63 protein-coding genes, 1 other RNA gene and 1 pseudogene (1 of these 65 cut by a window edge) are annotated in these 55,111 nt (G+C 56.7%); 42 read left to right on the plus strand and 23 right to left on the minus strand.

The window, feature by feature from the left end; all coding sequences use genetic code 11:
* The 9 genes and pseudogenes from JDW22_RS08860 to gatB form a co-directional block, all read left to right on the plus strand.
* Window positions 1–1,099, plus strand: a pseudogene (locus JDW22_RS08860) (hypothetical protein); the annotation flags it as partial.
* 17 nt (window positions 1,100–1,116) lie between these two features.
* Window positions 1,117–1,278 (plus strand): hypothetical protein, encoded by a 162-nt coding sequence (locus JDW22_RS08865; RefSeq protein ID WP_200522756.1) that lies wholly within the window; start codon window positions 1,117–1,119, stop codon window positions 1,276–1,278.
* Complete coding sequence (locus JDW22_RS08870) at window positions 1,263–1,493, plus strand: hypothetical protein (RefSeq protein ID WP_200522757.1); 231 nt, start codon at window positions 1,263–1,265, stop codon at window positions 1,491–1,493. Before JDW22_RS08865 ends, JDW22_RS08870 begins: the two co-directional genes overlap by 16 nt.
* Window positions 1,494–1,686: 193 nt before the next feature.
* Window positions 1,687–2,916: a putative lipid II flippase FtsW gene (gene ftsW / locus JDW22_RS08875; protein ID WP_200522758.1), complete on the plus strand. Its 1,230-nt coding sequence runs from the start codon at window positions 1,687–1,689 to the stop codon at window positions 2,914–2,916.
* 129 nt (window positions 2,917–3,045) lie between these two features.
* The gene (gene murG, locus JDW22_RS08880; RefSeq protein ID WP_200522759.1) at window positions 3,046–4,122 is read left to right on the plus strand and encodes an undecaprenyldiphospho-muramoylpentapeptide beta-N-acetylglucosaminyltransferase; all 1,077 of its coding nucleotides are present in this window, start codon (window positions 3,046–3,048) and stop codon (window positions 4,120–4,122) included.
* 97 nt (window positions 4,123–4,219) lie between these two features.
* Window positions 4,220–5,719, plus strand: a complete 1,500-nt coding sequence (ppx, locus tag JDW22_RS08885; RefSeq protein ID WP_200522760.1) for an exopolyphosphatase — start codon at window positions 4,220–4,222, stop codon at window positions 5,717–5,719.
* On the plus strand, window positions 5,719–7,056 hold the full coding sequence (locus JDW22_RS08890) for a paraquat-inducible protein A (protein WP_200522761.1): 1,338 nt from the start codon (window positions 5,719–5,721) through the stop codon (window positions 7,054–7,056). The genes ppx and JDW22_RS08890 overlap by 1 nt, the downstream gene beginning before the upstream one ends.
* A 138-nt stretch (window positions 7,057–7,194) precedes the next feature.
* A complete protein-coding gene (locus JDW22_RS08895; RefSeq protein WP_200522762.1) occupies window positions 7,195–8,112 on the plus strand; it encodes a VirK/YbjX family protein in 918 nt (305 codons plus the stop codon).
* 2 nt (window positions 8,113–8,114) lie between these two features.
* Window positions 8,115–9,545: an Asp-tRNA(Asn)/Glu-tRNA(Gln) amidotransferase subunit GatB gene (gatB, locus tag JDW22_RS08900; protein WP_200522763.1), complete on the plus strand. Its 1,431-nt coding sequence runs from the start codon at window positions 8,115–8,117 to the stop codon at window positions 9,543–9,545.
* A gap of 21 nt (window positions 9,546–9,566) precedes the next feature.
* On the opposite strand, the gene JDW22_RS13930 is transcribed toward gatB, so the two are convergent.
* Window positions 9,567–9,695, minus strand: coding sequence for a hypothetical protein (locus JDW22_RS13930; RefSeq protein ID WP_268884223.1), 129 nt, complete (start codon window positions 9,693–9,695; stop codon window positions 9,567–9,569).
* On the opposite strand from JDW22_RS13930, the gene JDW22_RS08905 reads away from it, so the two are divergent.
* The 5 genes from JDW22_RS08905 (at window position 9,686) to JDW22_RS08925 (ending at window position 12,971) form a co-directional block, all read left to right on the plus strand.
* Window positions 9,686–10,069, plus strand: coding sequence for a hypothetical protein (locus JDW22_RS08905; RefSeq protein ID WP_200522764.1), 384 nt, complete (start codon window positions 9,686–9,688; stop codon window positions 10,067–10,069). The two genes, JDW22_RS13930 and JDW22_RS08905, sit on opposite strands and share 10 nt — an antisense overlap.
* A gap of 32 nt (window positions 10,070–10,101) precedes the next feature.
* A complete protein-coding gene (locus JDW22_RS08910; protein ID WP_200522765.1) occupies window positions 10,102–10,494 on the plus strand; it encodes a hypothetical protein in 393 nt (130 codons plus the stop codon).
* Between the two features lie 94 nt (window positions 10,495–10,588).
* Complete coding sequence (locus JDW22_RS08915) at window positions 10,589–11,812, plus strand: DUF711 family protein (RefSeq protein WP_200522766.1); 1,224 nt, start codon at window positions 10,589–10,591, stop codon at window positions 11,810–11,812.
* Between the two features lie 137 nt (window positions 11,813–11,949).
* A complete protein-coding gene (locus JDW22_RS08920) occupies window positions 11,950–12,792 on the plus strand; it encodes a diguanylate cyclase family protein (protein ID WP_200522767.1) in 843 nt (280 codons plus the stop codon).
* 11 nt (window positions 12,793–12,803) lie between these two features.
* The gene (locus JDW22_RS08925) at window positions 12,804–12,971 is read left to right on the plus strand and encodes a hypothetical protein (protein WP_200522768.1); all 168 of its coding nucleotides are present in this window, start codon (window positions 12,804–12,806) and stop codon (window positions 12,969–12,971) included.
* Here JDW22_RS08925 and hemC read toward each other — a convergent pair.
* Entirely contained in the window at window positions 12,968–13,918 is a 951-nt protein-coding gene (gene hemC / locus JDW22_RS08930) for a hydroxymethylbilane synthase (protein WP_200522769.1), read from the minus strand. The genes JDW22_RS08925 and hemC overlap by 4 nt on opposite strands.
* 115 nt (window positions 13,919–14,033) lie before the next feature.
* Complete coding sequence (locus JDW22_RS08935; RefSeq protein ID WP_003796769.1) at window positions 14,034–14,492, minus strand: RrF2 family transcriptional regulator; 459 nt, start codon at window positions 14,490–14,492, stop codon at window positions 14,034–14,036.
* 105 nt (window positions 14,493–14,597) lie between these two features.
* On the opposite strand from JDW22_RS08935, the gene JDW22_RS08940 reads away from it, so the two are divergent.
* The 4 genes from JDW22_RS08940 (at window position 14,598) to JDW22_RS08950 (ending at window position 17,391) form a co-directional block, all read left to right on the plus strand.
* Window positions 14,598–14,966 carry a hemerythrin domain-containing protein gene (locus JDW22_RS08940; RefSeq protein ID WP_003796771.1) on the plus strand — a complete coding sequence of 123 codons (369 nt, stop codon included), beginning with the start codon at window positions 14,598–14,600 and terminating at the stop codon, window positions 14,964–14,966.
* A 104-nt stretch (window positions 14,967–15,070) separates the two neighbouring features.
* Entirely contained in the window at window positions 15,071–16,285 is a 1,215-nt protein-coding gene (locus JDW22_RS08945) for an NnrS family protein (RefSeq protein ID WP_235965351.1), read from the plus strand.
* Window positions 16,269–16,403, plus strand: coding sequence for a hypothetical protein (locus JDW22_RS13935; RefSeq protein ID WP_268884224.1), 135 nt, complete (start codon window positions 16,269–16,271; stop codon window positions 16,401–16,403). Before JDW22_RS08945 ends, JDW22_RS13935 begins: the two co-directional genes overlap by 17 nt.
* Before the next feature lie 184 nt (window positions 16,404–16,587).
* Window positions 16,588–17,391, plus strand: coding sequence for a carbon-nitrogen hydrolase family protein (locus JDW22_RS08950; RefSeq protein ID WP_200522770.1), 804 nt, complete (start codon window positions 16,588–16,590; stop codon window positions 17,389–17,391).
* Window positions 17,392–17,466: 75 nt separating this feature from the next.
* On the opposite strand, the gene JDW22_RS08955 is transcribed toward JDW22_RS08950, so the two are convergent.
* Window positions 17,467–18,828 (minus strand): hypothetical protein, encoded by a 1,362-nt coding sequence (locus JDW22_RS08955; RefSeq protein WP_200522771.1) that lies wholly within the window; start codon window positions 18,826–18,828, stop codon window positions 17,467–17,469.
* A 206-nt stretch (window positions 18,829–19,034) separates the two neighbouring features.
* A complete protein-coding gene (locus tag JDW22_RS08960) occupies window positions 19,035–20,618 on the minus strand; it encodes an inorganic phosphate transporter (RefSeq protein WP_200522772.1) in 1,584 nt (527 codons plus the stop codon).
* A 266-nt stretch (window positions 20,619–20,884) separates the two neighbouring features.
* Between JDW22_RS08960 and JDW22_RS08965 the strand changes: the two genes are divergently transcribed.
* The 4 genes from JDW22_RS08965 to JDW22_RS08980 all read left to right on the plus strand — a co-directional run bounded on the left by JDW22_RS08965 (window position 20,885) and on the right by JDW22_RS08980 (window position 24,790).
* Window positions 20,885–21,637 (plus strand): phosphatase PAP2 family protein, encoded by a 753-nt coding sequence (locus JDW22_RS08965; RefSeq protein ID WP_200522773.1) that lies wholly within the window; start codon window positions 20,885–20,887, stop codon window positions 21,635–21,637.
* Window positions 21,638–21,732: 95 nt separating this feature from the next.
* On the plus strand, window positions 21,733–22,662 hold the full coding sequence (fabD, locus tag JDW22_RS08970; protein WP_200522774.1) for an ACP S-malonyltransferase: 930 nt from the start codon (window positions 21,733–21,735) through the stop codon (window positions 22,660–22,662).
* A gap of 18 nt (window positions 22,663–22,680) precedes the next feature.
* Complete coding sequence (locus JDW22_RS08975; protein ID WP_200522775.1) at window positions 22,681–23,763, plus strand: glycosyltransferase family 9 protein; 1,083 nt, start codon at window positions 22,681–22,683, stop codon at window positions 23,761–23,763.
* A gap of 4 nt (window positions 23,764–23,767) precedes the next feature.
* The gene (locus JDW22_RS08980) at window positions 23,768–24,790 is read left to right on the plus strand and encodes a hypothetical protein (protein WP_200522776.1); all 1,023 of its coding nucleotides are present in this window, start codon (window positions 23,768–23,770) and stop codon (window positions 24,788–24,790) included.
* 113 nt (window positions 24,791–24,903) lie between these two features.
* Here JDW22_RS08980 and JDW22_RS13940 read toward each other — a convergent pair whose 3' ends face one another.
* On the minus strand, window positions 24,904–25,038 hold the full coding sequence (locus JDW22_RS13940) for a hypothetical protein (protein WP_268884225.1): 135 nt from the start codon (window positions 25,036–25,038) through the stop codon (window positions 24,904–24,906).
* 12 nt (window positions 25,039–25,050) lie between these two features.
* Between JDW22_RS13940 and JDW22_RS08985 the strand changes: the two genes are divergently transcribed.
* The 6 genes from JDW22_RS08985 (at window position 25,051) to JDW22_RS09010 (ending at window position 30,177) form a co-directional block, all read left to right on the plus strand.
* Entirely contained in the window at window positions 25,051–26,103 is a 1,053-nt protein-coding gene (locus tag JDW22_RS08985) for a hypothetical protein (RefSeq protein WP_200522777.1), read from the plus strand.
* Window positions 26,100–27,167 (plus strand): hypothetical protein, encoded by a 1,068-nt coding sequence (locus JDW22_RS08990; protein ID WP_200522778.1) that lies wholly within the window; start codon window positions 26,100–26,102, stop codon window positions 27,165–27,167. Before JDW22_RS08985 ends, JDW22_RS08990 begins: the two co-directional genes overlap by 4 nt.
* Window positions 27,164–28,210 carry a hypothetical protein gene (locus JDW22_RS08995; protein WP_200522779.1) on the plus strand — a complete coding sequence of 349 codons (1,047 nt, stop codon included), beginning with the start codon at window positions 27,164–27,166 and terminating at the stop codon, window positions 28,208–28,210. Before JDW22_RS08990 ends, JDW22_RS08995 begins: the two co-directional genes overlap by 4 nt.
* 137 nt (window positions 28,211–28,347) lie before the next feature.
* A complete protein-coding gene (fabG, locus tag JDW22_RS09000) occupies window positions 28,348–29,091 on the plus strand; it encodes a 3-oxoacyl-ACP reductase FabG (RefSeq protein ID WP_200522780.1) in 744 nt (247 codons plus the stop codon).
* Window positions 29,092–29,247: 156 nt separating this feature from the next.
* Window positions 29,248–29,676, plus strand: coding sequence for a rhodanese-like domain-containing protein (locus tag JDW22_RS09005; protein ID WP_200523026.1), 429 nt, complete (start codon window positions 29,248–29,250; stop codon window positions 29,674–29,676).
* A 132-nt stretch (window positions 29,677–29,808) separates the two neighbouring features.
* Entirely contained in the window at window positions 29,809–30,177 is a 369-nt protein-coding gene (locus JDW22_RS09010) for a hypothetical protein (protein WP_235965357.1), read from the plus strand.
* Between the two features lie 141 nt (window positions 30,178–30,318).
* Here JDW22_RS09010 and gltS read toward each other — a convergent pair whose 3' ends face one another.
* The 5 genes from gltS to JDW22_RS09035 form a co-directional block, all read right to left on the minus strand.
* The gene (gene gltS, locus JDW22_RS09015) at window positions 30,319–31,548 is read right to left on the minus strand and encodes a sodium/glutamate symporter (RefSeq protein ID WP_003796814.1); all 1,230 of its coding nucleotides are present in this window, start codon (window positions 31,546–31,548) and stop codon (window positions 30,319–30,321) included.
* A 188-nt stretch (window positions 31,549–31,736) separates the two neighbouring features.
* On the minus strand, window positions 31,737–31,883 hold the full coding sequence (locus JDW22_RS09020; protein WP_003796816.1) for a hypothetical protein: 147 nt from the start codon (window positions 31,881–31,883) through the stop codon (window positions 31,737–31,739).
* A gap of 16 nt (window positions 31,884–31,899) precedes the next feature.
* Window positions 31,900–32,658 carry a hydroxyacylglutathione hydrolase gene (gloB, locus tag JDW22_RS09025; RefSeq protein ID WP_200522782.1) on the minus strand — a complete coding sequence of 253 codons (759 nt, stop codon included), beginning with the start codon at window positions 32,656–32,658 and terminating at the stop codon, window positions 31,900–31,902.
* Between the two features lie 17 nt (window positions 32,659–32,675).
* Window positions 32,676–33,128, minus strand: coding sequence for a macro domain-containing protein (locus JDW22_RS09030; RefSeq protein WP_200522783.1), 453 nt, complete (start codon window positions 33,126–33,128; stop codon window positions 32,676–32,678).
* 506 nt (window positions 33,129–33,634) lie between these two features.
* A complete protein-coding gene (locus JDW22_RS09035) occupies window positions 33,635–34,174 on the minus strand; it encodes an NUDIX hydrolase (protein WP_200522784.1) in 540 nt (179 codons plus the stop codon).
* A 2-nt stretch (window positions 34,175–34,176) separates the two neighbouring features.
* Here JDW22_RS09035 and JDW22_RS09040 point away from each other — a divergent pair, with 2 nt between their 5' ends.
* On the plus strand, window positions 34,177–34,485 hold the full coding sequence (locus tag JDW22_RS09040) for a hypothetical protein (protein ID WP_200522785.1): 309 nt from the start codon (window positions 34,177–34,179) through the stop codon (window positions 34,483–34,485).
* Window positions 34,486–34,577: 92 nt separating this feature from the next.
* Here JDW22_RS09040 and nagZ read toward each other — a convergent pair whose 3' ends face one another.
* From nagZ to JDW22_RS13945, 10 genes are all read right to left on the minus strand, one after another.
* A complete protein-coding gene (gene nagZ / locus JDW22_RS09045; protein WP_200522786.1) occupies window positions 34,578–35,657 on the minus strand; it encodes a beta-N-acetylhexosaminidase in 1,080 nt (359 codons plus the stop codon).
* 305 nt (window positions 35,658–35,962) lie between these two features.
* Entirely contained in the window at window positions 35,963–36,742 is a 780-nt protein-coding gene (locus JDW22_RS09050; protein WP_200522787.1) for a TatD family hydrolase, read from the minus strand.
* Between the two features lie 73 nt (window positions 36,743–36,815).
* On the minus strand, window positions 36,816–36,968 hold the full coding sequence (locus tag JDW22_RS09055) for a hypothetical protein (RefSeq protein ID WP_200522788.1): 153 nt from the start codon (window positions 36,966–36,968) through the stop codon (window positions 36,816–36,818).
* A gap of 20 nt (window positions 36,969–36,988) precedes the next feature.
* Window positions 36,989–37,381, minus strand: a complete 393-nt coding sequence (locus tag JDW22_RS09060) for a PilZ domain-containing protein (RefSeq protein WP_200522789.1) — start codon at window positions 37,379–37,381, stop codon at window positions 36,989–36,991.
* Between the two features lie 18 nt (window positions 37,382–37,399).
* On the minus strand, window positions 37,400–38,380 hold the full coding sequence (holB, locus tag JDW22_RS09065) for a DNA polymerase III subunit delta' (RefSeq protein WP_200522790.1): 981 nt from the start codon (window positions 38,378–38,380) through the stop codon (window positions 37,400–37,402).
* A gap of 12 nt (window positions 38,381–38,392) precedes the next feature.
* Window positions 38,393–38,899: a DUF1841 family protein gene (locus JDW22_RS09070; RefSeq protein WP_200522791.1), complete on the minus strand. Its 507-nt coding sequence runs from the start codon at window positions 38,897–38,899 to the stop codon at window positions 38,393–38,395.
* A gap of 354 nt (window positions 38,900–39,253) precedes the next feature.
* Window positions 39,254–39,502 (minus strand): DUF4240 domain-containing protein, encoded by a 249-nt coding sequence (locus JDW22_RS09075; RefSeq protein ID WP_200522792.1) that lies wholly within the window; start codon window positions 39,500–39,502, stop codon window positions 39,254–39,256.
* Window positions 39,463–39,834, minus strand: a complete 372-nt coding sequence (locus JDW22_RS09080; RefSeq protein ID WP_200522793.1) for a DUF4240 domain-containing protein — start codon at window positions 39,832–39,834, stop codon at window positions 39,463–39,465. Before JDW22_RS09080 ends, JDW22_RS09075 begins: the two co-directional genes overlap by 40 nt.
* A gap of 77 nt (window positions 39,835–39,911) precedes the next feature.
* Window positions 39,912–40,142, minus strand: coding sequence for a hypothetical protein (locus JDW22_RS09085; RefSeq protein WP_200522794.1), 231 nt, complete (start codon window positions 40,140–40,142; stop codon window positions 39,912–39,914).
* 3 nt (window positions 40,143–40,145) lie between these two features.
* Window positions 40,146–40,268, minus strand: a complete 123-nt coding sequence (locus JDW22_RS13945) for a hypothetical protein (RefSeq protein ID WP_268884227.1) — start codon at window positions 40,266–40,268, stop codon at window positions 40,146–40,148.
* Between the two features lie 271 nt (window positions 40,269–40,539).
* Between JDW22_RS13945 and ssrA the strand changes: the two genes are divergently transcribed.
* Window positions 40,540–40,905, plus strand: a transfer-messenger RNA (tmRNA) gene (ssrA, locus tag JDW22_RS09090).
* A 170-nt stretch (window positions 40,906–41,075) separates the two neighbouring features.
* Here the strand turns inward: ssrA and JDW22_RS09095 are convergent.
* Entirely contained in the window at window positions 41,076–42,530 is a 1,455-nt protein-coding gene (locus JDW22_RS09095) for an MFS transporter (RefSeq protein WP_200522795.1), read from the minus strand.
* 26 nt (window positions 42,531–42,556) lie between these two features.
* Between JDW22_RS09095 and JDW22_RS13950 the strand changes: the two genes are divergently transcribed.
* On the plus strand, window positions 42,557–42,685 hold the full coding sequence (locus tag JDW22_RS13950; protein WP_268884228.1) for a hypothetical protein: 129 nt from the start codon (window positions 42,557–42,559) through the stop codon (window positions 42,683–42,685).
* 203 nt (window positions 42,686–42,888) lie between these two features.
* On the opposite strand, the gene rnz is transcribed toward JDW22_RS13950, so the two are convergent.
* Window positions 42,889–43,833, minus strand: a complete 945-nt coding sequence (gene rnz, locus JDW22_RS09100; RefSeq protein WP_200522796.1) for a ribonuclease Z — start codon at window positions 43,831–43,833, stop codon at window positions 42,889–42,891.
* A 354-nt stretch (window positions 43,834–44,187) separates the two neighbouring features.
* Here rnz and JDW22_RS09105 point away from each other — a divergent pair, with 354 nt between their 5' ends.
* From JDW22_RS09105 to dnaG, 11 genes are all read left to right on the plus strand, one after another.
* The gene (locus JDW22_RS09105; RefSeq protein WP_200522797.1) at window positions 44,188–45,804 is read left to right on the plus strand and encodes a YdgA family protein; all 1,617 of its coding nucleotides are present in this window, start codon (window positions 44,188–44,190) and stop codon (window positions 45,802–45,804) included.
* A 151-nt stretch (window positions 45,805–45,955) separates the two neighbouring features.
* Window positions 45,956–47,017, plus strand: coding sequence for a uroporphyrinogen decarboxylase (gene hemE / locus JDW22_RS09110; RefSeq protein WP_200522798.1), 1,062 nt, complete (start codon window positions 45,956–45,958; stop codon window positions 47,015–47,017).
* A 148-nt stretch (window positions 47,018–47,165) separates the two neighbouring features.
* Entirely contained in the window at window positions 47,166–47,993 is an 828-nt protein-coding gene (aroE, locus tag JDW22_RS09115) for a shikimate dehydrogenase (RefSeq protein WP_200522799.1), read from the plus strand.
* Window positions 47,990–48,676 carry a monofunctional biosynthetic peptidoglycan transglycosylase gene (mtgA, locus tag JDW22_RS09120; protein WP_200522800.1) on the plus strand — a complete coding sequence of 229 codons (687 nt, stop codon included), beginning with the start codon at window positions 47,990–47,992 and terminating at the stop codon, window positions 48,674–48,676. The genes aroE and mtgA overlap by 4 nt, the downstream gene beginning before the upstream one ends.
* A 141-nt stretch (window positions 48,677–48,817) precedes the next feature.
* On the plus strand, window positions 48,818–50,443 hold the full coding sequence (ushA, locus tag JDW22_RS09125; protein ID WP_200522801.1) for a bifunctional UDP-sugar hydrolase/5'-nucleotidase UshA: 1,626 nt from the start codon (window positions 48,818–48,820) through the stop codon (window positions 50,441–50,443).
* Between the two features lie 110 nt (window positions 50,444–50,553).
* Window positions 50,554–51,273 carry an SCO family protein gene (locus tag JDW22_RS09130; RefSeq protein WP_200523027.1) on the plus strand — a complete coding sequence of 240 codons (720 nt, stop codon included), beginning with the start codon at window positions 50,554–50,556 and terminating at the stop codon, window positions 51,271–51,273.
* A gap of 202 nt (window positions 51,274–51,475) precedes the next feature.
* Window positions 51,476–52,123: an ATP phosphoribosyltransferase gene (gene hisG, locus JDW22_RS09135; RefSeq protein ID WP_200523028.1), complete on the plus strand. Its 648-nt coding sequence runs from the start codon at window positions 51,476–51,478 to the stop codon at window positions 52,121–52,123.
* A gap of 636 nt (window positions 52,124–52,759) precedes the next feature.
* Window positions 52,760–53,407, plus strand: coding sequence for a hypothetical protein (locus JDW22_RS09140; RefSeq protein WP_200522802.1), 648 nt, complete (start codon window positions 52,760–52,762; stop codon window positions 53,405–53,407).
* A 123-nt stretch (window positions 53,408–53,530) separates the two neighbouring features.
* Entirely contained in the window at window positions 53,531–54,295 is a 765-nt protein-coding gene (locus JDW22_RS09145) for a J domain-containing protein (RefSeq protein WP_200522803.1), read from the plus strand.
* Window positions 54,296–54,497: 202 nt separating this feature from the next.
* On the plus strand, window positions 54,498–54,629 hold the full coding sequence (locus tag JDW22_RS13955; protein WP_268884229.1) for a hypothetical protein: 132 nt from the start codon (window positions 54,498–54,500) through the stop codon (window positions 54,627–54,629).
* A protein-coding gene (gene dnaG / locus JDW22_RS09150) for a DNA primase (RefSeq protein ID WP_200522804.1) crosses the window boundary here: on the plus strand, window positions 54,626–55,111 show its start. It continues 1,299 nt past the right edge of the window; only the first 486 of its 1,785 coding nucleotides appear in the window; the start codon lies at window positions 54,626–54,628; its stop codon lies beyond the right edge, outside the window. The genes JDW22_RS13955 and dnaG overlap by 4 nt, the downstream gene beginning before the upstream one ends.

Consider the following 55,111-nt stretch of genomic DNA (forward strand, 5'->3'; position numbering starts at 1 on the left):
CGAAACCAAAATCAACAGCAATTTAAACGGCGACCCCTATTTAACGATTGACGAAGTGGACGGCGATTATTTGATTGAATGCGTGGTGCTGGATGAGCAAAACTACCCGTTTTATCTGCTCGCCGAACACATCGCCCCGCAAACGCTCTACCACCCCCGGCTTGCCGAACAACAAAGCCCCGAAGACTGGCAAATCCGCACCGCCGCCCTGCTCGCGCAAAGCCCCAGCCTCAGCCTGATTTCCGCGTGGAGCCCCACCCTACTGCTCAACATCATCCACACCCTGCACCAACAGCAAGACCGCATCCTCAGCCAAATCCCCGATGCCGCCCGCCGCCACACCGTCGCCCAAGCCCTCGCCCCCGCCATCCCCAACACTCAAAAAATTTGGACACAGCTAGACACCATCAGCTGCTGGGACAGCCACACCGCCGCCGCCCCCGCCGCGCAACTGCGCCAACTGTTCCCCCACGCCCACCTGCAAGGCAAAGGGCTGCTCGCCACCGAAGGCATCACCACCCTGCCGTTTTCAGGCTGCCTGCTGCCCGCGCTCACCAGCCACTACTACGAATTCGCCGACGAACACGGCCAAATCCGCCCACTGCACCAACTGCAACACGGCAACCGCTACCGCCTCATCCTCACTACCCAAGGCGGGCTCTACCGCTACGACACCCAAGACTGGCTACTCGTCCAAGCCTCCCCCCATGCCAACGTCCCCAGCCTACACTTTATCGGGCGCAGCAGCCTGACCAGCGACCTCGTTGGCGAAAAGCTCACCGAAGCCTTTGTCGCCCACGCCATCCCCCAAGCCCTCGCCCCGTTTTCAGGCTGCCTCTTCCTGCAAGGCAGCACCACCCCGCAGCCGCACTACATCCTCTGGCACGAACCCACGTTCACCCCATCCGAAAATGCCCTTGCCGCGCTCAACACCGCCCTATGCGCCAACCCCCAATACCACTACGCCCAACAAATCGGACAGCTCGGCAACCTCACCGCCCGCCCCCATCCCCAGCTACTCGCCTACGCCAGCCAACACGCCCCCAGCCGCGTACTCGGCACACAAAAAATCCCCATGCTGCTGCCCCCCATCACATAGGCAGCCTGAAACCCCAAATGGAGTGGCGACGGCTCGTCGTCAATGGCAACGTTTTAACCATGCCAAACCGCATTTCAGGCTGCCTGATTGCGCAAGCCATAGACAGCCTGAAACCTTCGCAAACCCAAGTAGGTCAGGCATTTATGCCCGACGCTGTTATGTTGTGGCGTATAAAATAAATGTGCCTGTGCTTATCGGGCATCAATGTCCAACCTATAACCACTATGCCAAACCCCATTTCAGGCTGCCTTGCGATGCGAAAACGCGGGCGCAAATATTGGGGCAGCCTGAAATATCCGCAGAGCAGGACAACTCGCTGCCACCCAATGCTATCGCCCCTTTTTCAGGCTGCCTCCCCTCCCCCATCCAACAAAATAAATCCTCCATCTGCTAAACACAGCCTGAAAAACCCACGCAATCCAGTTAAAATACGCCCTTGCCGTTTTCGCTGCGCTAAACTCCGTTTCAGGCTGCCTAATGCGCGGCATAAAACCAGCCCCAAAGGCAGCCTGAAAACGCGTACCACAAGTTTCAGCGCAGCCCAAACACCCTATCCCTTTCCCATAAATCCATAAATAAACACCCCCATGTCCACACACAAAACCCCACTGCTAGACAAACTCCTAGACCGCAACCTGCTCAAAAACGGCGAAACCTACGACAAAACCTTCGTTTGGCTTTTGCTGTGCCTGCTCTGCTTCGGCTTGGTGATGGTGTATTCCGCATCCGGCGCGCAAGCAGGGCTAAACAGCTACGACAACCGCGGCTTCTTTCTCATCAAACAAACCCAATTCGCCCTGCTCGGGCTGGCCGTCTCGTTCGGGCTGATGCGCGTGCCCCTGTGGCGCTGGCAACGCTGGACCACCTATCTCTTGCTGCTCACTCTAGCGGTGATGGCGGTCGTCCCGTTCACCGGCGAAATCGTCAACGGTGCGCGCCGCTGGCTCGCCACCCCGTTCGGCTTCAAAATCCAGCCCAGCGAGCTGTTCAAATTCATCACCATCATGTATATGGCGAGCTTTTTCAAACGCCGTGTCGATGTGCTGCACGACTTTCGCCGCGTGATTATGGTGGGCATGCCCATCGGCATCGGCATCGCGCTGGTGGCGCTCACGCGCGACTTAGGCTCCGCCATCGTTATCTTCGGCATCTTTATCTGCCTGCTTTATCTTGCCAACGTGCCGATGAAATGGTTTTGGGGCGCGGTTAGCGTCATGATTGCCGTTGCCACGCTGATGATTGTTACCTCCGAATTCCGCATGCGCCGCATGGAAGTGATGTGGCAGCCGTGGAAAGACCCCACCGGCGCAGGCTACCAAGGCTTGGGCTCGCTGCTTTCCATGAACCAAGGCGACCTGCTGGGCACAGGCTTGGGCAACGCCATCATGAAACGCGGCTTTCTGCCCGAAGCCCACACCGACTTCATCCTCGCCGTTATCGGCGAAGAGCTTGGCTTAATCGCCGTTGCCGCGCTCTCTTTTGTGTATCTCTGGATTATTTGGCGCGCCTTTTCCATCGGCAAACAAGCCCGCGACTTGGATTTGCATTTCAATTCATTTATCGCCACAGGCGTAGGCGTGTGGGTGGCGGCGCAAAGTTTTGTGAACATCGGCGTAAACATCAGTCTGCTGCCCAACAAAGGGCTCACCCTGCCGCTGGTTTCCTACGGCGGCTCCTCGCTGGTGATTATGCTGATTGCCTTCACCATGCTGTTGCGCGTGGATTATGAAAACCGCCTTTCCCTGCGCGGCTATTCCGTATCCGACCCGCGCGAGCGCAACGCCAAGCCCAGCAAAAGGCAGCCTGAAAACACATAATGCCCAAGCAGCAAAAGGCAGCCTGAAAAGTATTTAGCATCACACAAGCACCGCTTTATATAAGCAAAAACAATTTTCAGGCTGCCCATCGCTCCCGTTTAATAAACAGCCCAACCAGAAAGCCCAACCATGACTCCCAAAACCATTCTCCTTATGGCAGGCGGCACAGGCGGACACATCTTCCCAGCCCTCGCCGTCGCCCAATCCCTGCAACAACAAGGACACAACGTTATCTGGCTCGGCAGCCACGACAGCATGGAACAACGCCTCGTGCCGCAGCACAACATCCCGCTGGAACTCATCGCCATGAAAGGCGTGCGCGGCAAAGGGCTGCTGCGCAAACTCGCCCTGCCCTTTATGCTGCTGCGCTGCGTGCAAGCTGCCAAAGCCATCATCCGCAAGCACCATATCAACGCCGTGATTGGCTTTGGCGGCTTTGTTACCTTCCCTGGTGGGCTTGCCGCCAAACTGCTTGGCGTGCCGATTTTTGTGCACGAGCAAAACGCCGTGGCAGGCATGGCAAACAAACGGCTCGCCAAATGGGCGGCGCGCGTGTTGTACGCCTTTCCCCAAGCCTTTCCGCAATACCCCGATGGGCTAGTGGGCAACCCCGTTCGCGCCGACATCGCCGCCCTGCCCTCGCCCGAAAATCGCTTTGCCGACCGCCAAGGCAGCCTGAAAATCGCCGTTGTGGGCGGCAGCTTGGGCGCGCAAGTGCTCAACGAAATCGTCCCCGCCGCGCTTGCCCTGCTGCCCGAAGTGCAACGCCCCCGCATCACCCACCAATCAGGGCGCGGCAATCTAGCCACGCTGCAAGCCGCCTACCAACAAGCAGGCGTAGCAGCCCAATGCATTGAATTTGTGGACGACATGGTCGCGCTATACCGCGAAGCCGACGTGCTGATTTGCCGCGCAGGCGCGCTCACCATCGCCGAACTCACCGCCGCCGGCGTGGGCGCGCTGCTCGTGCCCTTCCCCTACGCCGTGGACGACCACCAAACCGCCAACGCGCGCTACATGGTCGCCGCCGAAGCGGGCTTGCTGCTGCCCCAATCGCAGCTTACCGCGCAAAAGCTCGCCCAAATCATCGGCGGCTTAACGCGCGAGCAATGCCTTGCATGGGCAAGCCGCGCCCGCACGCTCGCCATGCCGCACAGCGCCGATAAAGTCGCCGAGATTGTGCTGGATACGATTGATACCAAATAGGCTGATACAAAATAGGCAGCCTGAAAACGCCTCTCCCCTGTTTTCAGGCTGCCTACCGATACACCCAAACCCCATCCCCGTTCACAAGGAACCCCCCATGGAAAATTGCGCCTCCCTCCTCGCCTCTGTCGATTTAGGCTCCAACAGCTTTCGCCTGCAAATCTGCCAAAACAACAACGGGCAGCCGCAAGTGGTGGAAAACATCAAGCAAATGGTGCGCTTTGCGGGCGGCTTGGATGTCAACAAAAACCTAAGCGAAGAAAGCCAAGCGCGCGCGCTAGAATGCTTAGCGCAATTTGGCGAACGACTGCGCGGCTTTGCGCCCGAGCAAGTGCGCGCGGTGGCCACCAACACCTTCCGCGTGGCGAAAAACATCGCCCAATTTCTGCCCAAAGCCGAAGCCGCGCTGGGCTTTCCGATTGAAGTCATCGCAGGGCGCGAAGAAGCGCGGCTCATCTACACAGGCGTAATCCACACCTACCCCAACCACGGGCAAAAGCTGCTGGTGATAGACATCGGCGGCGGCTCAACCGAATTCATCCTCGGCAGCCAATTGCAGCCCACCCACACCGAAAGCCTGCCGCTGGGCTGCGTAACCTATTCCAAGCGCTTCTTCCAAAACAAAATCAGCCAAAAGGATTTTCAGGCTGCCGTTACCGCCGCGCGGGGCGAAATCCAGCGCATCAGCAAAATCTACAAACAACAAGGCTGGGACATCGCGCTGGGCACATCGGGCAGCGCCAAATCCATCGCCACCGTGATTGCCGCAGAAGGCATGGGCGAGCGCATCACGCTGGATGCCATGCGCGTGCTGGCGCGCAAAATTACCGATGCGGGCAGCGTGAAAAAAGCCAAGCTCGAGGGCATCAAACCCGAGCGCGTGGATGTGTTTGCCGGCGGGCTGGCGGTGATGATGGCGGCGTTTGAAGAGCTGGGCATCGCAGGCATGGCGTTCAACGAAGCGGGCTTGCGCGATGGCGTGTTTTTTGACACCGTGGGGCGCAATATCAACGAAGATTTGCGCGAACAAACCGTGCGCCAATTCCAAGAGCGTTACCACGTTAGCCGCAACCAAGCCGAGCGCGTGGCACAGCTTGCCTTGCAACTGCTGCGCCATTTGGCGCAAACCGCCACCGTGCAAGAGCTGGATTATTGGTCAAACTATGTGCGCTGGGCGGCGCAGTTGCACGAAGTGGGCATCGACATCGCCCACACCGCCTACCACAAACACACCGCCTATGTGCTGGCAAACGCCGATATGTCGGGCTTTTCGCGCCCCGAGCAAGAGCTGCTGTCGATGCTCGCGCTGGGACAACGCGGCGATTTGAAAAAAATGGCCGACACGCTCGACCGCAACGACATCATGCGCTGGCACGCCGTGCTCGCCCTGCGCCTTGCCGTGCTGTTCTGCCGCGCCCGCCTGCCGCTGCAACTGCCGCAAGGCCTGTCGCTGCAATACGACAACCCAACCAACAGCTACACGCTCAAAGCGCCGCAAGCATGGTTGGACAACAACCCGCTCACCTCTGCCGCGCTGCAAGAAGAAGCCGAGCAATGGCAAAAAATTGAGCACCGGTTCAACGTGGTAGCCCAATAATGCCCCGCCTGCGCCACGCCCTTTACCGCCGCATCCAACGCCAATGGGCGAAACACTATTTCCCCAACGCCACGCTGCCCGCGCATGATGTCAGCTGCCCCGAATGCGGCTTGCAAACGCATCTGCCCAAGCTGCGACAAGGGCAATGCACCGAATGCCCGCGCTGCCATCACCATTTGGCGGGCATTGAACCCGAGCCTTATCCCATTGTGCTGGCTTGCGCCATCGCCGCTCTGATTCTGATGCTGCTGGTGTATAGCCAGCCTTTTGTGCGCGTGATGATGACGGGGATGTATTCGCGCTTAACGCTGCCTGAAATGATGATAACGCTGCTTGGCAGCGGTAGATGGAGCTTTCTCGGCATCGTGCTCACCTTGCTCACCTTTGGCACGCCCGTGGTGTTTTTGCTGTCGTGTATTTATGTTTACAGCGCGCTGATTTTCGAGCGCAACGCCCGCTATCTACTCAGCGCCACCCGCCTGCTTACCCGTTTGCAAGAATGGATTATGGTGGATGTGTTTTTCATCTCCATGCTGGTGGCGTATATCAAGCTCAGCGCGGTGGCATCGGTGAAATTTGGCACCGCGTTTTGGCTGATGCCTGTGCTGGCTTTGCTGCTGTTGCGCACCGCCGTTGCCACGCCCAGCCATTGGGTGTATTACCAAATCCGCCGCGCCAAACGCCAACCCTTTTTTCAGGCTGCCTCTGATACCCTCTGCTGCAAACGCTGCCTGTTTTACCGCCCTGCCAGCGAAACATTTTGTGGCGTGTGTGGCTCAGAATTATTCCACCGCCGCCCCGGCAGCCTGAAAGTGTCCGCCTGCTTCTTGCTTGCCGCCATGATTCTGTATCTGCCCGCCAACCTGCTCACCATCATGATTTCCACCAACCCGATGGAAAAAGAAGTCAGCACCATTATGAGCGGCATCATTTTTATGTGGAACAAAGGCGACCGCTTCATCGCCTGCGTGATATTCAGCGCCAGCATCGCCGTGCCCACGCTCAAAATCATCTCCATGCTGATGCTGATTTACAGCGCCGCCGTGCGCCCCCTGCTGCCCATCCGCGTCCTATCCGTGCAATACCGCCTCACCGAGCGCGTGGGACGCTGGTCGATGATAGACATCTTTGTCATCATCATCATGATGAGTACATTTCATACCAACATCGCCCGCGTAACCCCCGGCCCCGCCGCCATTTATTTCTGTCTGGTGGTCATCCTCACCATGCTCTCGGCGCATTTTTTTGATGTGCGGATACTGTGGGACAAAGCAGGCGAAAACGGCGCCCTCAGGCAGCCTGAAAAAACGCGCCGCGATGCGGAAAAAATAGCATGAATAGGCAGCCTGAAAACCCGCAGCTTGATATAATCCGCCCTTTTTCAGGCAGCCCGAACAGGCACCCCATGCCCCAAACCGCCCGCGCCGCCATCACTTTCAACCCTTAACCCTTGTTTCGTTTGTTCCGCTTGTGTCATGACTCATCGCACTTTGTCTTTTCACTACCCCGATTTCAAACAGGTTTACACCGCATCACCGCGCTACACCTTGCGCCACGCCAAATTCGCGCTGCGCCGCCTGCTCATGAACCGCCAAATCACCCGTTTTGAACGCTATGTGAACGCCGCGCCGCACGCGCAATATTTTTTCCACCGGCACGAGCGCGAAGCCTATCCGCTTTTGCATCTGTTTGCCGACAAACGCTTTGGCGCAACCCGCCGCCGGCAAATCATGCAATCGGATTTGGAAGCCGCGTTTAAACTGTTTGGCGCAAAAATCTTTAACCGAATCAGCCGGAAACCCTATTATTGCCTGCTGTCCGAATTGCCCGAAGGCTACCAGCTTTGGCTCAACCGCAACGACCAATTATCAGACGAAGGCTGGTGGGCCTTGTCGCTGCGCGACAATCAAGGCGAGCGCATCTACACCGCATCGTTTGCCTTTTTGCCGCCCAACGCCCTGCTCGTCTGCTCGGTGCAAGGCCCCAACACGGCAGACGCCAAAGACGTGGTGCGCCAAATGACCAAAACGCTGCACGGCTTGCGCCCGCAACAATTTATGATTAGCGAGCTGCAACTGCTTTCAGGCAGCCTGAAAACCACTCCGCTGTTGGGCATCGCGCAAGATAATCAGGTGAAACTGCGCTGGGCGTTGAAAAAACGCGTGCAGATTGATTACGACGAACTCTGGGCAAACGCAGGCGGCACACGCCATGAACAAGACGGCTATTGGCATCTGCCCGCCCGGCCCGAGCGCAGAGACGAAACGGAAATCAAAAGCCAAAAGCGCGCGATGTACCGCCGCCGCTATGCCATGCTGGATGAAATCGCCGCGCAAATGCAGCGCGTGTTTTCATCGTCTAATCATCATTCAACAAAAACAGAAAGCGAATAACCATGACCTGGGAAACCGTAATCGGCTTGGAAATCCACGTCCAGCTCAACACACAGTCCAAAATTTTCAGCGGCGCGAGTACCGCTTTCGGCGCCGAGCCGAACGCGCACGCCAGCGTGGTGGAATGCGCGCTGCCGGGCACGCTGCCGGTGATGAACCGCGAAGTGGTGGAAAAAGCCATCAAGCTCGGCTTGGCGCTGAACGCCACCATCAACCGCAAAAACGTGTTCGATCGTAAAAACTATTTCTATCCCGACCTGCCCAAAGGCTACCAAATCAGCCAGTTGGACTTGCCGATTGTGGAACACGGCAAGCTGGAAATCGTGGTGGGCGACGAAGTGAAAACCATCAACGTAACCCGCGCCCACATGGAAGAAGACGCGGGCAAATCGGTGCATGAAGGCTTGAACGGCGCAACGGGCATTGACCTGAACCGCGCGGGCACGCCGCTGTTGGAAGTGGTGTCCGAACCCGAAATGCGCTCCGCCGCCGAAGCAGTTGCCTATGCCAAAGCCCTGCACGGGCTGGTAACGTGGCTGGACATCTGCGACGGCAATATGGCGGAAGGCTCGTTCCGCGTGGATGCCAATGTGTCGGTGCGCCCCAAAGGGCAGGCGGAGTTTGGCACGCGCCGCGAGATTAAAAACCTCAATTCGTTCCGCTTTTTGGAGCAGGCGATTAACTACGAAGTGGCGGCGCAGATTGAGCTGTTGGAAGACGGCGGCAAGGTGCAGCAGGCAACCATGCTGTTTGATCCCGACAAGGGCGAAACCCGCGTGATGCGCCTGAAAGAAGACGCGCACGACTACCGCTATTTCCCCGACCCCGACCTGCTGCCCGTCATCATTTCCGACGAACAACTGCAAAAAGCCCGCGAGCAGATGCCCGAGCTGCCCAAAGAAATGGCGGCGCGTTTTGTAAACGAGTTCGGTGTAAGCGAATACGATGCCCGCCTGCTCACCGCCAGCCGCGTTCAGGCTGCCTATTTCAGCGAAGCCGCCCAAGCGAGCGGGCAAGGCAAGCTGGTGGCCAACTGGATGAACGGCGAATTGGCGGCGACGTTGAACAAAGAAGGCTTGGAGCTTTCAGGCTGCCCCATCGCCGCCGAACGCCTCGCCGCGCTGGTGGGCAAAATCGCCGACGGCACACTCAGCAGCAAGCTGGCGAAAAAAGCCTTTGAAGCGATGTGGGCGGAACCCGAAGCCACAATCGAACAAATCATTGAAAAACACGGCCTGGTGCAAATCACCGACACCGGCGCGATTGAAGCGATGGTGGACGAGGTGCTGGCGAACAACGCCAAAGCCGTGGAGCAGTTTAAAGCGGGCAACGAAAAAGCCCTCAACGCGATTGTGGGGCAGGTGATGAAAGCCAGCAAAGGCAAGGCGAATCCCGCGCAGGTGCAGGAGTTGGTGAAAGCCAAGCTGGGGTGATGCAGCAAACCTATTTTGGCTTCACCGAAGCTGCATTTTCAGGCTGCCTATTCGGATAAGGCAGCCTGAAAACGCAAAGGCAGCCTGAAAACACACAAAACCCATTTTCAGGCTGCCTTTGCCACAAAAGGAGACGGCAAATGAAAACAAACTGGAAAACCCTGCTGCGCTACCTGCCGCTGGCGTTATGGCTGCTGATACTGGCAGCGAATACCGCCAATGTTTGCCTTAACGGCTCATACTGGGCAGCGCAACCGCCGTCCGACTACACCGCGCAAATACAGTTTGAAACGCGCTTGGCGTTTCTGCTCACGCTAACCGTATTCAGCTTCCCACTCGGCACCGCCGCCGTCTTTCTGCTCTCGTGGCTACCCGAATGGCTGCTGCCCCAGCACGGCATGCCCGACAACCTGTACCTTGCCATAGCGGCATCTGTTAGCACGCTGGGCTTTTATGCCCAATGGTACATCCTCCTCACGCGCCTGCTGCGCCGTTGGAAAAACCGCCGCGATAAGGCAGCCTGAAAACCGTTTTCAGGCTGCCTCCCAATTCTCCGATGACAAACCAACGCCTTATCTGCCTCAGTCTCGCCGCCGTATCGCTCGGCTTATTGATGCTTGCCGCCGATATGTACCGCGACGATGCCGCCGTCCGCGATCGGATGGACTACCTGATTGCCGAAACCGAAGCCTACCGCCGCAGCCACCGGCTGCAATCCGACAGCCTGGCCGACGCGCTGCGCCGAAAAAGATCAAGCGTTCCCGATACCTCGTCCGAATGCGCATTCTACGACCCCAAGCTGCCCGGACGCGGCGACTGCTATTTTACGCCCTTACCCAACAACGGCTACGCGCTCACCGTAATCGGCCGCCATTACGGCGCAGTTTACGATTCCGAAACCGGCCGCATCCGCACCGGCAACGCCTATACGGCCGCATGGGGCGACTGACGGCAAAGCAGCCTGAAAGCCGCAAACCCCATTTTCAGGCTGTCTAAGCGCTCATCCAAACCACCCTGCTCACCACACACAGAAAGAATCCGCCATGAACCTACACTCCCCCGACCTCTGCCGCGTCCGCGCCGTTACCGCCTTTGTTTCGCTCACGCCCGATGCGGCAGGCTGGCAGAGCGCGCTGGCGGATGCCAAACGCCAGTGCGACCGCCTCGCCGCCGCCTTTGCCGCCGCGGACTACACCGTCCAATCCGTGCGCATCGTCGCCAATCCCTTCGGCGAATATTTAGACACCAGCAGCCCCGCCTCCGCCAAACAAGGCTTGGCGCGCATCCGCGACATCCTGTCCTCGCTCAACCAAAACGGGCTGCGCATCCGCTTTGCCGTAGGCGAAGCCCGCACCGCCGCCGAAATCGCCCTACTGCCCGAACTCATCCGCGACTTCGGCGACCTCGCCAACGCCTGCGTCAATGTCGCCGCCGACGCAAACGGCATTCCCGACCACGCGCAAATCGCCCGCTGCACCGCCGCCGTGCAGGAAATCGCCCGCATCACCCCGCGCGGCGAAGGCAACTTCAACTTCACCGTTAATTTCAACTGTGCCCCGCTGATTCCCTACTTCCCCGCCGGCTACCACCGCAACGCGCACGGCAGCATCGTCGTCGGCCTGGAAACGCCCGACCTGCTCGCCGCCGCCCTGCGCGCCTTGGACAACCGCCCCGCCGAGCAGTCCGCCTTTCTGCAGACGGCCTGCCAAGCCATGCACCACGCCCTGCAATACCACGCCGACGCCGTGCAGGCCGTGATTGCCGCCACGCCGCTGGACGCAGGCTGGCACTACGCCGGCATGGACACCTCTGCCGCGCCGTCCAAAAACTGCACCTCGATGGCGGAAATCTACCGCCTGCTGCGCGTGCCGCATTTCGGCGCCTCCGGCAGCATCGAAGCCTCCGCCCTGCTCACCCGCGTGTTCAAAACGCTGGACAACGTGTGCGCCGTCGGCTTTTCCGGGCTGATGCTCGCCGTAACCGAAGACAGCGGGCTGGCCGCCGCCAGCCGCGTGCCCACCTTCGACTTGCGCGCGCTTTTAACCTACAGCAGCGTGTGCGGCATCGGGTTGGACACCGTGCCCGTGCCCGGCGACACCCCCGCCGCCAAAATCAACGCCGTGATGGCCGACACCGCCGCCCTCGCCTTCCGCCTGAACAAACCGCTCACCGTGCGCCTGTTCCCCGTGCCCGGCCTGAAAGCTGGCGACAGCACCCGGTTTGAAAGCGACGATTTGTGCAACTGCGCCGTGCTGGCGGTGGCGTAGCGGGCAGGCAGCCTGAAAACCATTTTCCCGTTTTCAGGCTGCCTTTTTGCCGCGTAAACAAAATGAACATTGGTGTTTTCCATGCGGCAAAGCCCACCCGCCCCCCTCCTCATCCCCCGAAACGAAAAGGACACCCCATGCGAAACGACGACAACTACTACGGCTACCACAACGACTACGACAGCGGCATGCTGTATCTGATGGAGCAGCCCGCGCTGCGCCCGCTCGGCGACGCGCCGGTGTGGCTCAAACACGCGCTGCTGATGCTGGGCGGCAAGCTGCTGCAATGGGTTTTGGCGACGGTGCTGATGTTCGCCAGCATCATAGCGATGGGTTCTGCCCTGCTGTTTGCGCTGCGCGCATTGGGGATAAACCAAGCCGTGCAGCAAAAGGAAATGTGGGCGTGGGCGGTGGTGCTGATTGTGGTGTGGTTTATCAACATGCTGCCGATGGTTTTTTCGGCGGGCTTTGTGGCAATCGCGGCGGGCGTGGCGGAAGACGGCGAATTTGCGTTCAGGCGGCTGTTTGCAGGCTTTGGCGAACAATTTGGGCAGTTGGTCAAACTGGCTTTGTTTTGGATGCTGGCGGCGTTTGCGCTGGGCATACTGCTGGGCATCGCCAAGCCGGGCAGCTCGCCGTGGGTTTTCCTGCCGATGGTATTGCTGTTTTTGCTGTGCAACTGGATGGTGCTGCCCTTGATTATGCTGCAAGGCGTGTCGCCCTTGGATGCCATTTGGATGAGCCTGGTAGGCAGCCTGAAAAACATCGTGCCGCTGGCGGGCTTTGTGGTGGTGATGCTGTCGCTTGTGTTTGGCGTTTGGATGGTCGCCATGATGGGGTTCGCTTCGTTTGCCCGGGATGGGTTCAGCTCGGTTTTTTTGCTTTTGATGCTGATTTTTTACACTGCGCTGTTCACCGTGTTTCCAATTATCAGCTATGTGTCGTACCGCAATATTTGGACGAGCGCGCTGCTGAAATAGGCAGCCTGAAAATGCAAAACCGCGTGGCATCACACCAAGCGGTTTTTTGTTTTTCAGGCTGCCTATATAGCGCAGCGGCGGCTCGCCGGCATTTCGGCAACGAACAAACGCAGCCCGATGCCGCAAACCATTTGGCGGCATTCCGCCGCCGCTTCATTTTGGTTTTCAGGCTGCCTTAGCCCGCTGCGCCCAGCACCGCCGCAATCAATTCTTGCGCGCCGTCATCCGCCAGCTTCTTGGCGACGGCGCGACCGAGCGCGTCGGCGTATGCGGCGGGGGCTTGCGCTTGCGCGGTCAGAATCACCGAGCCATCTGGATGCCCCACCAAGCCGTTGAGCGTGAGCAAACCGTGGTCGTCTGCCGTACAATAGGCGGCGAGCGGCACTTGGCAGCTTCCGCCCAAGGCGCGGGCAAGGGCGCGTTCGGCGGTTACGCAGGCGGCGGTTTTGGCATGGTTGAGCGGCAGCAACACGTCAATCAAATCGGTTCGGTGCGCGGCGATTTCTATGCCCAGCGCGCCTTGCCCTGCGGCGGGCAGGCTGTCGGCGGGGGGCAGCACAGCTCGGATGCGCTCGTGCAGTTCCAGCCGTTCCAGCCCTGCGGCGGCAAGGATGATGGCGTCGTAGTCGCCGTTATCCAGCTTGGCGAGGCGGGTTTGCACGTTACCGCGCAGCGGGCGGATGGTGAGATGCGGGAAGCGGGCGCGCAGTTGCGCTTCGCGGCGCAGGCTGGATGTGCCGACGATTGCGCCGTGTGGCAGCTCTTCCAGCCGCGTGTAGCGGTTGGAAACGAATGCGTCAAACGGGTTGGCGCGTTCGCCAATCGCCGCCAGCGCAAAGCCTTGCGGCAAATCCATCGGCACGTCTTTAATAGAATGCACGGCTAAATCGGCGCGATTTTCTTGCAGCGCGGTTTCCAGTTCTTTGATAAACAAGCCTTTGCCGCCGATTTTGGACAGGGTTTTGTCTAAAATCTGGTCGCCTTGCGTGGTCATGCCGATGATGTGGATTTGGCATTGCGGATACAGGCTTTGCAGTTGGGCTTGGATATGGCGGGCTTGCCACATGGCGAGTGCGCTTTCGCGGCTGGCGATGGTGAGGGTTTGGGGTATAAGGGGATGGGACATAATATTCGGCGAGATTAAATAGGCAGCCTGAAAAAAGGAGCGTGGTTTCAGGCTGCGCTGGGGTGGAAGTATTAGCGGATATTGGGCGCTGTATTGCGGTGTTTCAGGCTGCCTGTCACGCTGGGTTGATGGGGATGTTGCTGCTGTTGCCTGCGGGCGGGCGCAAAATTTCGCAGGTGGGCGCGTTCACCAAATCCGCCAGCGTGTAGCCGTCCAAATGGTTGATAAACGCGATTAAGCCGCTGTTTAAAATTTGGCTTAATCGGCAAGTGGGGGTAATCAAGCATTGGTTGTTATCGCCAAAGCATTCGGCAAGCTGCAACGGCTCGGTTACGCGCACCACCGTGCCCACGCGGATTTTTTCGGGCGGCTGGGCGAGCTTCAAGCCGCCGCCTTTGCCGCGAATGCTGGTTAAAAAACCGCCTTTTACCAGCGCGGTTACTACTTTCATCAAATGGCTTTTGGAGATGTTGTATGTTTCGGCAATCGTGCCAATATTCACAAGGCTTTGGTCGTTTACCGCCGCGTAAATCAGCACGCGCAAGGCATAGTCGGTTTGCTGGGTTAAATACATATTGTTATTTTGTTGCAGGGTTAAGGGCAAAGTTTCATAATACGCGCATCTTATACATTAAGTTTTAACACAACACAACAAAACAATAAATAGGAAACGCAAATTATGAAACGCCATTCTGTTTTAATTGAGCTATCGCAAGAACATCATCACACGCTTGCCCTGTGCCTGCGCATTTTGCGCGCGCCCGAGCAAAACCATCAAACAGATATCACCGAGCATTATGTTGATTTAGAACAGCATTTTATCCACGAAGAAACGCTGTTCGCGCCCTTGTGGGACAAACTCAACCGCCCCGAATTGCGCCAACGCTTTGAACACGACCACGCCGAATTGCGCCGCCTGTTCCGCGAAGCGCAGTTTGACCGCGCCGAATGGAACACCACCTTCGCCACGCTGCTGCGCGACCATGCGCGGTTTGAAGAGCGCGAGCTGTTCCCCGCGATGGAACAAAACGCCTTACCGCCCGAATGATTTTCAGGCTGCCTGATGCGGTAGACACAAAAGGCAGCCTGAAAACAAGATTGAACAACGCTAAAACAATCCATAACCACAAACCACCCCAAGGACACCCAACCATGAGCCTAGAAAACATCGCCGAACCCACTCCCCCCCAAATCCCCAAATCCACCCTATCCTATCTCAACCCCAGCCATCCCGTGTGGGCGATGGCGTTTCGCCCGCTTTATTTGCTCACCGCGCTCTACGCCGTGGTTTCCATCCTGCTGTGGGGCTTTGGCTACACCGGCACACGCGCCATGCCCGCCTTCTTGTGGCACGCGCACGAAATGGTGTGGGGCTACGGCGGCGCAGTCGTGGTCGCCTTTTTGCTTACCGCAGGCGCAACGTGGACAGGACAGCCGCCCGTGCGCGGCAAATTTTTGATGGCGATTGTGAGCTGCTACATCGCCGCCCGCATCACCGCCTTTTTGCCGTGGGGCTGGCTCACAGGGCTTTTTGGCACAGCGTTCTACTGGCTCGCCAGCTATGGCATGGGCGAAGCCGTGTGGGTGAGCCGCAACCAGCGCAACTACATCGCCGTGGTCGCGCTATTCTTGCTCGGATGCAGCCACCTTGCGTTCCACATCGCGCTGGGCAGCCACCCCGCCGCGCTCACCAACGGCTTGTTATCAGGCTTGATTTTGGTGGCGGGCTTTATCGGCTTGGTGGGCGGGCGCATCATCCCGTTTTTCACCAGCACGCGGCTCAACACGCCCCGCGTGAACAGCCCACAATGGGCGATGGTCGGCTCGCTTGCCGCACCGATGGCCGCCGCCGCGCTGATGATGACGCAAACCGCCGTTGCCCTCGCGTTCTACTTTTTGCTGTTTGCCGGCATTATGGGCTGCGTGCAAAGCAAACGCTGGTTTCATAAAGAAATTCTGGGTGAGCCGATGCTGTGGACGCTGCATTTGGGCTATGCGTTTACATCGCTTGGGCTGGTGGTGCTCGCGCTGGGCTTTATCAACCCCAAACTCACCAGCCTCGGCACGCATCTGATTGCCGTGGGCGGCATCGGCCTGCTCACGCTCAGCATGATGACCCGCACCGCGCTGGGACACACAGGGCGCACCATCTACCCCGCGCCCCAATACCTGCCCTACGCCTTTTGGCTGATGATTGCCGCCACCGTCGTGCGCGTGCTGGCCTCCTTCGTGCTGCTGCTTGCGCCCGGCTGGTATCAACACGCTCTGGCTTGCTCGGCGCTGCTGTTTGCCGCCTCGCTGGCGATTTATTTCGTGCGCTATTATCCGTGGCTCACCCAGCCGCGCATTGATGGCAAAGCGGGATAGGCGCGTGAACAGAGGCAGCCTGAAAACCAAAATGGAGCGGCGGCGGCTCGTCGCCAAATATGATTTTCTGATGGACAACATCAGCAAGCCGCCAACGCCCTACTGGGTTACCGATTGAGCAAAAAGTGCAGCCTGAAACGAACAAACGGGTTTAACCCCGCTCACTCGTTTTAGCTTCGCAACTCCGCTTCGCTACGCAGGCTGCCTTCATCCAATGACCACGCCCACTTCACACCCCCCAAGGCAGCCTGAAATAAACACCCAATCCCATTTCAGGCTGCCTTATCACACGAGTCCCCCTCATGACCACCCTCACCCTCGCCGCCATCCAACTCACCAGCACCCCCCGCATCGCCGACAACATCGCCGCCATGCAAAAACTTGTCGCCCAAGCCGCCGCCGCAGGCGCAAACTGGGTGCTGCTGCCCGAATACTGGGCGATTATGGGACTGCGCGATGCCGACAAACTCGCCCACGCCGAACCCTACGGCGCAGGCATCCTGCAAGCCGCGCTCGCCCAAGCCGCGCAGCAACACCAAATCCACCTGTTCGGGGGTGCCATCCCGCTCGCCGACACCGCGCCCGACAAAGCCCGCAACAGCCTGCTGGTTTACAGCCCCGATGGCGAATGCCTGTCGCGCTACGACAAAATCCACCTGTTCAACTACCAAACCGCCAGTGAACGCTATTGCGAAAGCGACACCCTTACCGCAGGCAATCAAATCCCCCGGCTTGAAATCAACGGCTGGCGTGTCGCCCAAGGCATCTGCTACGACCTACGCTTCCCCGAACTCTTCCGCGCCCAAGCCCCCGCCGACCTCATCATGCTGCCCGCCGCCTTCACTTATTCCACAGGCAAAGCCCATTGGGAGCTGCTGCTGCGCGCCCGCGCCGTGGAAAACCAATGCTATGTTGTCGCCGCCGCGCAAACCGGCACCCACGAAAACGGCCGCCGCACCTTCGGGCACAGCATGATTATCGACCCGTGGGGCGACATCATCGCCATGCAGCCTGAAAACGAAGGCATCGCGCTGGCAACCATTGATAAAGCCCGCATCCAAGCCATCCGCGCAAGCCTGCCCGCCTTGCAGCATCGCGTGTTGTAAGCAATAAACGGCTTTCAGGCTGCCTCTGATACATAACATCAAGGCAGCCTGAAATCCATTTTCAGGCTGCCTTCATTAATCCAACCGTACCGCCACACCCTTCGCCACCGCATTCTCACGGCTATCATAACGTTCAAAAACAATCTGTTTCTTTTTCTCGTCATACGACAATTGCCGCGCGGGGCTGCTGTGTTGCTGCAAAATCTGAGGTAACGCCTCGTGGCGTTCGGCTGCGGGCAGCTCGTATAACGCAAGGGCAGCCTGAAACGCGCGTTGCTGCATCAGCATATCCAGCAAGCGGTCATGATACGCCGCATAGCTCGGCATAGCATCCGTTGCCACGCAACCCACAAAATTGCCCCAACACGCAGGGCGCAAGGTAAAACTTTTGGTTTCGCGGGCAGGCTCGGCAACAGCTAATGGTTTATCTTGCTGAACGGCGACTTTGCCGGCATCCGTGCAAAATTGCGCCAAATTTTGGGCGTGCAAACCGCGCGTGTGTTCATACGAAAACAGCGCACGATGCAACGCAGGAACGCGCACCAACCGCGCCAAAAATGCCGATTTTTCATCCATTTTTGCCGCATCGCTCGCCATCCAACTTTGCAACATCTCATCAAAAAAACGAAATTCGTCCTGCATCGCTGCGCACAAATTGGCTTCACCGGGCACAATAGGCGCAAAAGCAAACGCGCAGTCTTCAGGAAACCGCATTGCCCATGCAGGCTCTTCTGCCAACATTTCCGCTGCTAACGCCGTATTCCGAGCCACAATGGCACTGCCCACCATCGTATCCAGCAAACCGCCGCGTGAGCGCAGCAACACGCGCCCTGTGTTCAGATTGCGGCACACGCGCGACAACGCAACCGCTTGGCGATGTTCCACCCAATCCAACGCCGCCGCCGTATGTTGCGTTGCCACCGCCGCAAAGGGTGGCAATGCGTCTGAACTTAAATTGTTGATACGGTAATCAAACACTGGATACTGCGACAATGCATCGGCGTTGGCTAATTGCTTGGCGGCTTGTTGCAAGCGTTCCCGATAAGCGGGCAACTCGTGGCGCATCGCGTCTAGGCAGCCTGAATCGCTATCGCGTGGCGGGCAAGCCAAGTCATCTTTGGGAATACTGGGCAATTTGGCGGCGCGAACGGCTGAGGGCAAGCGGTTAAACGCCGCTTCATCCGCACCTTGCAAGGCATTTGTGCCGTATTGCGTTATCCATTGGAGGCGCACTTTGGCATCGGCAATATCGTAATTGACCAAAAACAGCGCATCGCCGCCCGCGCTGGGCGCAAGTGGCGCGGTTTTCAGCAAGCGCAGGCTTTCATCGGCTTGGCGTTGCTCGTGCTGGCGCACAAAATAGGAAACCGTTAGCAATGCGGCGGGGAGAACAATGGGCTGGGCGAGCGCAAACAAGATGATGAATAATTTTTTCATGATTGGCTTTCAAGATAAAGGCAGCCTGAAAACTAAGGCAGCCTGAAACGAGATAAAAATATGCCAGCATCAGCCGTGCCGAAATGCGGCAAAGTTTTGAAAACAGCTTGCAACCGCGCATCATACCGCCAAAACATTTTCAGGCTGCCTCAATGAACGCGATACACGCATCAAGGCAGCCTGAAAATCATCTCAGCCGTGAGCCATCAAAAAACCATCCCCAACACCCAAAAACAGCCCACCGACAACATCGCCGCCGCAGGCAAAGTAATCACCCACGCCAAGCCAATCGGCTTCATCATTTTCCAGTTCGCATTGCGGTTCACCATGCCGATGCCCAAAATCGCGCCCACCAGAATATGCGTGCTGGACACAGGCAAGCCCAGCGCGGAAGCCGCCATCACCACCGAAGCGGCAGACAGCTCCGCCGTAAAGCCCGACGACGGATGCAGCTCCGCCAAATCCCTGCCCACGGTGTGAATCACTTCCTTGCCGATAAACCACAAGCCCACAATCAACGCCACGCCGAAGGTGAGCATCACAATCGGCTGCAACGGCTCGGAGGCGTTCACATCATTGGCGCGTAGCACATCCAAAATCACGGCAAACGGGCCGAGCGCGTTGGAAATATCGTTCGCGCCGTGGCTAAACGCGAAGCCCGACGCGGTAAACACCTGCATCCACGAGAAAATCTGAAACGATGCCTTGCCGATGTCTTTGCGTTTCAGGTTTTTGGCGTATAAAAAGGTCGCCGCCCAAATGCCCGCGCCCAGCATCAAAATCAAAAACATGCTGGTCATCGGCGCGATGCCCAGATGCAGGTTTTTCAAGCCCTTGAAAATCAGCATGGACGAAATCAGCATGCAGCCCAAGCCCGAAATGGCGGGAATCCATGTGTAAAACGCTTTGAACACATCAATTTGCTCTTTGCGCTGGTTGATTTCGTGCAAGCCTTTGTAGTAATTGGATTCCAGCTCGGCGGGGTCAAAATCGTCTTCGCCGTAGATTTGCGCGTCGCGTGCCATCGCGGTGGAAACTTCAATTTTTTGTTGCTCATCCAGCGCGTCAAAGCGCAGGCGGTGTTGTTCTTTATAGGCTTTTTTCTCGGCTTTGATGGCTTTGAGTTGCGCGGCAACGGTGTCGTTGTATTCCAATACGTTTTTCTTGATAATGGTGTACAGCGTGTAGGACACGATGCCGCCGAGCATGGGCGATAGCACCCAAGATGCGGCAATTCTGCCGATTTCATGCCATTTCACCAAAGCAAAAGGGCTGCCTTGTCCGTCAGACAACTGCCAGCCCAGCAACACGGAGCTGCCCACAATGCCGCCGATGATGGCGTGCGTGGTGGAAACGGGCAGCCCTTTTTTGGTGGCGAACAGCAGCCACAATGCCGCCGCCAGCAGCGCCGACATCATAATCAGGATTAAATTGAGCGGTTGCAGCGGCAGCGTGGTCAAATCCACGATGCCCGTGCGGATGGTGTCGGTTACTTCGCCGCCGGCAATCACCGCGCCGCTCACCTCAAACACGGCGGCAACCAGCAGAGCTTGCGGCACGGTGAGCGTGCCCGCGCCCACGGATGTGCCAAACGAATTGGCAACGTCGTTGCCGCCGATGTTAAACGCCATAAACACGCCAAACAGCGTGGCAAGCAAAAAGAGCGCAACCTGATGGTGATGCGTGTAGCCCAGCCCCCAAAAGATAAAATAGCCGACCATGCCAACGAGCAAGATGGCAAAGGCGGCGTTTACTTTGGGCATAGATTGTTGCTTGGGTGCCTGCGGCATGATTGTCCCTTTGGTGAAACGAAAAACGGGCGCATTGTAACGCGAGATGGGGATTTTTGTGTGATAAACGTCAAAATATGTTTACAAAACGGGGGCGCATAAGATAACAAAGGCAGCCTGAAAATAGGGATAACCGCCCCACTCTGCTACAATGCGCGTTTTTTGCATCACTCCTCTTTCCCCAATTTCAGGCTGCCTTCGCGCCGCGCGTTTCAATCCGTAATAGGCAGCCTGAAAACACCCTCACCCCATTTTCAGGCTGCCTTATGAAACACCCCAATCCCAATATCTCGCTCACCCTCTACACGCTGCTGATGCTGCTCATCCCCATCGGCTTCTGGGCAACAGGCTACACATGGACGCTCGCCCAAAGCAGCCAAACGCCCGAGCTCAACCGCGCCCTTATCCTGCTCACCGAAACAGGCGGCAGCCAGCCCTACGCCATCGGCTTTGCCATCGTGTTCACCCTTATCCTAGCCTATTTTGTGCGCAAGCAATATCGCCCGCTCACCGTCATCACCGTGTGCGTCTGCGCCGTTGTGGGCACGCAAGCCATCAAAACGGGGGCAAAGGCCGTATTCAAAGAACCGCGCCCCTATGTGGTGCAACTTGCCCAACAGCAACACATCACCCCCGAAGGCTTCTACGCCATGAAAAAACCGCAAAAACGCGCACTCATCGCCCAAACCGCACACACCCCCGATGAGAAAATCCTATCCGATTACCAACAGCACGAGCTGGGCTACTCCTTCCCCTCAGGGCACACCACCTTCTCCGTGGCATGGCTGCTGCTGGTGGTCGGCTTCACGCAAACTTGGCGCAACCCCGCCCGCCTGATTGCCCGCGTGCTCGTCGCCGCGTGGGCAGCGGGCGTGTTATACAGCCGCGTGAAACTGGGCGCGCATTTCCCCGTTGATTTATTCGCCGCCACGCTGATGGTGTGGGTGTGCCACCTCGCCCTGTTCCGCTACATCTTGCCCTATTGGCACAACCGCTTTGGATTGCCCAAACACGCCTAAATCCATTTTCAGGCTGCCTGATGCTTTGCGCCAAAGGCAGCCTGAAAACCCAATCTGCTATAATCCACCCCCTTTTTTACCCGCAAGGACATCCCATGAATTTCGCCTTCTTTTTCGCAGGACAAGGCTCGCAAAGCCTTAACATGATGAACGGCTTTGACGGCAGCGCCGAAGTGAAAGCCACGTTTGACGAAGCCTCCGCCGCGCTCAATCAAGACCTCTGGGCAATGATGAACGGCAGCGATGCCGACCTTATCAGCCAAACCGTAAACACCCAGCCCCTAATGCTCACCGCAGGCGTGGCAACCTATCGCGCCTATCTTGCCGCAGGCGGCAAAGCCCCCGGCGTGGTGGCGGGGCATAGCTTGGGCGAATACACCGCGCTGGTTGCCGCAGGCAGCCTGAATTTTGCCGATGCCGTTAAATTGGTGCGCTTGCGTGCCGAATTGATGCAAAGCGCCGTGCCGCAAGGCGTGGGCGCGATGGCCGCCATTTTGGGCTTGGAAGACGAGCAAGTGCGCCAAATTTGCGCCGCCGCCGAGCAAGGCGATGTGTGCGAAGCCGTGAATTTCAATTCCGTGGGGCAAGTAGTGATTGCGGGCAACGCCGCCGCCGTGGAACGCGCGATGGCCGCCGCCAAAGAAGCGGGCGCAAAACGCGCCTTGCCGCTGCCCGTGTCTGTGCCCTCGCATTGCCGCCTGATGAAGCCCGCCGCCGAAAAACTCGCTGTCGCCCTGCAAGATGTGGCGTTGCGGCAGCCTGAAATCCGCGTGATTCACAACGCCGATGTCGCTGCTTACAACGATGTCGCCCAAATCAAAGACGCGCTGGTGCGCCAGCTATACAGCCCCGTGCGTTGGACAGAAACCGTGCAACTACTAGTGCGCGAAGGCATCACCCAATCTGCCGAATGCAGCCCTGGCAAAGTGTTGGCGGGGCTGGCTAAACGCGCCGACAAAAACATGGAATGCGCCGCATTGGTGTCGCAACAAGCCGTGCAAGACTTTATCGCCGCCCATTCATAAATATGAGGCAGCCTGAAAATGTCGTTTAAGCAACGCTTCAAACAGCTCAAAACCGATTGGCGCAACGCGCGGCTGCGTTGGTGCAAAACGTGGCTAGACCGCGCCCCTGCCGCCGCGCCCGCGCCCAATCCGCACAATCTGCGCGCCATTTTGTTTTTGCGCCAAGACGGCAAAATCGGCGACTACATCGTTAGCTCGTTTGCCTTTCGTGAAATCAAAAAAGCCAACCCCGCCATTAAAATTGGCGTGGTGTGCAGCGCGAAAAATCGGCAACTGTTTGAAAACAATCCGCATATTGATGCGTTGCACGAAGTTCGGCCCAAATCCACCCTCAGCTATTACCAAATCGGCAAATCGCTCGCAGGGCAATACGATGCCGTGATTGACCCCACGCTGTCGCTGCGCCCACGCGATTTGCTGCTGCTGCGCGTGTTAAACGCCGCGCACTACGTTGGACTGGGCAAAGCCGACTACCGACTGTTCACCCACAACATCGCCAACACCCAGCAACACTTCGCCGATGTGTACGCCCAAGCCCTGCGCCTGCTCGGCTTTGACAACATCAACACCCAGCCCAAGCTGCCCGAAAGCCCCGCATCCGAAGCCGCCGTGCAAACATTCTTGCAGCAAAACGGTTGGCAAGACTACATCGCGCTCAACTTCTTCGGCGCAGCCAATTCGCGCCGATTTAGCCTAGAAGCCATCGCCCAAACGCTCACCGCTTTTCAGGCTGCCTTTCCCGCGCAAAAATTCATCCTGCTCACCTACCCCGAAATCACGCCCAGCCTCGCCGCCCTCTGCCAAGCCCACCCCAACGCCACGCTCTATCCGCACACCCAAACCATCCACGACAGCATCGCCCTCATCCGCCACGCCCAAGCCGTTTTAACCCCCGACACCGCCATCATCCACATCGCCGCCGCGCTGGATAAACCCATCATCGGCTTATACCGCCAAGACCCGCAAAACTACGCCAACTGGCATCCCCAAAGCGAACACGCGCAAATTATCTGGTTTCAACAACACATCCAAGAAATTACCCCCACGCAAATGATTTCTGCCTTGCAAAACATCATTTCTATATCAACAGAGGCAGCCTGAAATCATGAATACGCCCACCCAGCCCACCCTATTCCTCGGCATGATAAACGACGCAGGCATCGCCAAAATCGTCGCCCAATGCCTTGCCTACCACGGCTTCACCGTGATTGACCACTCGCTAGACACCCTAACCTTCCGCTATCCCAACCTATTAGCAAGGCTGCGCGTGCAAGCGCAAAAACTGCTCGGCAACCCACACGCCAAACGCGACTACATCATCGCGCAAAAACAACACCAAATCGCCGCCCTCCTCGCCCAATACCCCCGCTACGACCACGCCCTATTCATCCGCTCCGATATCTACCCCGAACACTTCCTGCGCCAAGTCAAACAAAAAAGCCGCCAAATGGTGAACTACCAATGGGACGGCATGGCACGCTTTGCCGCCGCGCAAAGCCAAATCGCCCTATTTGACCGCTTCTACGCCTTTGACCCCAACGACATCGCGCAAAACCCGCAGCTTCTCCCCGCCACCAGCTTCTATTTTGACCACCTGCCCCCCGCGCAAACCAGCAGCCCAAACATCTACTTTCTCGGCGCGCACCGCCAAGACCGCATCGCCCCCATCGTCCGATTCTGCCAACACGCCCAACAAGCAGGCTGGCCACTCAACTTCCAAATCGCCCGCGACGGCGCGCAAAACATAGAACAACACTACCCCGTGAACAACATCCAATTCCACAACGGCATCAGCTACCAACAAAACCTAGACTACGCCCGCAGCAGCCGCATCCTCGCCGACTTCGTCATCAGCACCCATAAAGGGCTGTCGCTGCGCACCTTTGAAGCCATCGGCTACCGCAAAAAACTCATCACCACCAACGCCGAAGTGAAAAAATACGACTTCTACCACCCCAGCAACATTTTTATCTGGGACGGCGAAACGCTTGACGGCTTGGACGAATTCATCGCTAGCCCCTACCAAGAAATAGACCCCGCCATCCGCGAAAAATACAGCTTCGGCAACTGGATACGCTATGTGTTAAATATCCGCCCCCACCAACCCATCACCCTGCCCCAGCCCTAAAAGGCAGCCTGAAAACAAGTAACACGAACTCCAATAACACTAAACCCCAAAGGCAGCCTGAAAACGGAATAGTGGCAGCTCGCCGCCAAATGGCTGATTAAACCAAGCATTGCTTACTGGTTTACCAATATGTCGGCGAGCCGCCGACGCTCCATCAGTTGCAGATTTTGCAAAGGTTTCAGCCTAAAACATGAAAGGCAGCCTGAAAACACAGAGGCAGCCTGAAAACCCAATTCAACAAACCCCATCCCCCAAACACCATGCAAGCCAAAAAAACCGTCCTCCTCGCCATGCCCCCCATCTTCAACATCTACCAAGTCATCGCCGAAAACCTACGCTACCACGGCTTTGAAGTCGTTGAATTCATCTACGAAGAACAAAAATTCGTTTACACCAGCCTCTGGCAGCGTCTCAAAAAACTCTTCTATCGCAACCTACTGCGCCAACGTGAATACAAAAAAGAGCAACTGTTCAAGCCCTATCTGCCTGAGTTTCAACAAAAACTTGACCGCATCCAAGGGCAAGCCGACTACTGCTTTATGATTTGGCCCGGCGTATTCCCCAGCAGCTTCATGCAAACCCTGCGCGACAAAAGCCGCCTGATGGTGCACTACAACTGGGAAACCCTAGAATTCCTAGAACACGAATTCTACAAAATCTGCTATTTTGACAAATTCATGTTTTTTGACCCCTACGACATCGGCAAACGACCCGAATACGCCGAAAAACTCATCCCCATCACCAGCTTCTACTTTGACTGCCTGCCCGAAAACCACGAAAACAACCACAGCCTGTTTTTCATCGGCACCCACCACAAAGAGCGCGTTGCCGACATCCGCGCCTTTTACCAAGCCGCCAAACAGCTCAATTTGCCCATCGATTTCCGCATCGCCGCCAAAGATTTGGACCAAGCCCGTGCCGAACTGGAGCTAACTGATATACAATACTTTCCCTATCAAGATGCCCTGCCCTACCGCGAAAACCTGTTGCTCACGCAAAAAGCGGGCGTGCTGGTGGATTTTCTCCACACCAAACACCACGGGTTGTCGCTACGCATCTTCGAAGCCATCGGCTTTGAGAAAAAACTCATCACCACCAACCCCACCGTCGTCCGCTACGACTTCTACCACCCCGATAACATCCTCGTCTGGACGGGCGACAACCACGCAGAACTGATAGAATTCCTAAAAAAACCTTATTTCAGGCTGCCCGGACACATCAAACACAAATACAGCTTTGAAAACTGGATAAGCTACGTTTTCAACATAGAACCCAACACGCCAATCACCCTACCAAATCTCGCCAAACAATGACCACGCTATTTCTCGCCATGCCCACCACCAACGGCATCTACAAACTCATCGTCCAACACCTAGAAGCGCACGGCTTCACCGTGTGCGATTTAAGTTTTGCCGACAACAACGACATCTTCCGCCGCCCCACCCTCGCCGAAAAAATCCGCATCAAATACCGCAAAAAAATCCTTGGCGACAAAGAAGCCAAACTCCACGTTATCAGTGCCAACAACCTCAAACAAATTGAACACGACAAACAAGCCATCATCCAAATCATCCAACAAAACCACGCCGAACACGCCCTATTTATTCGCGGCGACATCTATGACGAAGCCATGCTGCAACTTATCCGCAGCAAAACACGCGGCAAAATGATTAACTACCAATGGGACGGGCTGGAACGCTTTGGCGAAATCCTCAACAAACTGCATCATTTTGACACCAACTACGTCTTCGACCCCGCCGATGTGGGCGAACATAACGGCTTAACTACACTACCCGCCACCAATTTCTGGTTTGACCGCATGCCCGAAGCCGGTGAAATCCAATCCGACGTTTATTTCACCGGCATGCACTGGCCGGGTCTAAACCGCAACGCCCCGCTCGCGCGCTTCGCCCAATATGCCGAAGCCAAAGGGCTGAAAACCGACTTCGCCATTTACCACATCCACGACGGCGGCATCGCCAACCACAGCACGCTCTACCCCCATCCCTTTATCCGTCCCATGCGCCAAAGCAAAAATTTCCGCGAAAACCTATTCGGCGCGATGCACAGCCGCATCCTGCTGGACTTCAAAAACCCCGACCACAAAGGCATGTCGTTTCGCCCGTTTGAAGCGCTGGGCTACCGCAAAAAACTCATCACCACCAACCCCGAAACCGCCAAATACGACTTCTACCACCCCAACAACATCTTTATCTGGGACGGCGAAACGTTTGACGGCTTAGACGAATTCATCGCCGCGCCCTATCAGGAAATCAACCCCGCCATCCGCGAAAAATACAGCTTCGGCAACTGGATACGCTATATGCTGGATATTGAACCGCATCAGAAAATCACCCTTCCCAACAGCAAACCATGAATACAAAACCCAAAATTATTCTCGCCATGCCGGCCGATGTAGAAATTTATCGCTTGGTGGAACGCAACCTTGCGCATTATGGCTTTGAAGTCATCTATTTAAATTTAGCCCGGCAAAGCGGCAAGTTCCGTTATCCCTCGCTATGGATGCGGTTAAAAGCCAAATTTCACAAAATTATCTTGCGCGATAAAAATCGTTTTAAAGAACAATTAAAACAGCAAGTTTTCAAAGCCAATTTTTTAAACTACATTCGCGATATAGGCAAAGTTGATTACGCACTGTTTATCCGTGCCGATTTGTACGACCAAGACACAATAGAAGCGGTAAAAAATAACGTGCAAAAAAGCATGGTCGCCTACCAATGGGACGGCATGGAGCGTTTTCCCGCCATTTGGCAGCGCACCGAATTTTTTGACCGCTTTTTTGTGTTTGACACCGCCGATTGGCAAAACACCCCCCACTTTTTGCCCACCACCAATTTCTATTTTGATTGCCTAGCCTTTCCGCCCAACGAGCCGCAATACGATTGCTATTTTGTGGGCGCACATTCAGCCGAGCGCGTGGCAATGATTACCCATTTTGTGAATTTTGCGGAACAGAACGGCTTGAAATTGGATTTCAGCATTGCGCCCACATCGCATCAAGAAAAAGAACAGTTTCGTGAACATTATCCCAGCCCATCCATCAAGCTGTTGGCAATCGGGAAAACATTTTTAGAAAATTTAACGGCATTGCAAGATAGCCGCATGGTGTTGGATTTCTTAAACCCCATTCACAACGGCTTATCGTTTCGCCCGTTTGAAGCGATGATTTATCGCAAAAAGCTGATTACCACCAATCCCAAAATCAAGCTGTATGATTTTTATCGCCCCGAGAATATTTTTGTGTGGGACGGCATGCATTTTGATGACATGCTGGAATGGATGCAGCAACCGTATCAGCCGTTGCCCGACGATATTGTGCAAAAATACAGCTTCGGCAACTGGATACACTATATGCTGGATATTGAACCGCATCAGAAAATCACGCTGCCCAAGCCATAATAGCAAGCAAATCCAAATAGGCAGCCTGAAACCCTTGTTTGCACCTTTTCAATGGTGCAGAAACCTATTTTAGTTTCGCAACTCCGCTTCGCGACACAGGCTGCCTCCGTTTTCCAACCAACCATAAGGACTTCCCCATGACTACATCACTTGCAGGAAAAATCGCCCTCGTAACAGGCGCGTCGCGCGGCATCGGCGCGGCGATTGCCGACACCCTCGCCCAAGCAGGTGCCACCGTTATCGGCACCGCCACCAGCGAAAGCGGCGCAAGCGCCATTGCCCAACGCCTCGCCCCGTGGAACGGCACAGGGCGCACGCTCAACGCCGCCACGCCCGACAGCGTGGAAGCGCTGATTGCCGACGTGGAAAAAGAATTCGGCAAACTGGATATTTTGGTGAACAACGCGGGCATCACGCGCGACAACCTGTTGATGCGCATGAAAGAAGAAGAATGGGACGAGATTATGAACGTGAACCTCAAATCCGTTTATCGCGCGTCCAAAGCCGTGTTGCGCGGCATGATGAAACAACGCGCGGGGCGCATCATCACCATCACCTCCGTGGTCGGCACGATGGGCAACGCGGGGCAAACCAACTACGCCGCCGCCAAAGCCGCCCTGCAAGGGTTTAGCAAATCGCTGGCGCGCGAAGTGGGCAGCCGTGGCATCACGGTAAACTGCGTTGCCCCTGGCTTTATTGACACCGACATGACCCGCGCCCTGCCCGAAGAAACGCGCAAGGCGTTTGAAGCGCAAACCGCGCTCGGCTGCTTTGGCACGCCGCAAGACATCGCCGATGCCGTGCTGTTTTTGGCTTCCGACCAAGCGCGTTACATCACAGGGCAAACACTGCACGTAAACGGCGGGATGCTGATGCCTTAATAACGCCATGATTTGAGACAAAAAAGCTAATCATTGCCCCAGCGCATCTCTACAATGCCCACCGTTTTCAGGCTGCCTTTGGCTAACCCAATAGGCAGCCTGAAAATCCTATTCCCGCCATCTGCGCGGGTTTATCCCACTTTTTAACCGAAAGGAATTGCCATGAAAAAACTGCTCAACCTTGCGCTGATTGCCGCCGCCATCGCTGCACCCCTCGCCAGCCAAGCCGCGCCTGCCAAAAAAGCTGCCCACGCCAAAAAAGCCGCGCCGATGAAAAAAGCCACTGCCGCCGCAACGGCCGCCACCGCCGCGCAGCAACCCGCCCGCGCCCAAGGCGTGTGGATTGACGTGCGCTCGCCCGAAGAATTTAACGAAGGACATTTGCAAGGCGCGGTGAATGTGCCACACGAGCAAATCGCCAGCCAAATTGCCCGCATCAGCCCCGACAAAAACGCCCCTGTAAACCTGTATTGCCGCTCGGGGCGACGCGCCGAAGTTGCGTTGCAAGAGTTGAAAAAATTGGGCTACACCAACGTAACCAACCACGGCGGTTATCAAGATTTGCTGAACAAAGGCGTGAAATAAGCCACGCGATAGAGGCAGCCTTGCCCCTTTGTCCAAATCTTGGATTTGGAAACAAAGGGGTATGCCGCAGCGCAACGCGCAAGGTAGAAAATGCTTACACTCGTTTTCAGGCTGCCCACACAAGGAACAACCATGCTAAACAAAATCACCACCGCTGCCCTGCTCGCGGGCGCGCTGTCTGCCTGCCACTCCGCGCCCATGGTGGGCAACGATGCCGATGCGCACGGCTGCCGCGCCAGCGCGGGCGAAACCTTTTCGCGGTTGCAACAGCGTTGCGTGCGCGTGTTTGATGTGGCGGATATTCGTTTGCCCGACCCCGAAAACGCCACCTTGGCGGTGTATGCTATTGTGTCGGGCGACCGCCAAACGGCGGAATTGTTTTGGGCGAAGCTGCCGCAGCCGATTCTGATGGATGCGGCAAAAGGCGGCTATGTGTCCCGAGACGGCAAGATTTGGCTGATTCACCATCTGGATAACCAATGGCTGCTGCGGCAAAGATAGCCCGCTGCACACAACGCCCCACAAGATTTCAGGCTGCCTTAACGCGATGTAGGGCAGCCTGAAATCTTGGTAGGTTGATTAAAATATTTTCAGGCTGCCTCATCCTACGCGGTTGAGGCAGCCTGAAACGCAGTGCACGGATTAGCCGAAGAACGCCATCATGCGGTCTAGGATGGCGGCGTTAATCAAGTCGATGAAGAACGCGCCCACCAGCGGCACAATCAAAAACGCTTTGTGCGACGGGCCAAACGTGCCCGTTACCGACTGCATGTTGGCAACGGCGGTGGGCGTTGCGCCCAGCCCGAAGCCGCAATGCCCTGCGGCCAGAATGGCGGCATCGTAGTCTTTGCCCATAAAGCGGAAGGTTACGAAGTAGGCATAGAAAATCATCACCACGGTTTGCACCAGCAGGATAATCATCATCGGGCCTGCCATGCCCGCCAGCTGCCAGAGCTTCATGCTCATCAACGCCATGGCAAGGAACAAGCTCAGCGAAGCGTTGCCGAATACATCGATAGCGCGGTCAAACATATTGAAGCGGAAAATGCCGGTAAGCGCGTTGCGCAGAATCACGCCAAAGCCCAATGCCCACACAAATTGCGGCAGTTTGAAATCGGGGGCGACTTCTTTCATGTAGCCCACCATAAACGATGAGAACGCAAGGCAGGCGGCGAACAACGCCATCGTTTCCACGGCGGATTCGGCGGTAATCAGGCGACGGCGATGGGCTTTTTCAAAGGTTTTGTCGTCGTAGCTGTCGCTGCTGTTGTCGTCATCGCTGGTTTCGGCAATCGGCTGGCGGCCCATTTTGTTCACCAAGCGACGGGCAACGGGGCCGCCAATCAATCCACCCGACACCAAGCCGTAAGTGGCGGAAACCATTGCCATTTCTACCGCGCCTTGGATGCCGTATTTGGTGGCAAGCGTATCGCCGTAGGCTGCGCCTGTGCCGTGTCCGCCTGTGAGCGTAATCGAGCCTGTAATCAAGCCGATGAGCGGGTTTTGCCCCAGCGCGGTTGCCAAGCCGATGCCAACGAAGTTTTGCACCAGAATAAAGATGCTCACGATAATCAGAAAGGCAACCAGCGGGAAACCGCCTTGTTTGAGGCGGGAAAAGTCGGCGGATAAGCCGATGGACGAGAAAAACACCAGCATAAAGGTGGATTGTAATGATGCTTCAAAAGTGAAGGTGACGCCGGTGGTGTAATACAAGGTGGTAAACACAGCGGCCACCAGCAGACCGCCGACCACGGGGGCTGGGATATTGAAGTCTCTGAAAAATTTAACTTTTTGTACGATTAAACGCCCTATCAGCAACACGATGGTGGCGGCGATTAGAGTGTAATAAGCGTTGAGTTGGATGGGTTCCATAATGCTCCCTCTTATTATATGTGGTTGGACGCTGCGTTTTGGCGGCGCTTAGGCAGCCTGAAACGCATAGGAAAGGCGAAATAATAGGCGGTTTGTTAAAATTTGTCAAAATATGCGAAGAATGGTTTATTGCGAGGCTTGTTTGATTACGCCGTGCGGGGGCTAAATTTTAGCGTTTTGTTCTTTGATTACAGGACGGCAAAGCGAAATTTGATGAAATCGGCGGGATTTTTGGTTGAAAAACGCTGTTTCGCGCGGATAAGGGCAGCCTGAAAACGCAAGGCGGCGGTGTTCTTATGATGGGTTTGCTTTTCAGGCTGCCGCAGCAAACGCACCCTATTTTGCTGCGTTTTAAAACCGGTTTTTGAGTTCGCGCAGGGCAACGAAATAATCTTCGTCGCTGTCGTATGTTTGCTGAGTAAGCTGGCGGATGCGTTGTTGCACGGCGGGCAGGTGCACGCGCAAAAAGGGATTGATTTGCTTTTCGTGAGCGAGGGTTACGGGCAGGCTGGGGATGGTTTGGGCGCGTTGTTGCGCGGCGAGGATATGGGGATTGTCGGGTTCTATGTGGGCGGCGAAGCGTAGGTTGGCGGCGGTGTATTCGTGCGCGGGGTAGAGTTGGGTGGCATCAGGCAGCCTGAAAATGCGTTGCAGGCTGTGGTACAGCCATTGCGGGCGGCTGTCGGGGAACACGCGCCCGCAGCCTGCGGAAAACAGGGTGTCGCCGGTGAACAGGTGTTGGTTGTTGAGCAGATAGCAGCGGTGGCGGGCGGTGTGCCCTGCGGTGTGCCACACGGTGGCGCGGTGGTTTTGCCATGCGATGCTGTCGCCCTCGCGCACAATGTGGGTGGCTTGAGGGATGTCTTCCGCGCCGTAAACAAGGCAGCCTGAAAAGTGTTGTTTCAGCTCGGCGATGCCTGCGGTGTGGTCGCCGTGGGCGTGGGTTATCCAGATTTGGGCAAGGGTTAAGCCGTGCGCGTGCAGATAATCCAGCACGGGGGCGGCTTCGCCGGGGTCGATGCAGACGGCTTGGTCGTGTTGCCGGATGAGCCAGATGTAGTTGTCGGTGTAGGCGGGAATGGGTGTAATGGTTGGGGTGATGGTGAGCATGGTGGGATTGGAATGGGCTAAGGTTCGTATATGACTAGGGTATGCTGTTCGCCTGCTAGTTCTTCGTCGATGATTGGGGCGATGGTTGCCCAGTCGCCGCGCGCCAAGCCTGCGCCGATTTTGGGATAACCGATGCGCTTGCCTGCAAATTGTGCTTTCACTTGGCGCATGGCGGCGCGGATGGCGGCATAGTCTGCCAGCACGCCGCTGCCGCACCAGTTGTCTTGCGTGTAGGCGTTCACAATTATCAGCTCGCGCCCGTTGCAATCTACCGTTGCGCTGCTGATTTGCCCGAGTTTGCTTGCGCCTTTGGACGTGGCGCAATCGGCGGCGTAGGCGGCGGGGAAGTGGGTTTTGATTTGCTTGGCGATGCCTGCGCCCATGGTGTGTTGGCAGTTGCAGCCGTGGATGATGACATCAAATTCGCCTGCGAGGGCAAGGGCGATTAGGTCGCCTGAACGGGTTTGCATGGTGGGGCTCCTTGGGGAGGCAGCCTGAAAATGGGGGTAGAGGTTTCAGGCTGCCTTTGCGGTGGGCAAAGTGGGTTGGCGGGGGGCTTTGCTGATGTTTTTTGCGTGGTTTATGGAATGGGATTGGACGATGAGCCGTTGCGCTATTTGGGCGGTGTTCAATGACGTTTAAGGCTGAAATCTTTGCAAAATCTATGCCCGATGGGGCGTTGGCGGTTTGCCGATGTTGCTGACTAGTGAAAGCCCTGTTGAATCCGCTATTTGGCGACGAACCGTCGCTGCTCCATTTTGAGTTTCAGGCTGCCTCTATTTAACAGCGTAGGTGTGATGGGGGGCACTACGCATCATTAAACATGGCTGCGGGCGGGCATTGCGCCTATGTTGAGGCAGTCTGAAACGTTGTTTAGCGCGGTTAAAAGGATTGATCGCTGCGCCATACTATTCGCCACGCCAAACGGTGTTTTCAGGCTGCCTCTATTCCACCCATGCGCGGCGCGGCGGGCGTGTTATTCCGCTTCGTTCAACAGCCAATATTGCAAGGCAATCAAAGTTTTGCCGTCTTTAAACGCGCCCTCGGCGAGCAGGCTGCGGATTTGCGCGCGGCTGTAAAGCTCGGTTTCCACCAGTTCGTCTTCGTCGGGTTGCAGGCTGCTGGTGGGCGTGATGTTGCGGGCGCGGTAGAGGTGCAGCACTTCGTCGCAGAAGCCAGGTGCGCTGAAAAAGTCTAGGATTTTTTCCACGCGCTCGGCGGTGTAAGGGGTTTCTTCGCCCAGTTCGCGCAGGGCGCACGCGGCGGGGTCTTCGCCTTCGTCCAGCTTGCCGGCGGGGATTTCCAGCGTGACTTGGTTGGCGGCGTATCGCCATTGGCGCACGAGCACCACGCGGTTATCGGGCGTAGTGGCGAGAATGCAGGCGGCACCGGGGTGGCGCACAACGATGCGGGTGTGCACGTTGCCGTTGGGCAGCCGCACTTGGTCGCGGTTGATTTTGAGGAAGCTGCTGTGGTCAATCGGGATGCTGCTGATGGGGGTTTCGGTGAGGTTCATGGTTGTTCCTTTGGGGTGATTGGGGCAGCCTGAAATGCTGGGGCTGTGGGGCGTGGGTGTGGCGGCAAGACGCCACGTTCTGTTTGCGGCTGACAAGGCAGCCTGAAATCTTTGCAAAACGCACAACCGATGGAGCGTCGGCAGCCCGCCGACATTTTTTAATCAATCAAGTCCTGTCGGATAAAGCATTTGGCGACGAGCCATTGCCGCTGCATTTTGGATTTCAGGCTGCCTCAGGGCTTGCGCAAAGGTGGCAGCCTGAAAACGTTTCAGCAAACAACATCAATAGGCACGCTATTGAACGTTGCTAAACGGTGCGTGAACAAGTTTACACGCCCTACTATTGAGGCAGCCTGAAAACGGTATGACCGTAACCAAAAGGCAGCCTGAAATCAGATTGAGCTTAACACGCCTCACCCACTTGCACGCCGCTAGCGATGTCTTGCGGCGTGGCAAGTTGGGTGGCGAGCCGTTGGGCAGCCTGAAACTCGGCGGTTTGCATCGTGGCTTGGGCTTGCTCGGGCGTTTGGCTGGCGGCCATGTTTTGCCAACGCGCGGCAAGGTGGGGATTTTCAGGCTGCGTGAAGTCGGCGCGTAGCTCGTCCACTAAATCGGGGCGGTTGCACACAAGGGCGATGTCGCAGCCTGCGGCAAAGGCGAGTTGGCAGCGTTGGCTAATGCTGCCCGCGCTGACTGCGCCTTCCATCGTCATGTCGTCGGAGAAAATCACGCCGTTAAAGCCCAGTTGGCGGCGTAGCACGGTTTGCAGCCAATGCGCGGAGAAGCCTGCGGGCTGGGGGTCTATATTTTGATAGACAACGTGGGCGGGCATCACGGCTGCCATGCCTTGCGCGGCAAGGGCGGCAAAGGGGGCGAGGTCGGGTTGCAGCTGGGCCCATGTGCGGCTGTCGCGCGGCAGCGTGAGGTGGCTGTCGCCTGATACGAAGCCGTGGCCGGGGAAATGTTTGCCGCAGGTTTTCATGCCGCCGCGGTTTAAGCCGCGTTGCAGCGCGAGGGCAAGGGCGGTAACGATTTCAGGCTGCCTATGCAGGCTGCGGTTGCCAATCACGGGGCAGCGTTCCCAATCCAAATCCAGCACGGGGGTAAACGATAAATCTATGCCGGAGGCGACAAGTTCGGTGGCGAGTACCCAGCCGATTTGCTCGGCGGCAGCTTGGGCGGCGGCGGGGCTTTGCGCGTCCCACATCTCGCCGAGGGTGCGCATGGCGGGCAGGCGGGTGAAGCCTTGGATAAAGCGTTGCACGCGCCCGCCTTCGTGGTCCACGGCGATAATCAGCTCGGGCTGGCGCAGGGCTTTGATTTGGCGGCACAGCTCGGCGAGCTGGCTGGGGTTTTGGTAATTGCGGCGAAATAGGATGATGCCGCCGATGGCGGGGTCTAGCAGGCGTTGGCGGTCGTCGTCGCTGAGCGTGTGGGCGGCGATGTCTGCCATGATGGCGCCGCGGGGGAGGTGTGGGGGCATGGGTGGGGCTTTCGGCTAGGGTTTTTCGGATAGATTTTTGCGGCGGAGGGGCGGGGGGCGGTTTTCAGGCTGCCTGAATGGGCGTTTATGGCGGGCATTGGGCGCTTGGTTGATTTTGGCAACTGCGTTTTAGGGTGCCTTTTAGCGCAACGTAAAAGGCAGCCTGAAACCCAGTTCAACGCAATCAAACCAATCAAGCAGCGTCGGCTTGTTTTGCCGACGGGGGCGTTGAACAGGTTGCACGCCTAGCCCAAAACTGTCGGCGAGCCGCCGCTGCTCCGTTGTTAGCCGCGCCAGCCGCCGTTTCAGGCTGCCTCAATCGGCTTCACTTTGCTGAACAAGCGATAAAAATTCGCCGTGGTTGCCGCTGCGATGTTTTCCAGCGTGTCGCCGCGCAGTTGGGCGAGAAATTCGGCGGTGTGGCGCACATAGGCGGGCTGGTTTTGCTTGCCGCGATAGGGCACAGGCGCAAGATAGGGCGAATCGGTTTCCACCAAAATGCGATCCAGCGGGCAATATTGCGCGGCAGCTTGGATAGCTTTGGCGTTCTTAAACGTGAGTATGCCCGAAAACGAAATGTAGCCGCCCATATCCAGCACGGCTTGGGCAAAGGCGGTGTCTTCGGTAAAACAATGAATCAGGATTTTTTCGGCTTGCGTCTCGCGCAGAATGCGCAGCGTGTCGGCGGCGGCATCGCGCGTGTGCACAATCAGCGGCACTTGCGCGCGCTTGGCCGCCTGAATATGGGTGATAAAACGGTTGTGCTGCCACGCCAAATCGCCGCTGCACCAGTGGTAGTCCAGCCCCGTTTCGCCGATGCCGACCACTTTGGGATGCGTGGCGTGTTGCATCAATTCGTCTTCGGAAAACTCGGCGGCGGTTTCGCTATCGGGATGCACGCCCACGCTGGCGTAGATGTTGTCGTGCGTCTCGGCAAGCGCGAACACTTCGGCAAAGGTTTCGCGGCTCACACTGATGGCAAGGGCTTGGGCAACTTGGTTTTGCGCCATGTTCGCCAACAGCTCGGGGATGCGGTCGGCAAAGTCAGGGAAATTGATGTGGCAATGGGAATCTATCAGGTGCATGGTGTTTGGAATGATGGGAAAGTTTGCGCTGCGCTGAACTGTTGGGGTTGAGGCAGCCTGAAAAGGGGGAAGCCTAGTGTTGGTAACCACAAGGCGCGGGCGGTTGGGCTACACCAGCGTGGTACGCGGCGCAACGCGTGTGCGGGCGGATAAAGCAGTAGGTTGAGGCAGCCTGAAACCATGTTGGCGCAATCCACATAATTTTCAGGCTGCCTATTGATTGCATGGGCAGCCTGAAAATCTGTTTTACATCGTATAAGTGGGGCGTTCGTTGTGCAGCAAGCCTGTTAATATGTTTTCAAACAAGGTTTTGGCTTTTAAGCCCGATTCGTCCGAGCCAAACGCCAAGCCCACGCCTTTGGGGCGACCGCTGCCGCTGGGGTTGGCGTTAATCCAGCAAACATTGGTTTTAATAAACAATTTTTCGGTTTTGGCGGGACCCACCAATTCCAACACCAGCAGCACTTCTTCACCCATGTGGAATTTATCATTGCTGGGTATAAACACGCCGCCGTATTCTAGAAACGACATATAGCTGGCGTAGATAATGGGTTTACTTTCCAAGCGCAGTTGCAGTATGCGCCCCGGCGCGCCTTGCGTTGCGGCGGGTTGGATAGAGGGTTGTGGAGCTGAACTCATGGTATTTCCTTAATCTGATTAACTTTTTTTGAGCGTGGCGGCAAGATAGTCGCACAGCAAAAATTCGGCTTGCATTTTAACATTTAAACTATGATAACCGTAAGGGTGCAGGCGTTTGACGCTGCCTGAAAGGGCGAAAAGTGTGGCGGGATTGGTTTTGGCGGCGATTTGCGCGATGGGCGTTTTGTGTTGCGGATAATACAGCGGCGCGATGTTTTGCTGCGCCAGCGCAAGGTCTATCAGCCATTTTTGCAGCCAATCCAGCAAAAAAGCGAGCGGAAACTTGTGTTTGTCGTATTCTGCGGCGTAGTCCAAAATCGCTAGCAGGCGCGGCGCGGCAAGCAGTGCAAGCAATTTTTGCCGCAGCGCGTCTTGCTCGGGCGCGTGGGCAAACAACGGCGCGCCGCTATGAAACGCCAACAGGTTTTCAGGCTGCTCAATCTGTTGCCCGCGCAAATAATCCAGCGCCACTTCTTGGCCGGGCGCGGGCAGCAGCATTTGGCGACAACGGCTTTTGATGGTGGGCAACAGTTGGTCGCGGTTGTGGGTAACCAGCAGGAAAATCACCGCTTCGGGCGGCTCTTCTAGCATTTTGAGCAGCGCGTTTGCTGCTTGGATATTCATGCTTTCGGCGGGGTTAATCAGCACCACGCGCCGTCCGCCGCGGATGGACGATTGCGTGAGCGGCTCCAAAATGGCGCGCACGGCGTCAATCTTGATTTGCAACAGCTTGCGGCTGCCTGTGTCGTTTTCAGGCTGCTCGGGTTGCAGAGCGTAAAAATCGGGGTGCGTGCCTTGCAAAAACAGGTGGCAAGACGGGCATTGCCCGCACGCTTGGTGCTGCTCGCGGGGCGTTTCGCACAGCAGGGCTTGGGCGAAATGCCGTGCAAACGCAGTTTTGCCTGTGCCTGCTTTGCCGGTGAACAGCCATGCATTGGGCTGGTTTTGCCAATGCTGCGTGAGTTGTTGCCATGCGGTTTCGTGCCATGGGTAAATCATTTTCAGGCTGCCTTATGCTTTGCGCGCGGTGATTTGGTCAGACAGCGGCACTTCGTGCGGGTTGATGCGCGCGTTGTCTTCCTGCCCCAGATGCACCAGTTTTCGCAGTTTGGTCATATAGTTATTCACATCCAGCCCGCGGTTGAACCGCTGCGCTTCCCATAGCGTTTCCGCCAGCGCGTCCATCATTTCGTGCTCGGCGGCCACCCAGTTGTCGCGGTGTTTGGCGCACAGCGTTTCGTGTATGGCGCGTATGCCGAAGGGTTGGTCTATGCCGACTTGCTCTTGTATGGACAGGTGCATGGACAGGTGCAAAAAGGGATTGGTTTCGCCTTGCTCGGGTGTCCAGTTGTGGTCTAGGTATTGTTCAATGTTTTCAAGATAATGGGCGTATTCGGGGTGGGCTTCAATAATCCGCAGGGCTTTTTGTTGCAGCGCGTCCAGTTGCAGCGGGGCGAAGCGGTGTTGCCAAACGTGGGCGAAAAAGCGGCGCACGTCGTGGGTGTTTACGTTGTACATTTGTGTTTCCTTTTGATGAATGGGCGGCATTATAAAGGGTGTTGGGCGGTTTAGCTTTGCGGAAACTTGTAAACACGTTTTCAGGCTGAAACCTTTGCAAAACCTGTAACCGGTGGAGCGTCGGCGACTCGCCGACATTTTGAAAAATTAGTAATGCTATGTTTAATAAGCAATTTGGCGACGAGCTGTCGCAGCTCCATTTTAGGTTTCAGGCTGTTGTTGGGGGTTTTGCAAAGGTTTCAGGCTGCCTTAGGCGAAACGAATGCCGAAGGCAGCCTGAAAATAAAAAACCATGCGCCAAAACGCTTTTCAGGCTGCCCCAATCATTCAAGGCAGCCTGAAAATCCATTTAGACTAAAAACATTCATCGCCAAATTTGGCAAACAGTTTCGGGCAAATGCGTTTCATGCTTTCGGGGTCGTCGTCGCTCCATGCAAATTCAATTTCGGGATAGGTAAACGCATTATCCAAATATTCGCTCATTTCGCTGCCCGTTTTTTCTTCAAACGCTTCATGCGCCGCGTAGCCAAAGTCTTCAAATTCGTAGTAATCGCTGTCTGCGCTTACAAACGGATAATCCGCCAAGCTGTCGGGGTTCGCCAAGGCAGCCTGAAAAACCGCTTCGCCGCGCGCGATGCCAGCCAATAGCGGAAATAATCAAAGCCGTCGTCTGAGCAGCCGCCGTTCATCAAATACGCCGCGCACCACAAATCCTGTCGATACGAAGCAAAATGCAGTTGGTCAAAACGGTTTTCAAAGGCGATGATGTCTTGCCAATCCAAAGCCAGCAAGGCGGCTTTTAAGGCGGCAAACTGCGCCTCTTGCTGCTCGGCGATGTCGTCGCTTTCGGCTTGGGCAACGGCAAGCGATTGGCTGATGATTTGCCAGAAGCAGGCTTCGTCCATTAAATCGGCAACGGGGTAGAGTCGGCTCATTTTTTTGCTCCTTGAAGCGGGTTAAATTGTTGAGGCAGCCTGAAACCGCTGTTTTGCCGTTTCAGGCTGCCTCAATATCAGTCTTCGTCATCAGAATATTGGCTGGGGTCGTAAGGCTCAAACGGTATCTCGCCCTCGTCCTCAAACTGCACCAGCACGCCCGATTCAAACAGCCAAGCAATCGCCTCGCCCAACGTTGCACCCAAATCGTAAATATTTTCCTCCTCGCGCGGCAGCACATAATAGCGACCCTCAAACCAAATAATCTCGTCGCCGTCCCAAGTGTCTGCCACCACCACCGAGCGCAACACTTACTCCTTGGTGAGCACGTCTGCGCCGTCGTCCCAAAACCAATATTGCGTGATGCGTTCCAGCCATTCGGGCTGCTCTTTCATAATCTGCCCGGGCAGATAAACGCGCAGATACCCGCCCAAACCGCCCTGCCCATAGCGGGTAACTTATTCGCGGTAATCCGCTTCAAACTGCGTGTTCAACGCCGCTTCGCATTGCGCGATTTCGGCGGCGGTTGCCAAGAAAAGCTGGGGCTGCCCGTGTCGGTGTTGGGCGTGATGGGGTAATTGGCGATGCTCATGTTTTTGCTCCTTGTGTTGGGGTGATTGGGTTTAGGCAGCCTGAAACCGCCCTTCGGCATTATAGATGCTTTTCAGGCTGCCTCAAACCGCGTATAATCGCGGCTTCTCATTTGGGGGCGACCTTGGTTTCGACGGGGGTTGCGAAGCAAATGCGGGCATACCGAGTTTTCAGTAACTCGTAAAACACTGAATCTAAATAGTCGCAAACGACGAAACTTACGCTCTGGCTGCTTAATGCCAGGCTGTTGCAGCAGCTCGCCAATGGGCTGTGCGGGGTAAAACCCGCGGCAACATCATTTCATATTGGCTGGTTTCCTGTCGGGTTGCTTGGCAGGGAATAAGATTGAAGGCAACTGGTTTCTTGAAAGCCTGTTGGTCGGCGCGATAGAAATAAGATTCCCAAATCGACACAACTAAGTATGTAGAACGCTTTGTAGAGGACTTTCGGACGGGGGTTCAATTCCCCCCGCCTCCACCAAACACTATTTCCCGGCAATTTTTAACTAACCGCGAGAAAACCACAAACCGCCCATCCATAAGGATTAGGGCGGTTTTTTACAACCTAACGTGTGCTAACCGTTGCTGTCGTGCGCAACATGAATTGGGGATATGTAGCCGTTTCAGGCAGCCTGAAAACATCAAACCCCGTCAATGCCCCGCTTCCCCCTTCTCCCGCCATTCGTTCGGCTGAATCTTCAACGCAAACAACACCGCCAGTCCCGCTACCGCCAGCGCGCACGCCATCGCCCAATGCACGCCGCCGAGCAACGCCTCTTGCGGCGTACCCGCTTGCCCCGCTTTTTCGCCCATGCTGGCGATGCTGACAAAAAATGCCGCGCCCAACGCGCCTGCGATGGGGTTGAGCGTGGTAATCGTGCTGGCGCCGTGCGGGTTCAGCTCGCGCGGCAGAGCGTTCAAGCCGTGCGTTTCGCCGGTGATGCAGGCGGAAGCCGCCAGCGCCATCAGGATAAACAAGCCGCTTAAAATCAAAGTGTTGGTGTGCAAATCCAGCAATGTCCACATGGCGATAATGGACAGCAGCAATATCAACGTGGCGGGCAATATCAGAAACCGCCCGCCTTTTTTGTCCAGCAACACGCCCAAAAACGGCGAGGCAACGGCTTGGGCGATGCTGGCAGGCATCAAAATCAGGCCCGTTGCCGTGCCCGTGAGCAGCAGCACTTGCTGCGTGTACATCGGCATCAAAATCTCCAAGCCCATAAACAGAAAATAGGCGCACACCAAAATCAGCACGGCATAGCGAAACTGCGGATAGGCGAACACGCGCAGGTTCAGCAGCGGCGTTTCCAGCGCAAATTGGCGGCGCACAAAAAACGCGATGATGCCCAGCAACAGCGCCAGCACGCCCAAAAACACGGGCAGCGGCAGATGTTCAAAATGGCTGCTGGCATACACCAGCCCGCCAAAACCGAGCACAGACGCGGCGGCGGAGGGCAGGTCTATTTTCGGGCGCGTAATGTCGCTGAGATTAACGGTCAGGTATTTGTTCACCAAAAACATGGCGACGAGCATAAAGGGAATGGTGAGCCCAAACAGATAATGCCAGCTCAGATAATCCACAATCACGCCCGAAATGGTGGGTCCGATGGCGGGCGCGGCGGTGAACATCATGGTGATGATGCCCATCGCGCTGCCGCGTTTGTGCGGCGGATAGATGGCGAGGATGCCGTTGAACAAAATCGGCACGAACAGCGCGGCGGCAATGGCTTGGAACAGCCGCCCAATCAGCAACGCGGCAAAATTGGGCGCGAGCATGCAAACCAGCGAGCCGATAAGGAACACGGCTTGCGTGATGAGCACCATGCGGCGCGTTTCCATCCATTGGATGAGGCCGGCGGTAATCGGCGTGAACGCGCCCATCACCAGCAAAAAGCCTGTGGTGAGCCATTGCACGGTGGTTTTGTCTATCTGGAAATCCGCCATGATTTTGGTGAGCGCGACGTTGAGCAGGGTGTCGTTGAGGTAGCCGAAAAACGCACCGATAAACAGCGTGAAGATGATGAGCTTGGCGGGGAAATCGGGGTTGTCGCTGTGGTATTGTGCGTGGGCGTTGGCTTGCGGTTCGGGGATGGCGTGAGACATTGTTTTGAATCAATTGGAAAAAGTAAATGATAGGGGATGACGCGGGGCGGGGCAGTCTGAAAACCGTTGTGCAGTTGGGTTCAACTGCGTTTCAGGCTGCCTATTCGTTATACGCATCAACCGGCAGCCTGAAAACCGTTGTGAGGTTTGGCTAGGCTGAAAAGCCTTTGCAAAAGCACTGATGCAGCCTGAAATCTGACATGGAACGGCAACGGTTCGTCGCCCAAACGGCGTGTCGGCGTTAAGCCGGGCTGTGTTGACTGCCGCAATGTCGGCGAGCTGCCGCCGCTTTGTTTTCAGGCTGCCTATTCGTTATACGCATCAACCGGCAGCCTGAAAACAGACGGGGCAAGCGTTTTCAGGCTGCCTCGGGCAACGGAATCGGCGCTTCCATAAAATCGTGTGCCAATTCGGTGCGCGGGAAAACGGCTTGCGCGGCGGCAAGCAGCTCTTGCGCGCGACCGCCTGAAAACTTGGCGCTGATGTGGCTGAGATACAGCGTTTTCACGCGGGCGAGTTTGGCGAGCTCGGCGGCTTGGGCGCAGGTGCTGTGCCCGAAACGGTCGGCGTTGGTGGCTTCGTCGGCGGCAAAGGTGGCTTCGTGCACCAGCGCGTCGGCATCGGCGCAAAAATCGGCAAAGGCAGCCTGAAAACGGGTGTCGCCAAACAATACCACTTCGCGCCCTTTGCGCGGTGGGTTAATAAAATCGTTTCCGTTCAAGGTGTTGCCGTTGGGTAGCGTAACCGTTTCGCCGCGTTTGAGCGCGCCGTATAACGCGCCTTTGGGCACGCCCAACGCTTCCAGCGCATCGGTTTTCAGGCTGCCCGGACGGTCGGCTTCGATGACGCGAAAGCCGAAAGACGGCACGGCGTGGTCCAGCAGGCGGTATTTGACGCGGAAGGCGGCATCGCACGCGATTTCGCCGCCCGCTTCGGATAGTTCCACAAATTCAATCGGATAGCTCAGATAGCTGCGCGACAGGCGCAAGCCCGTTTCCACAAATTCGCGCAAGCCCGCACCGCCGTAGAGCGTGAGCGGGCCGGGCTGTTCGCCCGACAAAAAGGAGCGGCTGCACAGCAAGCCGAGCAGCCCGAAAATATGGTCGCCGTGCAGATGGGTGATGAAGATGCGGCGGATTTTACCGGGGCGGATGCTGGTGCGCAGGATTTGATGCTGCGTGGCTTCGCCGCAGTCAAACAGCCAGATTTCGCCGTTTTCGGGCAGCAGGTTGAGCGCGGTGCAGGAGACGTTGCGCTCGATGGCGGGCGAGCCTGATGATGTGCCGAGGAAGTGTAAGTGCATGATTTTTTGATGTGGGTGGGGTTAAAAGGATAACAGGCAGCCTGAAACGCGGTGCGCTTCGGCGCGGATGCCGTTTTCAGGCTGCCTATGCGGCAAAGAGCTGCAAATCCGCCCGCTCCGCCTGCAAGCCCGCATGATTTTTCATCACGTTTAACAAAAATTCCAGCACCACGCGCGGCGCAAGCAGGGTGCGGTGCGGATATAAGTTGCGGGTGATTTTAGCATTGTTGCGCCCAAAGCAATTGGGCAGGTTCCGCCTGCCGCCATAAAAAGCAAGCCGCCCGTTTTCAGGCTGCCGCAGCGTTTTATGTTATGATTAGCCCAATTTCGTTTTGCAACCCGCAGCCATCGCACATGAAAAAACTATTCATCGGCGGCACAGCAGCCGCCCTTATCGCCGCCGCCGGCATCAGCACCCCCTACTATCTCGGCAACCAAGCCAAACAAAGCCTAGAAACCCAACACCGCATTCTAGCCGACACCTTCTTTTTTGACATCGTATCCCGCCAATACCAAAGCGGCTGGCTAGAATCCACCGAAACCACCGTCTTGCGCTTTCATCCCACCGTGTTAGCCAATCTGGGCAACAACATCCCCGACAACATCCGCGCCGTGCTGGAAAAGCCCATCACCATGATAAACCATGTGCGCCACCAGCCCTTTGCCAACGGCATTGTGCCCGTGCGCGCCGTGGTAGAAACCGAATTTCAATACGACCCCGAAGTCAAAAAAACGCTCACCCGCTTCTTTGGCGAGCAAATCCCCGTTAAGCTGCATAATGTGATTCAGCTCAACGGCAGCGGCACGCTCACCATCGCCGTTGCCCCGTTTGACTACGAAGAACTATCGGGCATCAAAATCAACTGGCAAGGCTTAACAGGCAACATCAATTACCAAAAAGGCTACGCCAGCTACACCACCCAGCTTGCCATGCCCAGCTTTCAAGCCATTCTTGCCGATAAAGGCAGCCTGAAAATAGAAAACCTAACCCTAAACGCCAACAGCTACAACAGCAAAGACGGCAAAACCACACTCGGCTCATCCACCACCAACCTCGCCCATTTTGACGTAGCATGGAACGAGGGCATGGATTACAACATCAAAATCAACGATTTAATCAACACCGTAACCGACCTGCAAATCGGCGCCTTCATCAACCCGCGCGGCACCATCGCCCCCAACAAAATCAGCGTGGACAACCTAAGCTACGCCACCGAAACCAGCGAACCCGAAGCAGGCTACATCAACACCTCAGGCAAATTCAGCTTCGCCAAGCTCAACTACGGCGACACTGCCTACGGTCCTTTAAACATAGACATCGCCGCCAACCACCTGAACGCAGGCAGCCTGAACGCACTCAAAGCCCGCTGGCAACAAATCGCCACCGAAAAACAACTGTCGCCCGAAGAGCAGCAAAAACACATCCTCACTGCCGTGCGCAACGAAGGCGCAGCCCTGTTTACCGACAACCCGCAGCTTGAAATCCGCACATTCAGCTTCACCACGCCCACAGGTCATGTAAACGCCAGTGGCAAGCTCAACTTCAACGGCTTAACCGCCGCTGATTTAAACGACATCAAACCCATGCTCGCCAAAATGCAAGCCGAGCTCAACCTAGACGTGTCGCAAAACATCATCGAAGACTTCGCCATCGCCCAAACGCGCGGGCTGTTTGCCATGGAAAACCCCAACAGCGTACAAGAGCAAAAAGAAGTGGACGACACCATCCGCCTGCTCACCAGCGAAAGCCTGAAAACCATGGTGCAAGATGGCTACATCGCCAGCGAAAACGGCGCCGTCAAAACCCAGCTTATCGTTGCCGACAACAAAATCAAGCTCAACGGCAAGCCGTTCCAACTGCAAGCCAACGAAGACGTGTTTGCCGGCTTGGAAAGCGATGCCAGCGCACCCGCGCAAGCCGATTCCGCATCCGCACCGGCGGCATCCGCCGCATCCGCGCCGCAAGAATAACCGGCATAGCATTTTCAGGCTGCCTATTATGACTGCACACGATAGGCAGCCTGAAAACGGCAAACCCCATTCATAACCCACCCGCAGCCTAACAACCAACACACCTTCAACCCTATTTCAGGCTGCCTCAATATAAAAAGAAAGCCCCACCATGTCCCAACTGCAAAACGACACCTTTATCCGCGCCCTGCTGCGCCAACCCACCGAATACACCCCCATCTGGCTGATGCGCCAAGCAGGGCGTTACCTGCCCGAATACAAAGCCACCCGCGCCTTCGCAGGCGACTTCATGGCGCTGTGCCGCAACAAAGACCTCGCCACCGAAGTCACCCTGCAACCGATAGACCGCTTCAACCTCGATGCCGCCATCCTGTTTTCCGACATCCTCACCGTCCCCGATGCCATGGGGCTGGGCTTGCGCTTTGAAGCAGGCGAAGGCCCCAAATTTGAATGCCCGCTGCAACACGAGCAAGACATAGAACTGCTCGCCGTGCCCGATATGGACAAGCTCAACTATGTGTTTGAAGCCGTCGCCGGCATCCGCAAAGCCCTGAACGGGCGCGTGCCGCTAATCGGCTTTTCAGGCAGCCCTTTCACCCTCGCCTGCTACATGATAGAAGGCAGCGGCAGCCGCGACTGGCGCACCGTCAAAACCATGCTCTACACCCGCCCCGACCTGCTGCACCGCGTGTTAGACATCAACGCCCAAGCCGTTACCCAATACCTCAACCAGCAAATAGAACACGGTGCGCAAGCCGTGCAAATCTTCGACACATGGGGCGGCACGCTCTCGCACGAAGCCTTCCAAACATTCAGCCTGCACTACATCAAACAAATCATCGGCAGCCTGAAACGCAACCACAACGGCGCCACCGTCCCCGTTATCGTGTTCACCAAAGGCGGCGGACAATGGCTAGAACAGCTTGCCAACAGCGGCGCCGATGCCATCGGGCTAGATTGGACAACCGACATCGCCCAAGCCCGCGCCCGCGTAAACGACCAAGTCGCCCTGCAAGGCAACCTAGACCCGCTCGCCCTGTTCGGCACGCCCAAAACCATCTGCACCGAAGCCGCCCACATCCTGGCCGGCTACGGACACGGACACGGACACGTCTTCAACCTCGGGCACGGCATCAACCAACACACCCCGCCCGAACACGTTGAAATCCTCGTGGAAACCGTGCACGAACTCTCCCGCCAATATCACCAATAAACCCATTTCAGGCTGCCTACTGCATCGCAACACCAGTAGGCAGCCTGAAACGCAGTTCGGTAGCCCGAAACCAACCCGCCGCCCCGCCCTTGCTTTTTAACCAAACCTAACTAAAATACACACATTCCAAACAAAAGGCAGCCTGAAAATGCCCGCGCGCTACACCGTATTCGGCAACCCCATCGCCCACAGCCAGTCCCCGCAAATCCACCAGCTTTTCGCCGCCCAAGAAGGCGCGGTCATCGAATACACCCGCACGCTCGTGCCCGACAGTCCCAATGATTTTCAGGCTGCCGTCAAACAATTTTTCCGCCACGGCGGGCAAGGCGCAAACGTAACGCTGCCGTTCAAGCAACACGCCTACGAACTCGCCGACCAATGCACCACACGCGCCCATGACGCAGGCGCAGTCAACACCCTGATGCGCCAACCCGACGGCACGCTGCTGGGCGACAACACCGACGGCATCGGCTTGATGCGCGATTTAAACGAAAACCTGCGCGTGGATTTGGCCGGCAAGCGCGTGCTGGTTTTGGGCGCGGGCGGCGCGGCACGCGGCATTCTCACCCCCCTCTTGGATGCCAAGCCCGCCGAAGTCGTTATCGCCAACCGCACCTTTGCCAAAGCGCAGGCATTAGCCCGAACCTTCGTTTTTGAAGTCAACGCGCAGCCGCTGAGCGCGCTTTCAGGCGGCGGTTTTGACGTGATTTTCAACGCCACATCGGGCAGCGTGTCGGGCGACGTGCCCGATATTCCGCCCCAAGCGTTTTCAGGCTGCCTTTTGGCTTACGATTTGTTCTACGCCGCCCAGCCCACCCCATTCCTTGCCCACGCCGCCCAACACGGCGCAGCCCAAACCGCCGACGGCTTAGGCATGCTGGTTGGGCAAGCCGCCGCCGCCTATCAACTCTGGCGCGGCTACACCCCCAACATCGCCCCCGTTATCGCCGCCCTGCGCGCCAAACTCACCGCATGAAAACATTCAAATGGCTCATCGCCGCCCCCATTCTCGCTTTCATCCTGTTTAACGTGTACGCCTACGGCAACATCATCAGCTACCGCGCGCTCGCCCCCCACCACACCGCGTTTATGAATATGCGGATGAGCGAAATCGCGCAAGAAAAACCGCAAGTTGCCCTGAGCTACCAATGGGTGCCTTATAACCAAATCGCCGAAAACCTCAAAAAAGCCCTGATTGCCTCCGAAGATGCCAACTTCGCCGAACACGACGGCTTCGATTGGAACGGCATCAAAAACGCCATCAAGAAAAACGAAAAAAGCGGCAAAATCAAAGCAGGCGGCTCCACCATCAGCCAGCAGCTCGCCAAAAATCTGTTTCTCAACGAAAGCCGCAGCTATTGGCGCAAAGCCGAAGAAGCCGCGCTCACCGCCATGCTGGAAGCCACCACCGATAAAGACCGCATCTACACGCTGTATTTAAACGTAATCGAATGGGGCTACGGCGTGTACGGCGCAGAAGCCGCCAGCCAATATTTCTACCGGCAGCCCGCCGCCCAACTCAGCAAAATTCAGGCTGCCCAACTCGCCGCCCGCGTGCCCAAACCGCTGTTTTACATCGACCACCCCAACGACAAAAGTCTGCGCCACAAAACCAACATCATCCTGCGGCGCATGGGGTCGGCAACCTTGCCCGAATAACCGCCGCCCACAGGCAGCCTGAAACCCAATCGAGCCAAACCGCAAATCCCTTTTCAGGCTGCTGCAAACCCCTGATGCAGCCTGAAACAAAGTTCAGCGAAGCCAAAACCCTTTTTTCCCAACCCTAAAAGGAAACAACCCATGTCCCCCAAAAAGCTCACCCTCTCTCTACTGCTTACCGCCAGCCTCGCCGCCCACGCGTATGAGAAAGACAAAACCTACCGCTTCACCGTGCTGCACAGCAACGACACGCACGGGCGCTTCTGGAAAAACGACAAAGGCGAATACGGCTTCTCCGTGCTCAAAACCGCCATCGACAACGTGCGCAAAGAAGTGGAAGCCCAAGGCGGCACCGTTATCCTACTGCATGCCGGCGACTTCAACACCGGCGTGCCCGAATCCGACCTGCAAAACGCCAAGCCCGACATCGAAGGGCTGAACGCCATGAAATTCGATGCCCTTGCGCTGGGCAACCACGAATTCGACAACCCCTTGCAGCTGCTGGACAAACAAGAACGCTGGGCAAAATTCCCCTTCTTGTCTGCCAACGTGCGCTATAAAAACGGCAAATATCTGGTGAAACCCTACACCATCATCAAACGCGGCGGCTTGAAATTCGCCGTGGTCGGGCTCACCACCGAAGACACCGCCAAGCTCGGCAACCCCGAATACTTGGGCAACGTTACCTTCCAGCCCGTGATTGAAGCCGCGCGCGACATACTGCCCCAAGTCAACAAAGCCCAACCCGACGTGCGCATCGCGCTCACCCACATCGGCTACTACAACGACGGCAAACACGGACACAGCGCCCCCGGCGACGTAACCCTTGCCCGCAGCCTGCCCGCCAAATCGTTTGACATGATTATCGGCGGACACTCGCACACCCCCGTTTGCATCAACGAAGACGGCAGCCTGAAAACGCCTTATGTGCCCAACACCCCCTGCCGCCCCGACGTGCAAAACGGCACGCCCATCATGCAAGCGTATGAGTGGGGCAAATTCCTCGGTCGCGCCGACTTTGAATTCAAAAACGGCGAAACCAAACTGGTCAGCTACCAACTCATCCCCTCCAACCTGAAACGCAAAGACGGCAGCTTCTACACCAGCGAAATCCCCGCCGACCCCAAACTGCAAGCGCATCTGAAAAAATACCAAGATGAAGGCGACAGAAAACTGAACATCAAAGTGGGCGAAACCACCGCCGCATTCGACGGCACGCGCGAGCTGGTCCGCAGCCAACAAATGCCCATCGGGCAACTGATTAACCGCGCCCAGCTAGAACGCACCCAAGCCGACTTCTCGCTGATGCAGGGCGGCGGCATCCGCGACACCATCCCCGCAGGCACCATCACCTACAAAACCGTGCTGAAAGTGCAACCGTTTGGCAACTTGCTGAGCGTGGTGCCGCTATCGGGCAAAGAAACCTTTGACTACCTGCAAGAAATCGTCTTCAAAGACAAAGGCTCGGGCGGCTATCCGCATCTGGCAGGCGTAACCCTGACCTACTGCCCCGCCAGCAAAACCATCGCCAACGTGAAAATCAAAGGCAAACCGCTAGACCCGAACCAAACCTACCGCTTCGTGCTGCCTGACTACATCGCGGCAGGCGGCGACGGCTATCCCGTGCTGAAAAACCACACAGGCTTTATGAAAACAGGCTTCGTTGATGCCGACACCACCAAAGTCTATTTCAGCAAACACTCGCCCATCAACCCCGCCGATTATTCGCCCGATGGTTTGTTGGTAGAACAATGCCCCGCGAAATAATGCGGTTTAGCGTTTTCAGGCTGCCTTATCGTTTTCAGGCTGCCTCAAATAGATTAGGCAGCCTGAAAATACCATTCCCACAAAATCCCACCCATCCGAAAGGACACACTATGAAACCCCAACTCATCCCCGCACTGATTGCCAGCGTATTCGCCCTAGCTGCCTGCGATCAAGCCGCCAACAACGCCCCCGCACCCAGCGCGCCCGCCGCAGCCAGCAGCAACGCCAGCGCAGCCAGTCAAACCAGCGAAGCCGCTAGCGCAGCCAGTTCCGCCAGCGAAGCTGCCAGCGCAACCGCGCCCAAAGCCGATGGCAGCATGAGCACCGACATCCGCAAAGACAACATCGGCGGCGACTTCACGCTCACCGATGGCGAGGGCAAACCCTTCGCCCTCAGCAGCCTGAAAGGCAAAGTGGTCGTGCTTTCCTTTGGCTACACCCATTGCCCCGACATCTGCCCCACCGAGCTGCTCACCTACAACGACACGCTCAAACAACTGGGCGATGAGGCGAAAAACGTTGCCGTGGTATTCGTGAGCGTAGACCCCGACCGCGACACCCCCGAGCTGATGAAACAATACGTCAAACAATTCAACCCCGCCTTCATCGGCTTAACCGACACCCAAGGCGGCAACGAAATCGCCCTGGCCAAACAACAATGGCGCATCATCTCCGCCAAAGCCGACATCAAATCCGAAAAGCTCTACAACGTAGACCACTCGTCCGGCACCTACCTGCTGGACAAACAAGGCAACGCCGCCTACTTTGAACGCTTCGGCGCAGAAGCCCCGCAAATCGCCGCCGACATCAAAAAACTGCTTGCCGAATAACCACAAGGGCGTTCACACACGCCCTTTTTGCCTGATTTCAGGCTGCCCAATCCCCGCCAAAGGCAGCCTGAAAACAAGAGCAACGGGTTTTAGCGAAGCTAAAACGAGCGTAACAAATTTCAGCGCAGCCAAAACGAATAAAGCGCATGGCAGCAAAACCCCAATCCATTTGCACGCCGCCATCAAGCCCCGAAAGACCACCATGCCGCAACAGCTCACCATCGCCCTATCCAAAGGCCGCATCTTCGAAGAAACCCTGCCCCTGCTCGCCGCCGCAGGCATTGTGCCTAGCGAAGCCCCCGAAAACTCGCGCAAACTCATCATCCCCACCAACCACCCCAACATCCGCCTCGTTATCGTGCGCGCCAGTGACGTGCCCACCTATGTGCAATACGGCGCGGCCGACTTGGGCATTGCCGGCAAAGACGTGCTGATCGAACACGGCGGCGAAGGCCTATGCCAACCGCTAGACCTCAACATCGCCCAATGCCGCATGATGGCTGCTGTGCAAAAAGGCTTTGATTACGCCCGCGCCTCGCAAGCAGGCAAACGCCTGCGCGTCGCCACCAAATACCCCGGCATCGCCGCCGAACACTTCGCCGCCAAAGGCGTGCACGTGGACATCATCAAACTCTACGGCTCCATGGAACTCGCCCCGCTGGTGGGATTGAGCGACTGCATCGTCGATTTGGTTTCCACCGGCAACACGCTCAAAGCCAACAACCTGGAAGCCGTGGAACACATCGCAAACATATCCAGCCGCCTGATTGTGAACAAAGCCGCGCTCAAAACCAAATATGCGCTGCTCAATCCGATTATTGAAGCGTTTGCGGGGGCGATTCCAAGTTGAACGTGGTGAGTGGATAGGCTGATGAATGCGTAGGCAGCCTGAAAATGTGTTGGTATTGGTATTGTTTACATCGTGTTTGAGAATAAGGGCGTTAAACATTGGTTGCTTTTTCAGGCTGCCTACTGCATCGCAAATAGCAAGACAAAGCGAAAAACGATTTTCAGGCTGCATCAGCCATCGCTTCTCTATAAATAGGCAGCCTGAAAACCACACGGTTAATCCTGCCGCCAACGCTTACCCCAAGGCACAAATCCTTTTTCAGGTTGCCTTTAACGAGCGTTTACCACAAAGCACCCTCCCTGCTGACGCAGCCGAGTGGAACACGATTTTTCGGGGGAAAAGGACAAAACTGTTTGAGCAGCGAAGCTGCGAGTTTTTTGTCCGCCCGAAAAATCGTGTGGAGCGAGGGAAGTTTGGCGTAGCCAAACCTGCAACCGCAGTCGCCTTTCTTTTGCTTACTTTTCTTTGGCGAAGCAAAGAAAAGTAAGTGCCCCGTCGGCACGAGACGCATGGTTAAAGCTAATCGGATGCTTACCACAAAGTACCAATCCCCTTTTCAGGCTGCCTCAATCGTTAGCCACAATAGGCAGCCTGAAAAACCAAACCCATCAATTCCACCCCACAAAGGAGTCCCCCATGCCCCACCTCCTACTAGACCTCGCCCAATCCCCCACCCCAAAACGCAAAATCCCATACCACCGCGCCAAAGTCGGCTTATTCGTTACCCTCAAAGCCGCCAAACGCATGCTCGCGCCCGAAGAACCCCACAGTCTATACGTCTTGCCCAACAAAAAAGCCGCCCGCAGCATCGCCCAAGCCGCAGCCGACATCCTGCAACACCAACCGCAAGCGCAAATCGCCATCGTGTCCCCGCGCAAAAAACTGCGCCCCTATCTGCACCAACTGCAAATCAAATACCCCCAAGCCCGCCTGTTGCACAAGAAAAAGCTCGGCAAAGCCGTCCGCCGATTTCTCAAACAAGCAAGGCAGCCTGAAAACCCGTTCGGCGAAGCCCCAAGCGAACAACGGCTGATTGAACACACCGCCCAAACCGTGCAGCAGGCCGTTGCCCAAATCATCCCGAGCGCGCCCGCCGGCGCAGAATCCGCCCTTATCGCCACCGCCCTTGCCCTGCTGAAAAAAAATCGCCCCAAGAAAAAACAAGACCTCCTGCGCCTGCTCACCGAGCGCAGCAACCCCAAACTTGCACAAGAAATGCTTGTAGCACTGCAAAGCGCGGGTAAAATCCACATTGATGCCGCCGAAAACGTGCGCTATCGCTAAACCGCGCGGCGTGTGCCCTCCAAAGGCAGCCTGAAAATTGAAATAGCCCGCGCCTCCCGTTTTCAGGCTGCCCAAGCCATAAACAAACGTTTCAGCCGCCCCTTCCGCCCTTAAAGGAAACCCATGAACAATTACTACAAATTCCTCTGCCTCCCCCCCACCGCCGGCCTCACCGAAATCCAAAACCAGCTCAAACTCGCCGCCCAAAGCGGCAAAGTGCCGATTGAAATCCTGCACGAAATCCGCGACACCCTATACAACAGCGAAAAACGCCGCGCCTACGATGCCGCCTTGCGCCAAGCCGACCCCGCATTTTTCCAACCCAAGCCCAAAGCCCCCGCGCAAGCCGCCAACCGCCAGCCTGCCCAATCGCAAGCCCAGCCGCCGCAACGTTCCACCCAACAACGCCCCGCGCAAAACCCCTCGCCCCGCCGGCCGCAAAAACAAGCGCAATCCGCCCGACGCGCCTCCGCCCCGTCCAATCGCGCCCCGCTGCTGTCCACGCGCAACATCGTCCTCGCCCTCTGCGCCCTCGCCATCCTCACATGGCTGCTGCCGTGGGCGAACACCCCGCTCAAAAGCTATCTGGGCGCATCGCTCAGCTTCCGCCTGCTGGCATGGGTGAACACCATCATCTTCGCCGCCACCGCCGCCAAAGTGTGGCTCGACGACAAGCAGGAAAAACCCACCGCCTACACCGAGCTGATGCTCGCCGCCCTATTCGCCCTGCTGATACACGCGCAATACTACCTGCGCCTCAAACCCTACTTTGAACGGCTGGGCACGCCGCATGAAGTCCTTAGCTACGGCATCGGCTTATACGCGCAAATCATCGTTACCCTGCTGATGCTGGGCTATGTGCTGTTTGCCAAAAAACTTGACCAATAGTATTTCAGGCTGCCTCAACCATCAGGCAGCCTGAAAACCCTTTGAACAACCTTGCTCAAAATTTAAGCAACGCCAAATCTTCCCGCCCAATCAACACGCTATATCACTTATCCACACATTATCCCTGTGGAAAAACACAAACCCTGTGGGCGATTGCGGCGTATCCACCAAACCATCCTGCCCATCATTAGGCAGCCTGAAAATGGAACGTCGGCGGCTCGCCGACATCTTGCCAATCCATAAAGCCCCGTTAAACACACCATTTGGCGACGAGCCGTCGCCGCTCCACTTGGTTTTCAGGCTGCCTCACCCCAACAAAATCCCATCCCCATGATTCCATCCAGCTTTATCGACGACCTGCTCGCCAAAACCGACATCGTAGACATCATCGACCACTACGTCCCGCTCAAAAAAAGCGGCGCAAACTACATGGCATGCTGCCCGTTTCACAAAGAAAAATCCCCCAGCTTCTCCGTCAGCCCCAGCAAACAGTTTTACCACTGCTTCGGCTGCGGCGCACACGGCTCCGCCATAGGCTTCATCATGGAACACCAAGGGCTCACCTTCCCCGAAGCTGTGCAACAGCTTGCCGACCGCGTGGGCATGAGCGTGCCACACGACAGCAACACGCAGCCTGAAAACGCCGCCGAACGCGCCGCCCGCAAGCAACAGCAGCAAACGCTGGAATCCACCGTGCAAGCCGCCGCCACCTTTTACGCGCAACAACTGCCTCTTTCCGCCGCCGCCCAAGCCTACGCCGCCCAACGCGGTCTGTCGCCCGAAATCATCGCCCGCTACGGCATCGGCTACGCCCCC

Origin of the sequence: Kingella bonacorsii, from assembly GCF_016623605.1 — a bacterium.
Taxonomy (GTDB): Bacteria; Pseudomonadota; Gammaproteobacteria; order Burkholderiales; family Neisseriaceae; genus Kingella_B; species Kingella_B oralis.

What these genes read in the sequence shown, in the direction of transcription:
- JDW22_RS08865 (WP_200522756.1), top strand. Translation starts at nt 1,117, where the DNA reads ATGGAGTGGCGACGGCTCGTCGTCAATGGCAACGTTTTAACCATGCCA.
- ftsW (WP_200522758.1), top strand. Translation starts at nt 1,687, where the DNA reads ATGTCCACACACAAAACCCCACTGCTAGACAAACTCCTAGACCGCAAC.
- murG (WP_200522759.1), top strand. Translation starts at nt 3,046, where the DNA reads ATGACTCCCAAAACCATTCTCCTTATGGCAGGCGGCACAGGCGGACAC.
- ppx (WP_200522760.1), top strand. Translation starts at nt 4,220, where the DNA reads ATGGAAAATTGCGCCTCCCTCCTCGCCTCTGTCGATTTAGGCTCCAAC.
- JDW22_RS08890 (WP_200522761.1), top strand. Translation starts at nt 5,719, where the DNA reads ATGCCCCGCCTGCGCCACGCCCTTTACCGCCGCATCCAACGCCAATGG.
- JDW22_RS08895 (WP_200522762.1), top strand. Translation starts at nt 7,195, where the DNA reads ATGACTCATCGCACTTTGTCTTTTCACTACCCCGATTTCAAACAGGTT.
- gatB (WP_200522763.1), top strand. Translation starts at nt 8,115, where the DNA reads ATGACCTGGGAAACCGTAATCGGCTTGGAAATCCACGTCCAGCTCAAC.
- JDW22_RS08905 (WP_200522764.1), top strand. Translation starts at nt 9,686, where the DNA reads ATGAAAACAAACTGGAAAACCCTGCTGCGCTACCTGCCGCTGGCGTTA.
- JDW22_RS08910 (WP_200522765.1), top strand. Translation starts at nt 10,102, where the DNA reads ATGACAAACCAACGCCTTATCTGCCTCAGTCTCGCCGCCGTATCGCTC.
- JDW22_RS08915 (WP_200522766.1), top strand. Translation starts at nt 10,589, where the DNA reads ATGAACCTACACTCCCCCGACCTCTGCCGCGTCCGCGCCGTTACCGCC.
- JDW22_RS08920 (WP_200522767.1), top strand. Translation starts at nt 11,950, where the DNA reads ATGCGAAACGACGACAACTACTACGGCTACCACAACGACTACGACAGC.
- JDW22_RS08925 (WP_200522768.1), top strand. Translation starts at nt 12,804, where the DNA reads ATGCAAAACCGCGTGGCATCACACCAAGCGGTTTTTTGTTTTTCAGGC.
- hemC (WP_200522769.1), bottom strand. Translation starts at nt 13,918, where the DNA reads ATGTCCCATCCCCTTATACCCCAAACCCTCACCATCGCCAGCCGCGAA.
- JDW22_RS08935 (WP_003796769.1), bottom strand. Translation starts at nt 14,492, where the DNA reads ATGTATTTAACCCAGCAAACCGACTATGCCTTGCGCGTGCTGATTTAC.
- JDW22_RS08940 (WP_003796771.1), top strand. Translation starts at nt 14,598, where the DNA reads ATGAAACGCCATTCTGTTTTAATTGAGCTATCGCAAGAACATCATCAC.
- JDW22_RS08945 (WP_235965351.1), top strand. Translation starts at nt 15,071, where the DNA reads ATGAGCCTAGAAAACATCGCCGAACCCACTCCCCCCCAAATCCCCAAA.
- JDW22_RS13935 (WP_268884224.1), top strand. Translation starts at nt 16,269, where the DNA reads ATGGCAAAGCGGGATAGGCGCGTGAACAGAGGCAGCCTGAAAACCAAA.
- JDW22_RS08950 (WP_200522770.1), top strand. Translation starts at nt 16,588, where the DNA reads ATGACCACCCTCACCCTCGCCGCCATCCAACTCACCAGCACCCCCCGC.
- JDW22_RS08955 (WP_200522771.1), bottom strand. Translation starts at nt 18,828, where the DNA reads ATGAAAAAATTATTCATCATCTTGTTTGCGCTCGCCCAGCCCATTGTT.
- JDW22_RS08960 (WP_200522772.1), bottom strand. Translation starts at nt 20,618, where the DNA reads ATGCCGCAGGCACCCAAGCAACAATCTATGCCCAAAGTAAACGCCGCC.
- JDW22_RS08965 (WP_200522773.1), top strand. Translation starts at nt 20,885, where the DNA reads ATGAAACACCCCAATCCCAATATCTCGCTCACCCTCTACACGCTGCTG.
- fabD (WP_200522774.1), top strand. Translation starts at nt 21,733, where the DNA reads ATGAATTTCGCCTTCTTTTTCGCAGGACAAGGCTCGCAAAGCCTTAAC.
- JDW22_RS08975 (WP_200522775.1), top strand. Translation starts at nt 22,681, where the DNA reads ATGTCGTTTAAGCAACGCTTCAAACAGCTCAAAACCGATTGGCGCAAC.
- JDW22_RS08980 (WP_200522776.1), top strand. Translation starts at nt 23,768, where the DNA reads ATGAATACGCCCACCCAGCCCACCCTATTCCTCGGCATGATAAACGAC.
- JDW22_RS13940 (WP_268884225.1), bottom strand. Translation starts at nt 25,038, where the DNA reads ATGGGGTTTGTTGAATTGGGTTTTCAGGCTGCCTCTGTGTTTTCAGGC.
- JDW22_RS08985 (WP_200522777.1), top strand. Translation starts at nt 25,051, where the DNA reads ATGCAAGCCAAAAAAACCGTCCTCCTCGCCATGCCCCCCATCTTCAAC.
- JDW22_RS08990 (WP_200522778.1), top strand. Translation starts at nt 26,100, where the DNA reads ATGACCACGCTATTTCTCGCCATGCCCACCACCAACGGCATCTACAAA.
- JDW22_RS08995 (WP_200522779.1), top strand. Translation starts at nt 27,164, where the DNA reads ATGAATACAAAACCCAAAATTATTCTCGCCATGCCGGCCGATGTAGAA.
- fabG (WP_200522780.1), top strand. Translation starts at nt 28,348, where the DNA reads ATGACTACATCACTTGCAGGAAAAATCGCCCTCGTAACAGGCGCGTCG.
- JDW22_RS09010 (WP_235965357.1), top strand. Translation starts at nt 29,809, where the DNA reads ATGCTAAACAAAATCACCACCGCTGCCCTGCTCGCGGGCGCGCTGTCT.
- gltS (WP_003796814.1), bottom strand. Translation starts at nt 31,548, where the DNA reads ATGGAACCCATCCAACTCAACGCTTATTACACTCTAATCGCCGCCACC.
- gloB (WP_200522782.1), bottom strand. Translation starts at nt 32,658, where the DNA reads ATGCTCACCATCACCCCAACCATTACACCCATTCCCGCCTACACCGAC.
- JDW22_RS09030 (WP_200522783.1), bottom strand. Translation starts at nt 33,128, where the DNA reads ATGCAAACCCGTTCAGGCGACCTAATCGCCCTTGCCCTCGCAGGCGAA.
- JDW22_RS09035 (WP_200522784.1), bottom strand. Translation starts at nt 34,174, where the DNA reads ATGAACCTCACCGAAACCCCCATCAGCAGCATCCCGATTGACCACAGC.
- nagZ (WP_200522786.1), bottom strand. Translation starts at nt 35,657, where the DNA reads ATGCCCCCACACCTCCCCCGCGGCGCCATCATGGCAGACATCGCCGCC.
- JDW22_RS09050 (WP_200522787.1), bottom strand. Translation starts at nt 36,742, where the DNA reads ATGCACCTGATAGATTCCCATTGCCACATCAATTTCCCTGACTTTGCC.
- JDW22_RS09055 (WP_200522788.1), bottom strand. Translation starts at nt 36,968, where the DNA reads ATGCAATCAATAGGCAGCCTGAAAATTATGTGGATTGCGCCAACATGG.
- JDW22_RS09060 (WP_200522789.1), bottom strand. Translation starts at nt 37,381, where the DNA reads ATGAGTTCAGCTCCACAACCCTCTATCCAACCCGCCGCAACGCAAGGC.
- holB (WP_200522790.1), bottom strand. Translation starts at nt 38,380, where the DNA reads ATGATTTACCCATGGCACGAAACCGCATGGCAACAACTCACGCAGCAT.
- JDW22_RS09070 (WP_200522791.1), bottom strand. Translation starts at nt 38,899, where the DNA reads ATGTACAACGTAAACACCCACGACGTGCGCCGCTTTTTCGCCCACGTT.
- JDW22_RS09080 (WP_200522793.1), bottom strand. Translation starts at nt 39,834, where the DNA reads ATGAGCCGACTCTACCCCGTTGCCGATTTAATGGACGAAGCCTGCTTC.
- JDW22_RS09095 (WP_200522795.1), bottom strand. Translation starts at nt 42,530, where the DNA reads ATGTCTCACGCCATCCCCGAACCGCAAGCCAACGCCCACGCACAATAC.
- JDW22_RS13950 (WP_268884228.1), top strand. Translation starts at nt 42,557, where the DNA reads ATGATAGGGGATGACGCGGGGCGGGGCAGTCTGAAAACCGTTGTGCAG.
- rnz (WP_200522796.1), bottom strand. Translation starts at nt 43,833, where the DNA reads ATGCACTTACACTTCCTCGGCACATCATCAGGCTCGCCCGCCATCGAG.
- JDW22_RS09105 (WP_200522797.1), top strand. Translation starts at nt 44,188, where the DNA reads ATGAAAAAACTATTCATCGGCGGCACAGCAGCCGCCCTTATCGCCGCC.
- hemE (WP_200522798.1), top strand. Translation starts at nt 45,956, where the DNA reads ATGTCCCAACTGCAAAACGACACCTTTATCCGCGCCCTGCTGCGCCAA.
- aroE (WP_200522799.1), top strand. Translation starts at nt 47,166, where the DNA reads ATGCCCGCGCGCTACACCGTATTCGGCAACCCCATCGCCCACAGCCAG.
- mtgA (WP_200522800.1), top strand. Translation starts at nt 47,990, where the DNA reads ATGAAAACATTCAAATGGCTCATCGCCGCCCCCATTCTCGCTTTCATC.
- ushA (WP_200522801.1), top strand. Translation starts at nt 48,818, where the DNA reads ATGTCCCCCAAAAAGCTCACCCTCTCTCTACTGCTTACCGCCAGCCTC.
- JDW22_RS09130 (WP_200523027.1), top strand. Translation starts at nt 50,554, where the DNA reads ATGAAACCCCAACTCATCCCCGCACTGATTGCCAGCGTATTCGCCCTA.
- hisG (WP_200523028.1), top strand. Translation starts at nt 51,476, where the DNA reads ATGCCGCAACAGCTCACCATCGCCCTATCCAAAGGCCGCATCTTCGAA.
- JDW22_RS09140 (WP_200522802.1), top strand. Translation starts at nt 52,760, where the DNA reads ATGCCCCACCTCCTACTAGACCTCGCCCAATCCCCCACCCCAAAACGC.
- JDW22_RS09145 (WP_200522803.1), top strand. Translation starts at nt 53,531, where the DNA reads ATGAACAATTACTACAAATTCCTCTGCCTCCCCCCCACCGCCGGCCTC.
- JDW22_RS13955 (WP_268884229.1), top strand. Translation starts at nt 54,498, where the DNA reads ATGGAACGTCGGCGGCTCGCCGACATCTTGCCAATCCATAAAGCCCCG.